Here is a 57,671-nt window from a genome sequence, read left to right on the forward strand (position 1 = left end):
CTGTAATGACCCAGCGAAATCTGCTCAACTTACGCGGCTAATGCAAAAGTAGCCGCCGGGGTTTGCATCCTCAGCGCCTGGTGTGGACGCTTGTGGTTGTAAAACTGAATCCAGTCGCCGATCACGCGGCTGGCGTGCTGCAAAGTCTCGAAACGATGCCGGTGCGTGCACTGTTCCTTCAAAGTGCGGATTACCCTTTCCACCATGCCATTTTGTTGTGGGCAGTGCGGCGTGATGAACTCCTGCTTGAGGCCATAGCCACGCACCAGTGCCGTGAAGCTGCGGCTGGTGAAGACTAGACCGTTGTCACTGCGCAGCAGGAACGGTGCCGGCACACGGCCCAACGTGCCAAAGCGGGCAATCAGAGCATGTTCCAGCGCGCTTGAGGCCGTGCAGGCCTTGCCGCTGCGCGACAGGTGCCAGCCCAGCAGTTCTCGGGTGTGGCAGTCGATCACCAAGGCCAAGGTCGCCCAGCCATCCTTGCCCGCCCAGATCCGGCACATGTCCGTTGACCAACGCTCGTTGGGCGCCCGCGCCACGGAAGGCAGTGCCTGAATGCGCGGACGAAAACCGATGGCCCGTTTGCGCACCTGCCATCCCTTGAGCTGGAAAATGCGTTGGACGGTGTTTTTGTTCATGCCTAACAGGTAGGCCACCGTGCGGTAGCCGAAGGACGGCGATTCCTCGATCATCGCCTTGATGGGCGCGGACAGCTCTGGCTTGACCTTCGGCGTTGCTTTGGTCGGCTTGTAGTAGGCCGTGCGACGCGGCACCTCCAGCCACTTGCATAGCTTGCTCACCGGGACGACCAATCCATCTTCTTTTAGTCCCTGGCGGATCGTTTCTATCACTTCTCGTCCTCGCCCAACAGGGACTGCAACTTTTTTCTTACGCGCAGCTCCAACATCGCTTCGCCGTAGGCCTCCTGCAACTCCTTGATCTGGCGTTCGTACTGCTCCCGCACATCGAGCGGGTTGGCGCGCAGTGCGTTCTCCATGCCACGCTTGCCATCGTCGACCCAGGCTTCAACTTCCGACGGCGCCAAGTCGTACGCGCGGCTCGCTTCTGCGACCGTCGTCTTGCCTTGAATGATCTCCAACACCAGCGCGCTCTTGCGCTTGGCCGTCCAGCGTTTTACCTCTTCGTCCATCTTTGTACTCACTGTCAATTTCCTCAATTATGACGTGTGCAGGAATTCAGTGGGTCGTTACANTGCGCTTGGCCGTCCAGCGTTTTACCTCTTCGTCCATCTTTGTACTCACTGTCAATTTCCTCAATTATGACGTGTGCAGGAATTCAGTGGGTCGTTACACACCTGCTGCTACGGCCTCAATGACCGTTCCAATCGTAGGTAGCAGTTTTGCGATCTTGCCGACCTCCACCGCCGTTTTGCCTGGCACCAGTTCCATAGCTACATTGCCGTAGCGTACCTCCAGCAGCATATCGTCGGCGCTGCCGCTGAACCACGCTTTGACGCGCTTCTGCACGACTTCAGTAGTCGTCTCACCCGTCTCTTTATTCACGACCTTCTTCTGCTTGTCTGGGCCCACAAAGGGTTTCCCATCGACGTAGCACAGAGCGAGCGCCTTTTGCTCTTGCAGGCGTTCCAGCAACCGATTGCGACGGTTGATGATTGGATCGCTGCTTTTTGCTTCTTGTTTAACGGTCATTTTCAAAGTGCTCAAGATGGATGCTTTCGACATTTCATACTCCTGTGTGTTGTTTAAGTGCTCACAGTTTATGGTCGAGCAATGCAAAGAGCTACCGAAACATTGCCGAAAATCATTGAATTTTTTCAACACATGCCTTGACCACGCTATCTGCTACTCGGTTGTGTAGCGTAGCTAATTTCTTTCCCGCTAATCGCATGGATTCGCTGTCGCTTTGACTTAGGAATAGGGATCGCTGCTGCAACACGACGCTCAACACAGCTAATGCCTCGATGCTTGGCTCTTTGCCTCTCGCCTTCAAAACGCTCATATAGGATGGGTCTTTGTTCAGGTAATTGCGACTGAAAGCATACGCTGACTTGCACATATTTTCTTTCTTCAGTTCATCGTAAATATCTTGTATTTGCATTCGTAATTTTTCCTATGTTGTATTCGTATTTATCGGATCGCTAACGGAAAAATTGTGATTTTGATGGAGATTGTATAAATACCTATGCGCCGCTACAGCAATAGTGCGTAGTGGTGAACGAGCAAAAAAATATCAATTTTTGCTCTTCTCGCTCGATAAAATATAAATGCAAAAATTTAAACAAGACACGCATATAAATCCATTAAACCGCCAAGCTGTACGCGAAGAAATTACTAAAAGCATTACTCAAGGCGCTGCTAATTTTGACTATGCAGTTACGCTTACATTTCCATACAAGGTACATAGCCGTGAAGAAGTACAAGAACGTCTAAAATTCTTTCGCGACAAGTACAATGCTTCTCTTAATTACAAGAAAAATCATTTACGTTCCGTAAAATACGACTGTAAATTAAGTGCGCCGTTTGCTGCCTTCATAGAGGGTGATGGAATTGATAAACACTTTCATATTCACCTCGCGTTGCATAAACCAGAAGATTATAGCGACGAACGTTTTGCTATGTTGATTGCCTTACTTTGGCAAGAAGTAACTCATAGACCAGATACACATACAAAATGCAAAGCCATCTACAGCGAAGGTTGGGCAGAGTACATTACAAAGCAGTTTGGCACTTGTAATACAAGCGCGTACGACGAGCTTAACAACAACATTTACTAATACGCAGGCCAGTTAGGCAGAGAATAAACGCTGCTGGCTTGAGTAAATGTGAACAGGGCAACTGGCAACAGTTAGCCTTGTTTACAGTCACGCCAGTAGTAATCGCATTATCACTATCTTCATATCACTTCAACTAAACATCACTAATAAATAGTGACAGCATAAGTCAATAATGATCACAGTATCAGCCAGTCAGTATAACTGCATAGGATCTATCACGAATAGAATTATTGCAGTACACGGTATCAACGACAACCAACGGCGATACGAATTGATAAGTCTTTTCAAGAATGTACCGATGTACGCATTCTGCTCAAGACTGATATAAATTCTTCAAAATGTTCAAGGCCGATTCGGCAACGGCATCAGTGCATAATCGAAATCCATAACAAGTAAAATACCAATTGCATAACGCGACAATGGGCATCGAATTGCTCTGTAAGCAATGGGGCGCAAAAAAGACGCTACAACGCATTTTTCCGCCCGTCAGCTACGCAGGCATATCCGACGCCTAACAAACGCAGCAGCGGGCGGTTTTGGGCGGGTGCTTGCGTCTGTGCACTTGCGCGCGCATTGCAGCGGCGCAGCTATTCCAATACGATGTACAACTGACCGATCAATCGACCAAGGCAAGATGACACGACAGGAACCTATTGCAGCAGTGGCGGAACGATATCCGCATCTGACCCAGCAAGACGCCGAAGTAGCTGTCAAGCTGATTTTGGACGCGGTGGCTGCTGCGATCAGTACCGGCGCTGGCGTCGAGATACGCGGCTTTGGCACATTCAAGTTGAAGGAGGTGGGCGCACGTACAGGACGAAATCCGAAGACAGGCGAAGCCGTAGCGGTGCCAGCGACCGTCAAAACATACTTCAAGGCAGGCAAGGAGCTGAGGGAAGGGGTAGGGCGATGACGGTGATGACTGAGGAGTGGGCCAGTTTTTGGTATCAGTGTCTTGGCCGAAACAGCGATTACGATGATTACTGCATTGCTCGACAGAATGATGCAGTTGTGCGCTGCCAGGACTACGAAAAGAAGTTTAAGCACATTGCGGATATCTACGAAGACTTCGGAGATGTCAGCGATGGATTTGACGGCCTCGAAAGCCATATATGGAAAGATTGGTTTGAGCCGAGGCAGCACCTATTTCTGCCTGGCATTCAACAGATCATAAACCCAAGTGCATACACGGCAGCTGAAGGTCATATTCTGCTCAATATTCCGCTTGCAAAAGACCCAGTTGAAACGCAAAAACTGCTGGAACGCTACTTGGCCGACTATTACATCAAGCACGAAGTGATGCCTGCAACAGAACCAAAATACCGCTTGCAGAAAAAGAGGAGCGGGCAGGTGTTGCACGGTTATGAGCAAGTGAGGCAGGCCTGTATAGCCGGTCAACATAGTTATCTGCATTGCGACGAAGATGGCGATGTGCGCGGCGAGTTGTCATACAAAGAAGTCGTAGCAAACTTCATCAGACGAGAGGCCGGAAATTTGGGATGGGAGCTCGAAGCAGATGAAAGAAAACGAATTGAAGAGACTGGCTTGTTATCAGACCAAAAATTTAATAGCGTCAAGGTGCAATTGAACCGATGCCGCCGAGACTTCAAAGCATTAGCAAAGAATGTCATTCGCAATCGCTTTCCTGATCTGAGTCCGTTTGAATCAAACGCCTACGATCACTTTGAACGATAGCGAGAAACAAGAAAAATATAACTCTGTTCCCTACTTCCCCGACATTTTTCAGAGTGCGAAACTGACCTCAGCTTAGGCCTAAGCGACAAAGCAGGTTCGCAAACTAATTTGAAACTTATCGAGGATTAGCTATGGAAGACAATCTAAAGTCCTTCTTGGACAGCATTCAACAGGAATTCCCGAACGCGGTGCCGACCGATGAATGCAATCCGGCGCGGCATACACCTGACACTCTGGAAGAGGCGCGGCAAAAGGTCGTCAAGAAATTGCAACTGAACAAGACCTACTTTGAGAACGGCGGCAAGCCTGCGGCCGGCGAAAAGAAGCTCGACACGGTGTTCAAGAAGATGCCGAACGGTACATACTCAATCGGCGTCAAGTATGGCAATCGGTGGCTGCAAGACATCTTTGGCGCTGGCAAAAAAATGTATCGCAATCTTCGTAAAGATCAGATGGTCAAGATGTTTGACAAGCTGATTGCCGCTGCGGAAGCAAAGGCGTTTGACGAGGCCATTTTGGTCGTTATGGCAAGCAACCTTGCTGCGAAGCAAGGAGATGGCGATGAGTGACCTTGACAAGCCACTTGGGGTTACTGGCGAGGACGTGAACGCTTCTGTACTTACGCTTTCACCCTTAGTAGCAATCGAGATGAAAAAACTGTTGACGTATCCGGATCATCAAGTTGTGCCTTGGTATGCGAAGGGATATCTTACCGGTCCCGCTTACAATCAATTGGCGCACCAGTTAAAGGAAACGGCAGAGGGCTTGTCTGCCGTTCTTGATGCAGTGAAAAAGGATCCAAACGGTGAAAGTAGCCGTTACTATCATCGGACTATTTTGCTCAGCATCGTCGAGAATATGGGAATCGAGCAGCAAGGTTCAACCGTGGAGGTTACGTGGCCGGATCGTAGAGAGGTTGCCATTTCTGAATATGAGTACTGCAATTTTAGTTTGATTCTTCCTGGTGCGTTCCTATTTACGACCTGTTCGATTGGTACCAAGTGGACAAGTCGGCGTAGGCTTGGTAATGGATTAGCAGTATCAAAATAATTTCGTAGCAAGGAGCTTGTGGCTTAGAGGTCGCAAGCTCCTTTTTCATTTGCGCCAACATATGGTGTCAGGCAAGCTCAACAGCCTGCAAAAGCATAGTGTCGTTGACGTCGATGTACCTCTGCGTCGTCGACAGGTTTTTGTGTCCGGCCAAGGTCATCAGCACTTTTGCACTGACACCTTTCTGCGACAAGTTGGTGATGAAGGTACGTCGGCCGCTATGACTACTGGCACCCTCAAGGCCAGCAGCAGCGTACAGATGCGCGAACAACTGGCAGAGTGAGTTCGCGGAAAACGCAGTGCCCTTCTGCGAACGCAGCAAGGGCTTGGCGACTTCTTGTTGTTGTTTCAAGTTGGCAAGTATATAGTAGGTACGCATCGCTTCGATCAGCTTGCTGCCGAGTACGATGGTGCGGCCTTCGCTGCCTTTTGTTTGTGCAGCGGTTAGGTGGATGAAACTTTTGACATCGCCGCTCTTGGTGAATACGTCGCCGATAGTCAGCGCGGCAATTTCCTTGACACGTAGGCCTGCGTAGAAGCTGAGCAGGATCGCCAGCTTGTTACGCTCTGCGTGTCTGTCTGCACTTGCAACTGCCAGGACGCGTTTGAGTTCAGCAGGGGAAAGGGTTTTTGCTTGCTTCATTAGCTGCTCCAAAATCGTGCGTTTTAAGTAGCAGCAGTATATTTTCTGACATTGTGGTTGGACAACCGAAGTGTGCACGGCAGTGGTCTTCAATTAAATCAAGCAGTTACGCAATAATGTTGAGTAATTCGTATTTCCTTATGTTTTATTGAATAGGAGTAGCGATGGTTGATTTCAACAAGCTTAGAACAAGAACAGCAAAGGCTAAGGCAATTGATCCTGTAGAGATCTTTCGTCGGCAACCGAAGCCTATTGGCATCAACGATCTTTATACAAGCCAAGCAGAGGTGCTTCAGGCTTGGTTCGACCGGCGAACTGATCGAGATGTGGTGTTGAAATTGCATACGGGAGGCGGTAAAACCCTTGTTGGGTTACTGATGGCCCAGTCGACATTGAATGAGACTGGTGAGCCAGTACTGTACTTAGCGCCTACAACTCAGCTGGTTCAGCAAACTATTGAGAAGGCAAATGCTCTCGGTATTGCAGTTGTGCCCTATGAAACTGGAAAACCTCTCAATGATGACTTTGTAAACAGTAAAGCCATCATGATTGCAACATACAGCGCGCTATTTAACGGCAGGAGTAAATTTGGTGTTAGGGGTACGGGGCGTCCCCAGACAGTTGCTGCCGTCATACTTGATGACGCTCATGCTGCTTTTTCTGTCGTTCGTGACTCATTCACGTTAGAGGTGAAGTCTGAAAAAAGTCGAGATCGGTATGAAAGTTTGGTCGGGCTATTTCGAAAAGCGTTTAAGGAGATTGATAGGCTTGGAACTTTTGATGACATAGTAGCTGGTTCTGACTATTCAGTATTGGAAGTTCCTTATTGGGCATTGCAAGAGCAGCTCGACGCTGTTCGTGAACAACTGAAAACTGATGCGGAGGATTATGCATTAGTGTGGCCTCTGTTACGGGATCAATTGCATCTTTGTCATGCATTAATAAGTCATAAAGCCTTTACTCTCACCCCGATGCTGCCTTTGGTGCAAGCGTTTCCAACTTTCGCAGAAGCTCCAAGACGAATTTACATGTCGGCTACCATTGCAGATGACAGCGATATAGTACGCATCTTTGATGCTGATTCAAATTCGGTAAAGAATGCGCTTAAATCGCGCTCGCTCGCTGGTATTAGCGAAAGAATGATACTAATACCAGACTTGATGCCATTTGAATTTGGTGGGAAGGATTCGATTGAGAGACTAATAAAGTGGACAACTAAACACGAGCGAGGGACAGTAATAATTGTGCCGTCGGATGAGGCAGCGAAATCGTGGACTGATATAGCAACCGTCGCGGTAGGTCCTAAAGAGGTTAGCAAGTTAATTTCCGAATTACAGGAGAAACAGACTTACGGCCCAGCAGTTTTCTCTAATCGTTATGATGGAATAGATTTACCGGGTGATTCATGCCGTCTTCTCATCATGAGTGGCTTGCCTATTGGAACCTCTAACTACGAACTATTTCGCGCAAGTGCGCTTTATGGTGGCACGACAATTACGAGAATGCTGGCGCAGCGCATAGAGCAAGGGATAGGCAGAGGTGCCCGCGGCGCTGGCGATCATTGCGTGGTGATGTTGGTAGGTTCAGCGCTGGCTGCTTGGGTAGCTAAAGACGCAAATTTCAGATTTCTGACCAGTGCAACGCGCGCCCAGCTTGAAATGGGTACTGAAGTCAGCAAGGAGGTTGTTGACCTGAAAGACCTGGCGAAAACAATGCAGCGGTGCTTTGACCGTGATCGCAGTTGGACTGAGTATCACGCGGAAACCCTGGCTGAACTTATTGATGAAGACTCGTCGGACGTACTTCGCTATGGCCAAGCTGGGGTTGAGAGAAAGGCGGTCAATCTTTGGCATGACGGCTATTTTGAAAAAGCAATCGCAGCAGTAGAGAAATTGTTATCTGCTAATTCGGCGTTAGATCTTCAGTCTCGGGGATGGTTGGAACAGCTGGCTGCGAGAATCGCGAATAACTGGGGGCATTCAGACAGAGCGGAGGATTTACAGCGGCAGGCATTTGCAAACAACAGGAATTTGCTTCGACCGAAAGTTCTTCCGCCATATCGAGCAATGCATGTCCCAGAGGCGCAATCGCAAAGTATTGTTCGTCAATTGGGCGGTTATCGACTGCGAAGAGGGTTTTTACAGTCCTTTGAGGAGGTCGTAGCCTTTTTGAATGCGAATGCGTCATCAAATCAATTTGAGCAAGCCCTTGCTGATCTTGCTGTTATGTTGGGATTCTTAGCGGAACGTCACGATAGCAATGGCGAGGGGCCGGATGTTTTATGGTTGTTGCCAGATAAAGTTGGTTTTGTGATTGAGGCAAAGAGTCGAAAGAAGGGTAAGAATGCATTGACCAAAGAAGAGCACGGCCAGCTCTTGGTTGCAGCGGAATGGTTTGCAGCGAACTACAAAGGGTATGAATGCGTTCGCGTAAGTGTACATCCCAAGAATCGAGCTACGAAAGCAGCGGTGGCGGGGGCATCTCACGCTTTGACGTATGAAAAGATTGCAGCGTTGATTTCTGATGCCAGATCGTTGCTTCTTAGTCTTTGTGAATCACAACTGGAAGGTAAGAGCCTTGAAGCTGAGTGCAGTCGCTTGTTAGCGAAATCTAATCTGCGTGCAAGTAAGTTTGTCGATAATTACTTGGTTCCATTTGATGATCAAGATTAGGTTAGGAAGATATTACGGTGCTAAATACGAATTGTACGCTATGTTCCACGCAGCTTACGGATGAGAACAAGACTAAAGAGCATATTATCCCAAATTCGATTGGCGGCTGGGATGAGGTTGAAGACTTTATTTGCGTTTCCTGCAATAGCGCAACTGGAGACAAATGGGATGCGGAACTTGCTGCACAGTTTAACTGGATAGCTTTAATGATTGGAATAATTAGGGACCGAAACGAATCACCACCGAAACTCGTTTCGACAGTTTCGGGCGAGAAATTCCTGCTTCAAAATGATGGTTCAATGCTCCCCGCTAAATTTAAGTACCAAGAATTGAAGGATGGAGAGCAAACGAAGATCTCATTCATTGCCAGAACGCCTAAGGAGGCCAAGAAAAAGATCGAAGAAATCGCTAAACGATTTCCGCAAATTGACAAAGATAAGCTTCTTGAAAATGCAAAAATCAAAACCAGTTACTTGAATGAGCCTTTGCATATTGATATGAATTTTGGTGGGCCATTAGCTGGTAGATCAGTAGTAAAAACTGCACTGGCGTTTGCCTTTTCAAGAGGTATAAATCCTCATTCGTGCGAGAATGCAAAAAATTTTGTTTGTGATGAAACTGCTGACTCGTCTTGCTATGGCCTAATGTATTTGGCAGACGTTGTTAAAATTCGGCCCGCCAATACTTTGTTCCACTGCATTGCACTTTTTGGCGATAGAGGGCGGAATAGACTTTTCGCGTATGTTGAATACTTTGGATTGGCACGATGGTTAATTGAGTTGAGCAAAAATTACGATGGCCCTGAGCTACGTGAGGTTTATGCTATTGATCCATCAACTGCGCTATCTGTTAATATTGAAGTAGTGTGGTCATTGACAGATGAGATGATAGAGAAGACTTTAAATGGCTACGGTTATACGGACGAAAGTTATATGGCAGCAATTACATCATCTATGGATGAAGTTATGCGACGAAACAAAGAGCGTGGCCTTAGCAATGCGGTAAAGAGCTCTTTTTTTGCCGCTGGTGAAAAATTAGGTCTCGTAGAAGGAGATACAATTACACCGGACATTAGTAGAAAATTTTCTTCGACTATGGTCGAGGAGTTGATGCCTTATATATTGCATCAAATGGGAGTGAGAAAATAGTGTTTTTAACACTGCAGGTGTGCGTTATGTTGACGATTGCGCCATTATACATGGAAGAATCCCACTCATCAGGTGTGCAGTCAGAATGGCGCGATATCCAAGTGGCTGTTGAAATACGCTGAGTAGAAATTTCAGGTAAATCTATGTTGTAGTGTTGTGTTCGTATTCAAGTTTTTTTCGAAAGTATATCTGATAATGGAAAATGATAATATTGTAAAACTTGCTGCTTTACATCGACATTGGATCGTTGCAGATGCTGTGCGTGTTGTGCTAAAACAAAAGACCGTTACACCGATTCAGGAAGAGGAATATATTAAAAAGTTTGGTATCGAATATGTGGCTTTTGGAGAGCACGCATCAATGATCTGCCGTATGCAGGTTTGGTATTCATTGTTGTATGTGGTAATCGAGGGCTATCAGGAGCTTTTGAATAAATTTCCAGATATCCGGTTTAAGCCTCTTGATGAGGTTTTAGCAGTTGGCGAATATGTGGATCTTTTGCGACGTTTCCGAAATGCTACGTTTCACTTTCAGGCTGATCCGTTAAATGCCAAGTTGATTGATTTTTTAGAGAAGAAAGATAGCGAAGTTTGGATCGGCGATTTGAATAGGAAATTAAGTGCATTTTTTATACAAGCTTTGCCGATTAAGGAAGCAATGGAAAAAATGGAAAAAGAAGGTGTTCCAGAAATTCCAGTTGGTACGAAACTTGAAACCTTAATTGGTATAGGTAAAAAATAGGTCGATAGATTGTTAAGAATTCTACGACCAATATGCTCTACCGTTTTCAAAGTAAAGACTTTTAAAAAAAACAATTAAGTAGAAGATTCACGGAAAGTAGTAGTAGAAGTCCATTTTGAAATACGACGGTTAGGTGAGAAGTCATAGTGCAGTGCATAAGCTGGACTGCCGCACAGTGTGTAACTTCATTTGCGTATGTCATTGATTATATTGATAAGCGTGGACTTTATTTCTTTTTTGGAAATTTTCGTTCTTGTCACGCGAAAGTTACACAGTGGTTTTTTGCCTCGTTTAGATTATTGATTTTAAAGGGTTTGTCAAGGATGTGGTTATTGAGTGGGAGTGAGTTGCAATTACATTAATATTGCATGTTGGCTCACTTGAAGGATTTAAGGCCCTGTTTTTACAGGGCCTTTTTCATATATTCCCCGTTCCGAGTCCCCGGTTTTTCCTCCCCTTAGCCCGACAGCATTAAGATCACTATCCGCCCCCGTGGCCATTGCTACCGTGCGCGGCGAGGAACAAGGCGATGGCCGACCTGCTATAGGAAACAAGCGGGCGGACCGGAGAGGATCGGGCACGTTCAGAACCGCCTTCGCGTGCAATTGACGCAACAGGGCCTCGATTTGGGCGATGGCATGGGCGGGCCCGGCTTCGTAATGGAGCTTGCTTAACGACTTTTGATTCGTCTTGTCGGCCATGGTCGTGGCTTCGACACGGCGGACTTCCGGGCTCAACAGCGTGCGAAGCGGCGATGATCCTACAACCATGAGCCGATCTTCGGCCGAACCGTCGACGCTTTCAACAAGGGCCTGTGGTGCAAACTGATGGCAGCGGGCCACAAGGGCCGCGCTGAACAGCGCCTCCTTGTTCTCGAAGTGCCGATAGATGCTTAGCTTGGAAATCTTCGCCCGCTGGGCGCCCTTATCCATTGTCGTCGCTTGAAAACCCAGTTCCACAAAGCGTTCGTACGGAGCGTCGACTATCGTTTGGCCTCGGGCCTCGTTGGCGGGCCGGCCGCGCCGCCCCTAACTGTTTTCGGTCACGATAATTTAGGTACTTGACAGTATTTAAATTCGTCAATTATGATACCGTTCAGTATTCAAAATGCGCAAGCCAATGGCTAGTACGCCCGGCGATATCCCCCTCCATCCACAACACGGAGCCCATCACTATGAATGACGTCATCATCATCGGCGGCAGTTTTGCCGGCCTCGCCGCCGCGCTGCAGCTCGGTCGTGCCCGCCGCAAGGTCACCGTTCTCGATACCGGCCTGCCACGCAATCGCTTTGCCAGTCACTCGCATGGCCTGCTCGGCCACGATCACAAGCCACCACTGGACATCTTGGCCTCGGCGCGGCAGCAACTGGCGCGTTATCCCACGATCAGGCTGGTCAGTGCCCGTGCCGACAGTGTCTCCGGCGCCATCGATGATTTCTCCGTCCTCACTGGTGATTGCGAAAGCCATGGGGCGCGCCGCCTGATCCTGAGCTATGGCGTCGCCGACCAGATGCCTGATGTTCCGGGCTTTGCCGAATGCTGGGGCACGTCCATCGTGCCCTGTCCCTATTGCGACGGCTTTGAAGTCGCCGGCCGGCATTGGGGCTTCGTCTGGTCCGGCCCGCAGTCGCACCAGTCTGTCAGGCTGTTCCAACATTGGACCGACAAGTTGACTGTCTTCGCCGATGGTCATGACATTCCGCCCGATATCCAGGCCGATCTGGCGCACCGCAAGATACCTGTCGTCGATGGCCGGATCGTAGAGATCGCCCATCACAAGGGGCATATCACCACAGTCAATCTCGATACCCGCCGCAATATCGCGGTTGACGTCCTGTTTGCCCAACCGCGCAACAGGCCGTCCGCAGGCCTGCATGAATCACTGGGCCTCGCCACGGTGGATACACCTGCCGGCATCGGCCTCAAGGTCGACGAACGCCGCCAAACCAGTATGCCCGGCATCTACGCCGCTGGCGACCTCGCCACGCCACTCCTGCCTTCGGTCACAGTTGCATCATCGCAGGGCGCGATGGCGGGTATCTTCGCCCAGCAATCGATGCTGGTTTGAGAGTTGAGAGTCCTTTCCCCGCGTGCCGCAGGCCGCCATATTGTGAAGATTGCGGGCCGGTGTCACGAAGAACCGTTTGGCCGGCTGACCCGCACCGGCGCCTGAGGAAACGCACTTGTCCGCAACCCGTGAAGCTGAAGTCAGCATCAGCATCTTTGTCCATCCGCTTTTAGAGAAACCTGACCCACATGGACTTTAAACACGTCACCTTTGACCTGCCACACGGCACCTTTCACGCGCTGCAGGGTGGTGATCCCACTGGTCAGCCGACACTTGTCTTGCACGGCTTCCCCGACCATCCGCCGACAGCGATGCCCTTCCTTGCCGAGCTCGGTCGCCGTGGACGTCACGTCGTCGCCCCCTGGCTTCGCGGATACGCCCCGTCCCCAACGGCGGGGCCGTTCGACATGGCCGCCCTTACCGGTGACGTGCTCGCGTTGATCGACCGCTGGTCTCCCAGGCGAGCCGTAGAATTGATCGGCCACGACTGGGGCGGCGCGATCACATATGATGTCTGCGTCGCCGCGCCGGAGCGGATTGAACGCGCCGTAACGCTGGCATTCCCCCACCCACTGACGTTTCTGAGCCAGCCGCGCCTCGCTCAGCTACGCCGGAGCTGGTACATGGGGCTCTTCCAACTGCCGGGAAGCGGCTGGATCGTCAGCGCCCGAGATCTCGCCCTCATCGACCACCTATGGCGTCAGTGGTCGCCCGGCCTCTCGCTCGAGCCAGCTCTCCAGGCGGAGCTACACGAGACCCTGCGGGCGAGTATGCCTGCGCCCTTGCGCTACTACCGGGGGCTGCTGCGACCCGGCATGCTTGGTGCGATGCGTCGCCTATCTCAGCCGATCACAACGCCCCTGCTGCAGCTCCACGGTTCCGACGATGGCTGCATCTTACCCCAACAGGTCAATGACAGACATCGGTTCGCCGGTCCGCACGCGCTGGAAGTCGTCCCCGGCGTCGGTCACTTCCTGCACATCGAGGCCCCCGTGGCGATCGCGGAGCTGATTGCGGCATGGGCTGAGCAGCGCCCTTTGCCCTACGCCTCGATCAAAAGGTAGCAAGTTAAGGCAACTAGTTAAGAACGAATCAGAACAAGGATTTGACATGGCAGAGAGTAATACCTATCAGGTCGCCGACTGGAATGGCGAAAGTGGGGAGCGCTGGGTCGCCAACCAGGCCCGGCTCGACGCTATGGCGGCGCTGTTCGGCCAGGCTGCGATCGAAGCCGTCGCACCCGGGACGGGCGAGCGCGTGCTGGACGTCGGCTGCGGCGCGGGCGCGTCGAGTTTGGCTCTGGCCGCCCGCGTCGGGGCGTCGGGGCAGGTGCTGGGCTTGGACATCTCCGAACCGCTGATCGGCCGGGCGCGCGCGCTTGCGTCACCGGATACGCCGGTCCATTTCCAAGTGGCCGACGCCAGCAGCGCCGAGCTGCCCGAGGGCGCGTTCGACATCCTGTTCTCCCGTTTCGGGGTGATGTTCTTCGACGATCCGACAAGGGCGTTCGCCCATATGCGACGCGCGCTCCGGCCGGGTGGGCGGGTCGCTTTCGTCTGCTGGCGCGGCGCGGCCGAGAACGATTGGGTGCGCCTGCCAATGGATGCGATCAAAGGCATCGTCCCGTCGATCGCGCCGCCCGATCCCGAAGCCCCCGGTCCATTTTCGTTCGGCGACCGGGGGCGGGTGGCGCGCATCCTGATGGCGGCTGGCTTCGCGGATATCGCTATCGCGCCTTTCGATGCTCCCATCCCGTTGGGCGAGGGCGGAACGCGGGACGCAGCGATCGACGACGCGGTGAAAATGGCGCTCGAAGTCGGGCCGCTGTCGCGCGCGCTCGCTGATCAGGCCGACGACATCCGCGCCCGCGCCTCGTCCGCAGTTCGTACCGCCTTCTCTGGCTACGCCGGAGAGCGGTCAGTGATGATCGACGGCGCGGCGTGGATCGTCATGGCGCGCAATCCGGAAAACTGACAGGGACTAACAGCGGAGACGCCAACGCTCGGTGGAGCGGGGCGTCTTGGCGGGTCAGTTGGGCCAGAGAGACCGTATTCACCGACGGTCTTGGTATCGGAGAGCGCGGCGTGGCGCTCTGCTAAACTCCTGCTGTTGTATGATGAATTGTTGCGCTCAACGTTGTTTTTCGAAGGCGTTCGATGAATTGATGCGATGGTATTTTTGATGGTATCGAACTCGGATTGACTGAAATTCACGCATGAAATCAATGGCTTCAGGCTGTGATTGATAATCGAGTGGGAGTAGGGTTGCTGCATGGAAATGCAAATTTCCGTGATTGATTAAAACTGGAGCCCTGCAACCTGTGCAGGGCTTTAATTTTGGTATTTAAAGAATTCAGGTTATAGCATGATCCCGGCCACAGGCGACCGCACCGACTAGCGCGCAGCGGTCGCAAGCTGGTCTGATGCCTATGCCCGCGTGACGGCCGGGCTTACTTGCCGCGGCTGGATGTCAGGTTTGCATTGATCCACGTGACCACGTCGGTAACCGGAAGGCCGCGTTGGCTGTTGAACGTGCCGCTCTTGTTCCAAGCGAAACCTCGTCCTTGGGCAAAGGCAGCACGATATTTGCTCATCATATTGTGCGGGTCGCGGGCCAGTTCGCCGAGCAAATACTCCTCACTCCATTCCGAACGGCTAAAGGGCCGGCCAAGGGACGCTTCCAACTTGTCGGCGACCTCGCCATAAGTCACTGTGTCGCCGGCCAGAAAGACAATCTCGTTCCGAATTCTAGGTTTCTCGAACACGATTTCGGCAGTCAGCATCCCGATATCATCGGGAGTCGTCAGCGTCACTGCGGTGCCGAGGCTGCCCAGTGCATGGATTGCGTCGTTGCGCAGGTCGACAACGCCGAATTCGGGCTCAAACAGGTAGCTCATGAACATACCTGTCGAGATAATGACCCACTCAGTCTGGTGCTGACTGCGCAAAAGCTCCCGCACGTCCAACTGTGCGTCGAAAATGTCTTGCGGACTGCCGCGTCCGATGACATCAAAGTCGACGCCGAACTGCCACGGAAAATATCTTGGGATTCGCGCCTGCAAGGCAGCGCGCGCTAATTTCATCGGCGTGTCGATCCCGGCAGCGTAACCGGCGCAACCGATAACTGTGTCATATCGTGCGAATACTTCGGCAAGTTCGTCAACGGAGCTCTTCACAAGATCGCCCACGACGATCTCGATACCAAGTTCCCGAATCTCTGTGATGTCACGTCGCTTGCCCGGTGCGGTGGACTCAACGGCGCTTGCGCGTAGCAGGACGCTGATCTTCACACCGTCGATGCTCTTCGCGCGGCGTGCAAGACTGCGCAGCACTGGTAGGCCAAGTTCTCCGGCGCCGAGCACGAGAATATTGTGAGACATGGCGTTAGGGTCCGCTGGGTTCACCGTGAGAGGTACATGCAGTTGGCGATCTTGATTGGACATTCTTGATTACTCCTGATGACTTATGTGACTGCACTGTAGCAACACGGATGACGCAGAAAAAGTGGCCCTAGAGGTTTTCATCATGCAGAAAAGGCGAACAATCTTGCGGTATAGTTCGGTTTTCTATATCGGTATCAGGGCAAGAAATGGATCGCGTTCAGGCAATGCAAGTTTTCCTTCGCGTGGTTGAAAGCAAGAGTTTTGTCCGAGCGGCAGAGACCTTGGGCCTACCGGCATCATCAGTTACCGGCATCATCAAGAGGCTGGAAAAACATCTGCAGACACGCCTGCTTAACCGTTCCACCAGAAACCTTAGCTTGACGCCAGAGGGGGAGCGGTACTTTTACCGCTGCCGCGAGATACTTGATCTCATTGACGATACGGAAGCCAGCCTGCATGGGGCGATGGAGCATCCGCAAGGGCGACTGAGGGTCGATATGCCGGGCGGCATTGCGCATGCCGTTATCCTGTCGCAGTTGGAGCAATTCCAGCAACGCTACCCCGATATCTATCTAATGATCGGCATAAATGATCGTCAGGTGGACCTGATTCAGGACGGAGTCGACTGCGTGATCCGTACCGGAAGACTGCATGACTCGACGCTGGTCGCGCGCCGCTTGGGTGAGCTGCGGTGGATTACTTGCGCGGCGCCGTGCTACCTGGATGAGAAGGGTATTCCCGAGGATCTGGAGGCTTTGCAACGGCACCGGGCGGTACACTACTTTTCCAGTACGACGCGTCGGGATGGCGAACTGCATTTCGTGGAGGGCGGGGACAGCGTCACTGTTCCAGTTCCCGGGACGGTTGCAGTTAATGAGACTGGGTTGTACATCAAGCTTGGCCTTGACGGAGTCGGCTTGATGCAGTTGGCTGAAATTTTAGTGGCGGACCATTTGCGAAGCGGAAAATTAGTCGAGGTGCTTCCTGATATGCGGCCCGCACCTGTGCCGATATCACTCGTTTATCCCCATCACCGCTTTCTCTCTCCCGCCATGCGAGCGTTCGCCGATTGGACGGCCGAGTTGTTCAGTAATGTTAGTTAAGGCGCGAAAAGCGGACATAGCTGTAGGGTCTAGATGATCAGTTGCCACAAGAAATGGCAGTAGCTTTCAGCGTAAAATGACAGCGCTAGTTCGCCCGACGCGGCGACACTTTTGCATGATTGTGTAACGACCCACTGAATTCCTGCTCGCGTCATAATTGAGGAAATTATCAGTGAGTACGAAGATGGACGAAGAAGTGAAACGCGGACACCATCCGCCCCTCCGACTCGCTCCGGAACTTCTGCCAAGCGCATAAACGGGAAAGAAGCTTATCAGCCACGGCTGGTCCTGCGGCCCGCAGCACTGCACTGGGCAAGCCGGTGCGTTGAAGCTGGACCTCGAGCGCGGCCTGGCAAGCCCTGAACGGTCGGGTGATGCGTTTGCGCAGCATTGCCGAGCCGGTGCGCCCCATGCTGGGCGGTCTGGTGGTAACCGGCCCGATGGCTCCGCCGTTTCCACCGGTGACTTGTGCCGGTGGTTCGATTCCGCCCCGGGCCACCAGAATTTCCAGTCAAAATGGCGACCTTCACAGGTCGGCGTTTTGCATTCTGACCCTGGCCCCCCTCTGGGATATAGAAAAGCCATTGCCGACACCATGGATACGACCTACAGTGAATTGCGGGAGGCTTGCCGCCTCCCACAGCATTGCCTTGCTGAGAGCTGGGCACACTGCGACTGGGAGGATGCGATCATGGTACGAGCAGACTGGCGGCTGGAAGGCGAATGGGTCAAGAACTGCAACTGTGCGTTTGGATGCCCGTGCGATTTCAATGCACGCCCCACCAATGGAGAATGCAAAGGCCTTCTCGGGATGCGGATTACGAAGGGAAATTTTGAGTCGACCGATCTTGGCGGCCTGAGTTTTTTCGTTACAGTCCACTTTCCCGGGCCATTACACGAAGGCAACGGCGAGGCGCAAGCGATCATCGATGAGCGCGCCACACCGGCGCAACGCGAAGCATTGTTTGCCATCCTGTCCGGGAAAAACTCTGCGGAAGGAACGTTGTTCCATATTTTCAGCCTGATCGTGGCGACAATGCATGAGCCGATCTTTGCGCCCATACACTTCGAGTTCGACAAGCTCGCCAGGGTCGCGGGCATCGACATTCCGGGCGTGCTCACAACCGAGGTAGAACCGATCAAGAACCCCGTGACGGGCGCCCCGCACCGCATTCAAGTCGTCATGCCAGAAGGGTTCGAGCACCGGGAGGGCGAAGTCGCCTCAGCGAATATCCACAGCACTGGCGCCATCAGGTTCGATACCAGGGGAACGCACAGTACGCTGGCCGATGTCGTGCAAACGCCGCATGGCGTGGAAGCGTAGATGAAGCGCGCTCGTGGGCGCGGCAATGGCTTGGTAGAACGAGCCTTGCGGTACGATCGCCTCCTCGTGATTGCAGGCGTGTTGGCCGTTATCGTGCTGTCGTGGACCTATCTGCTGGCCGGCGCAGGCACCATGCAGGAGATGGATGGCATGCTGATGCCCATGAGCTCGGGCCCGTGGACACCCGGCCATGCCATCGTTATGTTGCTTATGTGGACTGTGATGATGGCGGCCATGATGCTGCCGAGCGCCGCATCAATGATCCTGTTCTACGCCGCGATTGCACGCGGCCGTGACACAAGCGGCATGCCGACCGCGCGTTCGGGGATCTTCGCCGCCGGCTATGTCGCGATCTGGACCGCCTTCAGCCTCGCCGCGGTTGCGCTTCAGTATGGCATGGAGCGGCTTGCCCTGCTCTCGCCCATGATGGAGACGACAAGCAAGACCCTGGCCGGTGGAATACTGATCGCGGCAGGCCTCTATCAATGGTCGCCGCTTAAGAAGACTTGCCTGCAAAGCTGTCGTTCCCCCCTGGAATTCGTGCTGAGCCATTGGCGATCCGGCGCGCGTGGCGCGTTCGTGATGGGAGTGCTGCATGGCGTCTACTGCGTGGGCTGTTGCTGGATGCTGATGCTACTGCTCTTTGTCGGCGGCATCATGAACCTGGGCTGGATTGCCGGGCTGGCCATCCTGGTTCTGGCCGAGAAGCTTGTTCCCGCAGGCTACTGGATCGGCCGCGGTGCGGGAGTTTTACTGATCGGGTGGGGCATTGCCACACTGTTGTATGCCGGTGCGACCGGGCCCGGCATGCTGGCGTTGCCGTTTCATCTCTAGAATCCTACTGTCCGGTTCATCTCCGCGCAGGGCGTTCTCGCAAGCGTAGAATCAGAATGTCACAAGGAGTTGAATCGCGCGAAGCAGTCCTTTAAAGATGTGGGGCAACTCCATGCATTCACGCTAGGTGAGGAGCGTCATCATGTTCAGCAAAGATCGGTTCATACAGGATTGCAGGACTGCGGTGGTCGAGGGTCAGGGAGCCATTCGAGAAATCGTGGAAGAAGCGGTTTCCAATAGAGCAAAAGTAATGGCAGAGCTCGGCGAACCTCGGTGTGCAGGTATCACTACGCTATATCGGGCGCATGACTTGACCATTCTCCAGTTCACTTGGGCACCGTATATGGTGCTCATGCCGCATAACCATCAAATGTTTGCGGTAATTGGCATCTATTCAGGCAGAGAAGACAATATATTCTGGCGCAGGAAAGAAATGATCATCGAGGCGGCAAGCGCAAGATCGCTTGGGCCAGGTGACGTTGTGGCGCTTGGGCGGGATACCATCCATTCAGTTCTGAATCCAATCAGCAAGATGACATCGGCGATACATGTTTATGGCGGGGATTTCTTCGCTCCGGATGAGCCCAGAAGCGAATGGGAACACGAGACACTAGTCGAACGCCCTTGGGATGTCGAGAGAGTGAAAATGCTGTTCCGCGATGCAGAGCAAAGATTCAACGCTGTGAAAAGGTGGTCGCCTGGTCTTGCTTAAGGGCGGGCGCGCGACCTGTATCGCAGCGGGCCCACGTGTTGCAGTCCGTCTCGCAAATGCGCTGTCTGGCGGCCTCTTTTTACCTCTCGTCACACTTCCCGATGGTGCGGCAAGGAAACTTGATACAGTGAAGTAATGAATCGCATCACAGGTACGAAATCGTCACTCACAGTTAACATGAAGGAGGATTCATGCAGTTTATGAAGTATCTCGTCACACCTGCCGCCGTCGCTGTTGCACTTTGGTTTCCCTGCCTTAACGCCTCGGCGAGTACGGTCAATGAAGCCAATCAATTGGCCAGGGAAGCGATACAGCGGACGATGAAGGATCTGCGAATTCCTGGCTTGCAGATTGCGGTCGTCAAAGATGGTCAGGTTGTTTTGTCAGAAAGCTATGGCTTGGCCAACGTCGAGAACCGCGTACCTGTCACTCATGCGACGCTGTTTCCCATCAATTCCGCGACAAAAACGTTTACCGGCGTCGCCATGATGCAGTTGGTCGAAGCCGGACTGGTAGAGCTCAACGCCCCTGCCTCGCGCTATCTGGATGACCTGCCTGAGGCTTGGCGGAGCATTCGCATCCGTCAACTACTAGGGCATACGTCAGGCCTGCCCGACATCGTCGATCAGAAGGGCCTGATTGGAGGCGGGAGTAAGCGCGATGCCTGGAAGGCGGTCAAGATGCGCCCGATGGATGGGCCCGTTGGCGATAGGTTTGCCTACAATCAGACCAATTATGGGCTGCTGGCGCAGATCATTGCCAAGCAAGGGAAAATCCCGTATGAGCAATATCTCGCAGAGCATCAGTTCGCGCCGGCAGGCATGCCTTTATCGACTTTTGGCGATAGCTATGATCTGGTTCCCAACGCCGCGACAATTTATAGCTACTCACCACGTGGAACCATGGCGAGAGACGATGACAATCGCTTGTCCCGTTGGATTTACGATATGCCTTATAGCCTTTGGGCTGGTGGCGGAATCCAAACCACCGCGGATGAAGTAGCGCGCTGGATCATCGCGCTGTCCAACGGCAAGCTAATTAGTGCAGCCAATGTCGAGAGCATGTGGACGCCAGAAAAGCTGAACAGCGGAGCTGACGGAGCCTGGGCAGCCGGATGGCCGGTACTGCAAACCTCGCCCAACTTGCAAGTGGCAGGGATCGGTGGCGCTCGTGCCGCCTTTTTCGTTTATCCGGATGATCGACTGGCGGTCGTTGTGCTTACCAATCTCGCGGGCGCGAATCCCCAGCGCTTTATCCCCCAGATCGCCAGGCTCTACAAATCTCCGTAGCCGAGTGTCTCAAAAAAAAGTCAACCCCTCATCCGCTGGTGCGCTACGGGGTGCCACGGTGATGGACCGGACGCGGGGCATGTGGGGGGGCGCAAACGAGGATTGCATTATTTGCAATACAACAAGTAAAATAGGTCCCTTCATAAGTCATTGAAGGATCTCCCGATGCAGCGATTCCTTGGCCTGTGCGCCGCTTTCCTGATGTTGTGTATTGGTCCACTCGTGCATGCGGAGCAGCAGCCTGAAATTGCCGTAGCAGTGGACGTGCGCCATGTGGCAAAAGACCTGTGGCGCGTGGATTACCGTTTCGCGCAAGCCGTGACGGCGGTCAAACTGCATTCCATAGGCGCGTTCCGCAAGCAGGAGTGGAAAGTGCTCACGCCCGGCATGGCCATGACATCTGGAGCGGACTTCGATGTCATTGCGTCGAAAGGCAAGCCGTTCAAGGCTGCCAGCGTGCAGATCAGGACTTTCGACGGCTGGTCGCCCAAGGAATATGTCTCGTTCAACCGTTTCAGTGATGGCGGGACGTCGGTCTACCTCGGCCATCTGCAAGGCGACGTCGAACAAGGCGACAAGACGCTCTCCATGCACACCGATTTCACCTTCGCTGGCCTGGCGCAGGAGAACGTGATCGCGCCGCCGGCCAACCGGCTGAAGCCGGGTGGGCAGCGTGGCTATGTCTACTTTGGACCGGCGCAGGCCATCCTTGCCGGTGCGGTGAAGGTCGTGATCGATCCCAAGGCCCCGCAGTGGCTGCGCGAAACCATACTTGACGTCGGTGCAAAAACGTCCGGGTACTACGAGAAGGCCTATCAGCGCCAGTTGAAGGACGAGCTGCTGATCATGGTCGCTATTGGCAACGTCGAATCGCCGGGCTTTTCGATGAAAGGGGGCGCCATCATGGGCGCAGGCCAGGTTTCTTACCTGATGGAAGGCAAGCAAGTGCAGCTTGACCATCCGAAACTGCGCGAGTACGCGACCAAAACCGTAGCACACGAGATGGCGCACATCTGGCAAATGGCGGTTGCCCGCGGCGGCCTGGGCGACGACCAGGGGCCGTGGATCCACGAGGGCGGCGCCGAGGCCATGGCACTTGACGCCCTGGCCCAGACTGGCTTGTTCAGCGAGGAAGCAGTGAAAGCCTACCGCGCGAAGCAAGCTGCGGCCTGTGAGAAACTGGGCGGTGCCGTCGATACCTTTGACGGCATCTATGCCTGCGGGCTGATGCGCTTCGACAAGCTGGGCGTCGGCATCGTCCCGCTTTGGCGCGCCATGATGGAGACAACCGAAGCAACGGGCGCTGCCTATTCCCAGCAGATGATCGACACTATCGTGGCTGCGAAATAGCTGTATCGGTGCGTGAGGACGAATACGAACTCGGGCACGAGAGGTCTTAGTTTCTCGAGCGGCATCTGATTCCCCTTCCCCTCGGAGTTGCTGAGCAGGTCAGCTGTCCAGTCTGCAAACGGTCCGCCACCGGATCTCGGCTACCTGCGTCCAAGCCTAGGCCGTTAAGACACAACTTGATGTCAGGCTACAAGCTGCTGTCAGCCCTGCCTTTCGCCTACGGGAGTGGAGCGAGGCGAATTAGCTGGGCGGCCGCGATGGGTGCACCGCCGCAGCGATTGTCAGTGGGATGCCGCGCCGGGCCGCCGGCAGAGGGCGCTGACGGGATTCGGCCCCTTCGCCGTGAGCACGCCCAGGCGGTACGGAATCTTGATGTAATCATTTACGCGCACTGCAGGGTCATTTCCCTGGAAGAGGTACTCCAGCGGCTGGCAAGGGTCGATTGTCATCGTTTGATCGGTATTGGTCCGCACCAGTTCGCCGTGCGAAATCCCTTCCGACCAGATCCGTTCCACGTTATCGCGCGTCGCGAAAGCGTTCATCGGCGCGGACGAGAAGGGCTCCCATTTTCCGTCCAGGCTATCGCTCTTCCAGATCCGGAAGTAGCGTCCCGCAGGCGATATTGCCTCCACCAGCGTGATGTAAGTATTCGTGTTGGCGATCTTGTAGGTATTGCTTGCCTCGAATACGTCTTCCTTTTTTTCGGACATGACAGCGACAGTGTTGCGGAAGCCATTCGGGAACTGGCTCAACCCGGTTTCGGACCGCAGCAATCGTCCGTTATCGTCGGTACTGAACAGGTAGCATTTTTTATCATCGCAGATCACCCAGAAATCCAGCCAGCCGGCGCCCTGCGGAGCCTTGACGATGTCGGGTTCGACTGGAAAGAACTTTTTCGGTGCGCTCCACGACAGCGGATCGCCGATATCTTTCGAGGTTGAATACAGCGGATCGGCGCCTTGATAGACGAGATACCAGGTCTTCTGCGGAGCGAAATAGAATACTTGCGGCGCTGCGCGATAGCCTGGCCCCATGGGGGACTTGTCAAGCGGGACTATTTTCGCTGCCGGCGCGTTCGACCAGCTGTCGAAGCTGGTGTACCCAAGGCCCCAGCCAGCAGACCCGGCGGTTGTGATAAAAGCGTGATATTTTCCATCCACGTAAACAATCGAAGGATCTTTCACGCCGTAGATTGTCTGGTTGGGATCCGCCTGAGGCGAAATCAGCTGCGGGCTGGAAGTCCAGTTAAACGCCAGTTTGGCAGGCTCCGTCATGCTGTTGGCAATTGCGTTGTCGCCACCCCATCCTGCGAAGGCAGCCAACAGGCTCACACCCGCGCTGCATTTTTTTAGCTTCATTAATGTCTTCCTCGATTGGCACGTCCGAAAATACTTCGGAATAGAGCATAGACCGAGTTGCGTGCGGACGAATAAGACAGAATGCAGAGACTTGGCTACTCTGCTGATTCATGAACGAAGTGTGCCAAAAGTGTTATGCCGCCCGGGCCCGCATTGGCCAGGCGGGCAGCACAGGGATGCGGGAATAGAATTAAACGCCCGAGTGCTTCAACCATCTGCACGCCGCCAGCATTTTCAGGATAGTCGCTGGCGGCGCCTGCGCCGACTTAACCCATCTTTAAGCGGAATCACGGACTCAGGTCTGCCGTGGAGGCAAGCTACTTGCGTTTGGGCGGTGCCACCGCCAGCGGCCGCACCGTCTCGAGCAGGCTGACTAACGTCTTGCCTGGTTCTTCCCACGGGATCATGTGAGCGGAATGCTCGAACCATATGCCGCTCTTGTAGGGCGCCTTGACCCGCTTGAGCCACTGGTCGGTTGGCGCCGATGGCGTGGTGTAATCGTTGCGACCCATGAACATCACGACCGGGATGGGGAAGCTGCGCACGTTGCGGTAGTCGACCCTGAGAAACTCCGGAAGCAAACGGCCGAGCGAGAACATATTGCCGGCGTTAATGGCGTGGACGTCGCAGTCGTTGTACTCTGGCGACAATTTGCCGGCGGCGAAAAAATAGTTCGAACTGTCGCGATAGGCACTCAAGCCACCGTAATATTGCGCCCAGGTACGTGCCGTGACGATACGCTCGCGGGTGAGCGGCTGGTCGCCAGGATAGGGCGCGATGGACGCCAGTTCTGCGACGGCCTTCCCGTTGTTGTGCGCCTTCGATTGCTCGACCGCGTAGTCAAAGCTGATGCGTTCATTCTCTTGGGTGCTGATGACCTGGCCAATGCCGACGTAAGCATAGAAAAGGTCCGGCCTCTTCAACGCCGCGCCCATGCCGATCACTGTGCCCCAACTGTGGCCCATCAGGATGACCTTGTCCTTGTGGTAGCGGGTCTTGATGTGTTGCGCAACTTCGATCGCATCGTCGATATAGCGCGGGATGTGGATGCTGTCACCGAGCGCATCCGGCGCGGTTTCATTGAAGGTCTTGCCGGCCCCGCGCTGGTCATAATTGACGATGGTGAAGTATTCTTCCAAAGGACGCTGGAACTGCCAGATGGCTGGAATGAGCGGCGAGGCCGGACCGCCGTGGATGAACAGGATCACAGGGTTGCTCTGTTCCTGCCCGCGCACGTTGATCCATTGATCGATGCCGCCGATTTTGGTCTTGTAGGCGTCCTGCACGCCGGACGGCGCGACGATGCGGCCCAGGTCCTTGATCACTTCTCGCGCCTTGGCATATTCCGCCTGGCTCTTGCACTCCTGCGCCCACGCACCGGCGCACAGCGACGCCAGCAGGACGCCAGCCATCAGAATTTTTTTCATCGACGCACAACCTTGGACATGAAGAGGATGCAATTCTAGTCCGAATTGCCCGTGAGCGCCGTCGTGAGTGGTTAACGCGACAGCGCCCCACCTGCCGCCAGGCAGGACGGGGCGCCTGATGGGAGGATCAGAACTTGTACTGCAGGTTCGCAAACATCGAGCGGCCGCGCGGATCGCCGTAGGTCGGGTCCCAGGTCACTTCGAAGTAGCGCGACTGGTTGGTGAACGGCGGCGGCGTATCGAACATATTGATCACGCCGGCGCGCAGCTTGAGCTGCTTGGTGAACGCATAGCTGCCGGTCAGATCCCACAAGGAATAGGCCTTCACGTCGCGGTCGTTCCAGCCTGGGTCAGCGAGGCCAGGGATGTTCTGGTCGCGGTAGCTGGAGAAGAAGGTGTTGCCCAGGCTCAGATTGACGGCGCCCAAGGTCCAGTCGACATTGAGCTTGTGGCGCCAGCGCTGCACGGCCTTGTCGTCGCGGAACACGCCCAGGCCATCGGCCATCGGCGAATTGGGATCGGACTGGAACTTGTACTGGGTGATCAGCGTACCGTTCAGGCTGGCGCTGAAGCGGCCCAGCGAAGTAGCGTCGCCATACCAGTTCAGCGCAATATCGAGACCGGAGGTGTTGAGTTTGCCCCGGTTCTCCTTCTTGAACTGCAGGTAGGACACGAAGCCATCCTCGTCACGCACCACGATTTCCGGATCGTTGTAGTAGATCGGGTTGTCGAACACGGTCTGCTCGCCGATTTCCGAGATGATGTCGGTCTTGCGGATGATCCAGTAGTCCAGGCTGGCGTTCCAGTTCCTGTTCGGCTCCAGGACCAGGCCGGCCGAGAACTGCTTGGATTTTTCCGGCTTCAGCAACGGGTTGCCGTAACGGTCCAGATCGAACTGGGCAATTTCGCCCGACACCGGGTCGTTCACGAAGCTGGCCGTGGTGCCCGAACGCACCGGCAGGAACAGTTCGGCGATCGACGGTGCACGGAAGCCGGTGCCGAAGGAGGCGCGGCCCAGCACCGCCTTGTTCGGACGGTAGCTGATGGCGACTTTCGGATTGGTGGTGGTCAGTTTCGGCGTGGTGACATTGGTCAGCGGATCATGCACGCCCTTGTAGCGGTCGTGGCGGATGGCGAACTGGCCTTCCCATTCCTTGCTGAACGGCGCGTTGATCTCGGTGTAGATGCCGGCGATGTCGCGCGAGTTGGACGAGTCGGCCAGCAGTTCGTCGGAGCTGGCGCGGTCGCCCTGCACGTCGTTGGTGCGCAGCGCGTCGGTGGAGCTGAACGCGGTCTTCTCGCGCCGCAGTTCGGCGCCCACCGCCAGCATCACATCGCCGCCGGCCAGCGCCATCAGCGGGCGGGTCAGCTTGCCGTCGAAGCTGTCGCTGGTGCCTTTGGACATGCGCGCCGCGCCGTGGATCTTGATCGAGTCCATGAACTTGCGGCCCGCGTCGTCCGTGGCCGGGACGAAGGGGTTGTACTTGCCGCTGGCAATGCCGGCCAGCATTTTGCTGCGCGAAACCCAGCCGTCGATGTCCAGGTCGGTGGCCTTGTTGACGCTGTGGTTGTAGGCCGTATCGTATTCCCAGTCGCCCACCTTGCCGGTCCCGCCCAGTACGAAGCGCGAGGCCTTGCTGGTGACCTCCGAAGTGCGCCGGCCGGCGTCCGACAGGCGGAAGCGGAAGTTGACCGGGGTGGTGATGCCGGTCTTGGCTTGCAGGTCCGCCGGCAGGGAGATGCCCGTGCTGACGCCGTTGATGGCGCCGGAGGTGGCGGGCGAGGCCGCGTAGCTGGTCTCGGCTTTGCTCAGCAGTACTTCCGCAAACAGTTGATGGTCGTCCGACGCCTGGAAGGTGGCGCGGCCGATAAAGCTCTGTTTTTTGGAGTCCGGATAGACTTCCGAGTCGCCCATGTAGTTGAAGGAACAGCCTTCCGTGCCGCCGGGGCCGAGTGGGCGCACCACGTTCGGACTGCCGTTTACGCAGGCTTCCTTGCCGAGACTGACGCGCCGGCCCGGCGATGGCGCCCAGGTGCCGCCGGGGCCGGTGCCCTTCAGGTAGCCCGATTTATTCAGCGCCGCCAGCTGGGCGGCAGTCAGGTCGACGTTGGCGGGGAAAGAATAGCTCGACAGCTGTGGCGACAACCGGTCGGGCAGGCTGTATTCCTGCATGAACTGGCGTTGCGAGCTGGCCAGGCGGTCCGTTTGCTGCACGTCCAGCGCGCCGAACACATTGAAGCGGTCGGTGCTCAATGAACCGAAGCCGCCGGACAGCGAGGCTGACTTCTTGCCGCCGCCGCCTTCGTCCGTGCGCAGCACGTACACGCTGGCATCGCCGCCCTGGTAATCCTTGCGGGTGATGAAGTTGATCACGCCGCCCATGGCGTCGGTACCGTAGATGGCCGATGCGCCATCCTTGAGCACTTCCACGCGCTGGATGGCGCCCGCCGGGATGTTGTTCAGGTCGACGCCGGAATTGTCGCCGGGGCTGGCGAAGTTGGCCATGCGGCGGCCGTTCAGCAGCACCAGCGTGCTCGATACGCCCAGGCCGCGCAGGTTGGCGCCGTTAAAGCCGCGCTGGCCACCCATGACGTCGCTGACGCTGGAGGCATCGGTCAGGCCGCCCACGTTCGAGGAAATCTTTTGCAGCAGTTCGGCGGCGGTGGTCACGCCGGACTTGTCGATGTCTTCCCGCTTGATGATCTCCACCGGCAGTGCCGCCTCGCCCTCGATGCGCTTGATGCTGGACCCGGTGATTTCCACGCGCGGCATGGTTTGCGCGTAAGCGTTCAAGCCTATGCTGCCAAGTGCGAGTAATACTGCATGGGTGCAGCGGGAGCGGCGGAATGTAGACGCCTTGTGCGTGCCAGGTATTTTCATGCGATCAGTCCTCGTAAGTGGGTATTGGTACGGAAGCAACAATCTGATGCCACCCCTCGGTGGTGATGAAACAGTTTCATAGTATGCAACATTGGCGGCTTGCGCGCGCAGGAACTTGCCGGGGTCGCTCTGGGTGAAAGCCATGTCGCATTTGCTATGAAAGTAGCTATCATCTGTTGCGGACTATCCACAGTGCGACATGCAATTGCCAAAGTGCGCAAATAGGAGAGGGGGGCTGGCTACAGTTGCCAGATCGATGGCAACATAGCCGCAATGCCATGGCGAAGGAGCTTGCTTGTGAAATCCGTGTCGATATTGCTGCTGTGTGCGGCGCAACTGGGCGCTCTATTGCCGGGTTCTGTCGCCCAGGCCGCAGAGCCTGGGCAGGCGCTGGCGTTTCAGCCTGTGGTGGGCACGGTGATACCGATGGGCGGCGCCGTGCGCTCCGACAATGAGGCGGTACGGCAGCGGCTGGTGCAGCTGGCAGGGGGCGCCGCGGCGCGGTTCGTGGTGATTCCGAGCGCATCGTCGCGTCCCGAACTCTCTGGCGCGGATGCGGTTGCGCAACTGCAGCGCCGTGGCGCCAAGGCGGAATTGCTCAAGATCGCACCGCTGTGGGCGGGCGAGACGCTGGAGTCGGCACGCCGGGCGGCGGCTGACCCCGACATCGTGGCCCGGATCCGGGCCGCCACGGGCGTGTTCTTTACCGGTGGCGCGCAGGAGCGCACGGTGGATGTGCTGAATCCGCACGGGGTGGCCTCGCCGGTGCTGCAGGCCGTGCGCGAGTTGCAGCGGCGCGGTGGCGTGATTGCCGGCACCAGCGCCGGTGCGGCCATCATGAGCAGCACCATGTTCCGCGATGCGCTCAATCCGGTGCAGGTGATGAAGGGCGTGATGCGCGACGGTAAGGAAATCGACCGGGGGCTGGGCTTTGTTGGCGACCAGCTGTTCATCGACCAGCATTTCATCAAGCGCGGCAGGGTGGGGCGCATGCTGGCGCTGATGCTGGCGAAAGGGTACAAGGTCGGCCTCGGGGTGGACGAGAATACCGCGGCAATTATTCACGGCAGCGAAATCGAAATTGTCGGCAGCAGCGGCGCGCTGTTGCTGGACTTGCGCCAGGCCACGCAGGAGGCGGGGCCGGTGAACGTGCGCAATGTGCGCATTTCCTATCTCGACAATGGCGACCGCTATGACCTGGCCAAATTGCAGGGGCAGGTGCTGGCGGCGAAACTGGCCAGGGGCGAGATCAAGTTCCGCCAGCCTGGCTTTGCCTCGGACCTGGAGAATATCCGGCCCGCCTATACCGACATCCTCGGTGAAAACACCATGCTGCGCGCACTGACGCAACTGGTGGACGGCCCGCGCGATCATATCCGGGGCATCGCTTTCGACCTCGAGCAGTTCCCCGATGCGGTAGTGGCCGATCCCGCCCCTGAGCTCGGTTTTGAGTTCATCCTGCGGCGCGATGAACGCACGCGCGGCTGGGATAGTGCCGGACTGGACGACAATGATTACTCGATCTTCGATGCGCGGCTCGATGTGCGGCCGGTACGCCTGAAGACGCCTTTTTATCAGGCGTGGTAATGCGGCCGGGCCACTGGGTCGCCAGCCTGCTGCTGTGCAGCCACTGCCTCTGCGCGGTGGCGCAGTCGGCTGCGCCGGCCCCCTATCACACGCAGCTCGACGCTGCGGCGGCGAACGTGCTGCCGGAAGTGGTGCGTTGGCGGCGCGACCTGCACGCCCATCCCGAACTGGCGTTCCAGGAGCGCCGCACAGCGGATCTGGTGGCGAAGGAACTGAGCCGCATGGGCTACGAAGTGACGCGCGGCCTGGCCGGGACGGCCGTGATCGGCTTGCTGACGACGGGGCGTCCGGGCCCGGTGGTGGCCCTGCGCGCCGATATGGATGCCTTGCCCGTGACGGAGGAGACCGGCCTGCCGTTCGCTTCGCGCCAGCGGGTGCAGTCCGGCGGCCAGGAGGTCGGGGTGATGCATGCCTGTGGCCATGACATGCACGTGGCCATGCTGCTCGGTGCGGCGCGTGTGCTGGCCGGGATGCGCGGGCAGTTGTCGGGCGCCATCAAGCTGGTGTTCCAGCCGGCCGAGGAGGGCGTGGCCAATCAGCCGAATGGCGCCGAACGGCTGGTCCAGGCGGGTGTGCTGGACAACCCCAAGGTCTCGGCCATGTTTGCGCTGCACGTCGGCATCACGCCGCAGCCCACGGGAACCATCTCCACCCGCGCGCGCGGGCTGATGGCCGGCGGCGATACCTTCGAGATCGTGGTGCAAGGGCGCCAAACCCATGGCGCCCTGCCGTGGAACGGGGTGGATCCGGTCGTGGTGGCGGCGCAGATTGTGCTGGGGCTGCAAAGCATTGTCAGCCGCCAGACCGACCTGACGGTTGCACCGGCCGTGATCACGGTTGGCACCTTGCACGCTGGCCAGCGGCCCAACATCGTGCCCGGCGAAGTCAAAATGAGCGGCACGATACGCAGCTTCGATCCGGCCGTGCGCGAGCAATTGCTGGTGCAGGTCAAGCGGACGGCAGAGCATCTGGCGCTATCGGCCGGCGCCACGGCGGCAGTGCGTTTCGATCCCGGATATCCGGTCACATGGAACGATCCCGCGCTGACGGAAAAAATGCTGCCCAGCCTGCGCCGCGTGGCGGGCGCGCAGTTGCTGGGCGACGCCGCGCCGAGCACCACATCGGAAGACTTTTCCTATTACAGCCGGCACGTCCCGTCCCTGCTGTTTTTCCTCGGCGCGAATCCTCCCGGCGCCGATCCGGCACTATGGGCAGCGAATCACTCGCCGCGTTTTAATCCGGATGAGGCGGCCATGCTGACGGGGGTACGCGCGCTCGCCAGTCTGGCCGCCGACTATTTAACTGGTAAGCTGGGGACGGGCGCAGCTTTAGGAAAATAAAGCATGGGGAATCTCTATTCCGTTTCGTTGGTCTTGCTACCCGGCTTCTCGCTGTTCACGCTGGGGGCGGTGCGCGCGGCGTTCACCGCTGCCAATCAGGTGGAAGGGGAGCCCTTGTATCGCTTGCGTCAATTTAGTCCGGAAGGCGAAGCGGTCTCGTCCCAATGCGGCCTCACGCTGGCGGCGGAACCGCTGGCCAGGTTGCATGTGGAGCAGCCCGGCCTGCTGTTGCTGATCGCGGGCGAGCGCACCGACGAGCGTCTGGGCGACCAGGCCAGCCACCTCCTGGGACAGCAGTTGCGCCGCCTGGGACAGGACACCGTCTGGGTCTTGGGTGCCTGCGGCACAGGCGCGCAAGTGCTGGCGCAACACGGACTGCTCGATGGCTACCGGGCCGCGATCGACTGGCAATTGCACGCCGAGGCGGCGCGGCGCTATCCCGCCACGATGTTCACGCCGGGGCTGTACGAAATGGACCGCAACCGCATCAGTGCCGGTGCCGGTGCTGCGGCGATCGATTTGTTGCTGCACTGGCTAGGCAAGCGCCACGGCAGCATGTTTGCCGCCGAAGTGGCGGTCGCGCTGGGGCTGGACAGGTTGCGCGGCGGCGACGAGCGCCAGCCCGTGCCCGCATCGGCGCAGCCGGCGGTGGGGTCGACACGGCTCAAGGATGCGCTGGAACTGATGGCGGCTAATCTGGCCGAACCGTTGCAGACAGAAGATATTGCGCAACTGGTGGGGGTGTCGCGCCGCCAGCTCGAGCGCCTGTTCCGCCAGCACCTGGATACCTTCCCATCCCGCTACTATCTGGAATTGCGGCTCAAGCACGCCCGCCGCCAGTTAAAGCAGACCACGTTGTCGATCCAGCAGGTGGGGCTGGCCTGCGGATTCACCTCGGGCTCGCATTTTTCCACCACCTACCGTAATTATTTTGGTTGCACTCCGCGGGAGGAGCGTGCCCGGCACACCATGCCGCTAGTGGAGGTCAATAACGCCGGAGAGGAGATGGAATGAAGCATCTGGACTACCTGTTGCGTCCGGCAACCCTGGATGATCTCGACGTCATGGAAAAATTCTCCAAGGCGGCGGCATTCAGCATCCGTACCCTGAAACCCGACCGTGCCCGCCTGGCGGCGCGCATCGAACGGTCGCTGCTGGCCTTTGCCGGCAGCGAAGCGCCGAACGGCGATGAGATTTACCACTTTGTGCTGGAGGACATGCGGGCCGGGCGGGTCGTTGGCACCAGCGGCATCGTCGCCAGTGCGGCCGCGAATGGCCGCTTCTACTGCTACCGGAACGAGTTTCTCGCCCACGGCAGCGAGGAGCTGGGCATCACCAATCGCGAGCACACCTTGCGGCTGTGTGAAGAGCTGTCCGGCCACACCTTGCTCAGTTCGTTCTACATCGAGCCCGAATACAGTGCAACGCTGGCGCCGCAACTGCTATCGCGCGGCCGGCTGCTGTTCATCCGTAACTACCCGCAGCTGTTCGCAGAGCGGATAGGCGCGGAAAATCCCGGCCTGTGCGATGACGGGGGCAACAGCCCCGTGTGGGACGCGCTCGGGCACCGCTTCTTCAAGATGCCCTTGCTTGAGGCCGAGCAGCGCACGGGCGGGCGGTCCAAGAGTTTTATCGCCGAGCTGATGCCGCGCATGCCGGTGTATGTGTCGCTGCTGTCCAAGGAAGCCCAGTGGGCCATGGGGCAGCTGCATCCGGATGCCGAACTGCCGTTCGGCATCCTGGTAGCGGAAGGGTTCGACGTCGATTCCTACGTCGACATCTTCGACGGCGGACCGATCGCGGAAGCGCGTGTCGCCATGCTGCGCTCCGTGGTGTCGGCGCTCAATGTGGCGCTGCGTGGCGATGCGGGTGCAGAGGGCGAGGCCTGCCTGGTCGCCAATATGGAACGCACGGGCTTCCGCGCGACGCTGGCGCAGGGCAAATTCCTCGACGATGCCTTGCAGATGGCGCGCCCGGCGATCCAGCGGCTCGGGCTGGCCGAGGGGGCGCGCGCCTGTGCCGTGCGGGTGACTTGATGGCTTTCGGTTTGAGCCAGGCAGATCGCCGCACGGCCAACGCCGGGTGATGGCTGGGCGGGAGTGAGGCCTGGCCAGCCAGGCCCTGCCGGTCAGCCAAAGCGGCCTGGCGCATAGCCGGCCGCATCGGTGTAAGGCGTGCCGCCGTCGATCAGGTCTGCCAGCAGGCGGGCGCTGGCCGGTCCGAGGGTGAAGCCCTGGTGGCCGTGGCCGAAATTGAACCACAGGCCATCATGTCTTCCCGCCTTGCCGATGATGGGTTTCATGTCCGCCACGCAGGGGCGGCTGCCCAGCCAGGGAGTGGATTCAACGGGCTCGCCCAGCGCAAGCAAGCCCGCCGCAGCCGCTTCGGCCAAGGCCAGCTGCCGGGGTGTGGGCGTCGCGTCGATGTCGGCGATTTCCGCACCTGTCGTGATCCGCAGTCCCTTCTTCTGCGCCGACATTACATAGCCGCGCTCCGCGTCCAGCGTGGGCACGGCGACCGTGGCCCCGTTGACATAGTGGCGGTGGTAGCCTCTCTTGACGAAAAGGGGCAGCCGGTAGCCGAGCCGGCGCGTGAACGGCCCGGCCCATGGCCCAAGCGCCACCACGGCCTGGGATGCCTCCACCCTTCCTTCCACAGTGTCTGCTTGCCAGCCTGCGCCCGCCTGGCGCAGGCTGCCGGCATTGCCCAGCACGAAACGTCCCCCCAGCGCAGTGAAAAGCCGGGCGTAGCGTTCGACAACCAGGCTGGGGTCGCTCACGCTCCACGAATCCAGCCAGTGCACCGCGCCGGCCAGGGGGATGCGGAAGCCAGGTTCGGCGGCCTGTAACTGCGCGCCATCCATTGCGCGGAAGGCGATGCCGTACTCCCGTTCTATCCGCGCCGCATCCTTGAGCGCCTCGTCAAGCAAGCCGGCGCTTCGGTAAACCAGCCGCAAGCCCTGGCGCTGCACCAGTGCATTTGCTCCGGCGAGATCGAGCATGCGCTGGTGCTCGCTGGTGGCATGCGCGATCAGGGCGGCATAGTCGCCGCTGGCCTGCCGGTGCCTGTGCGGCGCCGAAGCGCGCCAGTATTGCCACAACTGGGGCCAGGCCGCCAGCAATCCGGCGACGTGGTAGTGCACGTCCGGCGTGCGCCCCAGTGCCGCCGCAAGAAGAAAGCGCAAGCTGCGCGGCATGGCGTAGGGCTCGACCGCCTCGCGCTGGATGACCCCGGCATTGCCGTACGAGGTTTCCAGCCCGGGAAGGCGCCGGTCCATCAGGGTCACCCTGTGTCCGCGCAACGCAAGCTCCAGCGCGGCGCAAGTGCCGACTATGCCGGCGCCGATGACCAGTATGTCCTTGCTCGTCCCGTCCGCAGCCACTGTCAGCTCTCCCTGTCGGCGGCGACGACCGCGATTTCAATGCGCGCGCCGGGCACCACCAGCGGCGCGACCACCGTGGCGCGCGCGGGCAAGACGCCGTCGAAGTGCTGGAGGTAGGCCGCGTTGAAGTCGGCAAAGTCCTCCGGATGGGTGAGGTAGACCGTGGCCTGTACCACATCGGCCAGGCTCAGGCCCGCAGTGCCCAGCGTCGCCGCCAGGCGGCGCAGCGTCAGGCCGGTCTGCGCGGTGATGCCGTCCGGGATCTTGCCCTGGTCGTCGAAGGGCAGCTCGCCCGACAGGAACGCCAGGCCTGCGGCGCGGCGCATTTTTGAAAACGGCAGAGTTTGAGTTGTATGCATGATAGTCTTGTTCTAGCAGTGAAAGTGACAGTCAGAGCGCGGTGCGCACGCTCCATAGTTCGGGAAACAGCACCACGTCCAGCATGCGGCGCAGGTAGGCGGCGCCGGACGTGCCGCCGGTGCCGGTCTTCAAGCCGATGACCCGTTCGACTGTGCCCAGGTGCCGGAAACGCCATAGCCTGAAGGCTTCCTCCAGGTCCACCAGCTTCTCGGCCAGCTGGTAGAGATCCCAATACCGGTCCGGCGCCCGGTACACTGCCCGCCAGGCCAGTTCAACCCGGTGGTCAGCCGTGTAGGGCAGCGTGTAGTCGCGCTGCGTGTGCGTATCGGGCACCGCCAGCCCGCGCCGCGCCAGCAGGCGCAGCGACTGGTCGTAGATCGATGGCCGGCGGTACAGTTCCTCAACCTCGGCAAGCCGGCCTGGCTGGTGGGCGTGCGGCCGCAGCATGGCGGCGTTCTTGTTACCCAGCAAAAACTCGATGCTGCGGTATTGCCAGCTCTGGAAACCGGAACTGTTGCGCAGGTAGGGACGGATCACGCCGTACTCGGAAGGCGTCATGGTCGCCAGCACGTCCCAGGCTTGCACCAGTTGGGTCATGATGCGGGTGACCCGGGCCAGCTGCTTGAAGGCAGGCCCGCAGGCATCGCCGGCAATGCCGGCCACCGCCCCGCGCAGTTCATGCAGCATCAGCTTCATCCACAGTTCGCTGGCCTGGTGCTGGATGATGAACAGCAATTCGTTGGGGTCCGGCGACAGCGGGTGCTGGGCTTGCAGCACCTGGTCCAGGTGCAGGTAGTCGCCGTAGCTCATGTCGCTGGAGAAGTCGAGCCGCACGTTAGCCTCTTCCGGAATGCTGATAGTCATGTGACGGCCCTCCGTTCGGCGTAGCTTGGCTTGCGCCATTCTCCGGAGGCAAGGATGCCGCTGAGCATGTCCACCGCATCCCATACGTCCGCAAAGCCGGTGTACAGCGGCGTGAAACCGAAGCGCAGGATGTCCGGTGCGCGGAAATCGCCCACTACGCCGTGCGCAATGAGCGCTTGCATGATGGGGTAGGCGGCGTCCGGATGGACCAGGCTGACCTGGCTGCCGCGCAGGGCATCTGCGCGTGGCGTAACCAGCGCCAGGCCGTGCCCGCCGCAGCGGGCGTCCACCAGGTCGATGAACAGGCTGCTCAACGCCAGCGACTTGCGCCGCAGCGCCGCCATCCCGCCGGCCGACAGCACACTGTCGACGCCGCACTCGAGCGCCGCCATGGCCAGCACCGGCGGTGTGCCGCACAGGAAACGCCGGCTGCCGGGGGCGGGCGCATAGTCGCTGTGGAAGGCGAACGGCGCGGCGTGGCCGAACCAGCCGGACAGCGGTTGCACGCAGTGCGCAGCGTGGCGCTGGTGCGCCCAGACGAACGCCGGCGCGCCGGGGCCGCCGTTCAGGTATTTATAGCCGCAGCCGATGGCGAAGTCGGCGTCATCGCCGTTCAGGTCGACTGGCACCGCGCCGGCGGAATGGGCCAGGTCCCACAGCGTCAGGGTCGATTGCGCCCGCGCGCGCCGGTTCAGGGCGGCCATGTCATGCATGCGTCCGCTACGATAGTTGACGTGCGTAAGCATCAGCACGGCGACATTGCCTTCGTCCAGCAGCGGGCCGATCTGGCCGGGTTCGTCCACCAGCACCAGGTCGCAACCGTGCTGCCGGGCCAGGCTTTGCGCGATATACAGATCGGTGGGGAAATTGTGCCGTTCGGACAGCACCACGCGCCGTTCAGGCCGCGCCGCCAGTGCCAATGGCAGGGCCGCTCCCAGCGCCTTGTAGGCGTTGACCGAAGTCGAGTCGGCCACCACCAGCTCGCCAGGGGCGGCGCCGACCAGGCGCGCGATCTTGTCGCCGATGCGTTCGGGCAGGCTGACCCAGTGGGCGCTGTTCCAGCTGCCGATCAGGCCGCGTCCCCATTCCTCGTACACCACTTGCTGCAGGCGCTGCGCCGTGGCGTGCGGCAAGGGGCCCAGCGAATTGCCGTCCAGGTAAATCATGCCAGCCGGCAGGTCAAACAGCTGCTTGTGCTGTGCCAGCGCGTCGTCGCGGTCGAGCGCCAGGGCTTCGTTGCGTGAGATGGTCATGCCTGCCTCCCTGCCAGCGATCCGAGGCGGGCCGGCGCGCCGAGCAGCAGGCGGCCCAGCGCCGACAGCAGGCGCTGGATGTCATCCTCGCTGTGGTCGGCAAAGGCTGCGATGCGCAGGGCGCCTTCCGGCCCGGCGCCGACATAGTTGGAGTAGGTAATGAAGATGCCCTGTTCCATTAACCGTGCCTGGATGCCGCGCATGTGGGCGGCGTTGCCGGGCACGAAAGCGGCGACCGGGCTGTCATTGTCGTCGATGGCCTGGCCCAGTTCGCGCAGGCCGCGCTTGAGCTGGCGGCTGTTGGCCAGCAAGCGCGCCCGCAGCTCGGGCTGGCGGCGCACCAGCCGCAGGCTGGCGGCCGACATGGCGGCGCCTGCCGAGGAGCCCAGCGCTGCCCCGCGCGCGGCAGGCATGCGCCACAGCCGTTCCATCATCCCGGCGGGACCGACCGCGATGCCGCCGTGGGCCGCAAACGCCTTGGCCATCGAACCGCCGGCAACGACCCGCTCGCGCGGCACGCCGCACGCTTCCACGGCCCCCCGGCCGTTGGCGCCCAGGGTGCCGAAGGCGTGCGACTCGTCCACCGCGAGCCAGCCGTCGTGGCGCCTGGCCAGGCGCGCCAGCTGCGCCAGCGGCGCGACGGTGCCGAAGGTTGGAAACATGCCATCGGTGGCAATCAGCGGCCGCTGCCCCGTGGCGAGCTTGCGGGCAAGCAGGCGCGCCAGGCTGTCGGCGTCGCGGTGCGCGAAGTGGTGGACGGGCTTGCCGCTGGCCTGCGCGCCGTCGCGCAGGCTGTAATGCGCAGCCTCGTCGATGAAGATGGTGTCGCACACTTCCGCCAGGGCGGGAATGGCGATCAGTCCGAACAGATAGCCGGTGCCGAAATACATGGCGCCGTCCACGGCGAAATAGTCGCGCGCGGCCGTTTCGGCGTCCAGGTTCGGCACCGAGGCGAAGCCATAGTGGCGCCCCAGTTGCGAGTGCACGCCGTACTTGCGCAAAGCCGCCGCGCCTTCCTCGGCCAGGAAGGGATTGCCGTCCAGACCCAGGTAGCCCGAGCCGCCGAAATTGAGCAGCTCGCGGCCGTCGACTGTCACGCGCGCGCAGCTGGGCGATTGCACCTGGCGCAGCATGGCGCCTTGATGTCCGTGGTTCATGCCAGCTCCGGGATGGGGTTGGCCACGGCGGGGAAGAATGCCATGCTGCGGCGCCGGTAGGGCAGGCGGGCGAAATCCATCGACAGCGCGGCGCCGGTTTCGATGACGTGGCAATTGCTGGACAGGCGCGAGAACTCGGCATAGTAGTGATGGCTCGATTTCACGGCGATGACCTGGGCCTCGTGCAGCGGCACGCCCAGCCCCGTAAACGCGGTGGGCGAAAGCGTTTGCTGGCGCCGGCTGACCAGTACGATGTCGACGCCCGCACAGCGCACCCAGGCCGCGCTGCCAAGCGGGTCGTGCAGCTGGCCGGCGCGCTGGAAGTGCTGCTCGGCCACGCCGTGCACGGTGACGTCCAGATCGAGTCCATGACCGGATGCCGGCCCGGCCTTGCCGCCGATGCGCAGCCGCAGTTGCGCACCCTGGCCGGCGGCGCGGCAGGCGGCCACGGCTTCGGGATCCCACAGCATGCCGAACGCGCAGCGCAACGCCGGCCGCTGCAGCAGCGCGGCCAGCAAGGCGGTATGGTCGCACGGGGCGCCGCCGCCCGGGTTGTCGCCGGCGTCCGCCAGGATCACGGGGAACGGGCCGGCCGGCGCCGGGTCCAGTACCTGGGCCACGGATTCCAGCCTGGGCTGCAGTGCGCTGCGGGCGCGGTACAGGGCGCGGGCCAGTTCCTGCGCTGTCTGCTCGGCCAGGGCGCGGTCACCGTCCGCCACCACCAGCACCTTGCTGCCGGCATCGGGCACATCGCCCCAGGGGAAGCCGTGCACGTAGCTGGCCGACAGGATGCCGGGCAGGCGCTCCACCTCGGCCAGGCGGTCGACCAGGCCGCGCATCGGTTGTGCGGTAGTCGGGTAGAAGCCCACCATGGCGCAATCGGCCACTGCCATTACCGGCCGCGTGGCGCCGGCGGCGGCGGCGCGGCATAGTTCAAACAGCTCCACCGCGCGCGCCTCGTAGTCCACGTGCGGGTACTCCCGCATCAGGATGATGGCGTCGGCCTGGGTCGCCATGGTGTTACTCATGTGGCAGTGTGGATCGAGCTCGACGCCGATCACGCAAGCGCTGCCGGCTTCTGCGCGGATGGCCGCGATCAGGTCGCCTTCGCAATCGTCCACGCCGTCGGCCACCATGGCGCCGTGCAGGAACAGCAGTACCATGTCGACCGGCAGCGCCTGTTTCAGGGCCGCCAGGATCTCCCCGCGCAATTGCCTGTAGGCGGCCGCCTCGACAATGCCGGCCGGCTGGGCGATGGCGTACACGCCTTCCTGCACGGTGTCGCCGTGCGCGGCCGCCAGGCGCCGCCATTGCTTGACGATGGGGCCGACATCGCTCAGCACGTCGTCGGCCACCGGGCCGCGCACAATGCCGAGTTCCTCGAACGAACGCAGGGTGGTGGGGAAGGTGGAGAATGTATTGGTTTCCGTCACCAGGGCGGAGGTGAAGATTTTCATGCTTTGGATTCCTTTATGGAGAGCGTACGGAGCCGCGCAGTAAGCGGCGCCAAGGCGAGCAGTGCGGCCAGCAAGGCTGCCGCCGGTATGCCAACGAACAGCGTGGCAAGGCGATCGAGCGCTTGCGGGACGGGCGCGCCTTGCAGCGGGCCAACCCAGTCCAGGCCGAAGCCGACCACGATCCCTCCCAGCGATTGGCCCAGCTTTTCCGCGGAGAACAGGATGCCCAGGTATAGCCCCAGGCTTTCGCCCTCGCTGGAGGACTTGGTGGCGGCCTCCATCGCCAGCGTGGAGATCAGCACGGTCAGGGCGCCGCATGCCAGCCCGAACAGCGCACCGCCGGCCAGCATCGACGCGTTGCTGCGCGGCCCGGCCGTGAACCAGGCCACGCCGGCCAGCGCCACGGCCAGTGCGCCCGCCAGCAAGGTCTGCGGCGCCGCGCGGCGCGCCAGCCATGGCGCGCTGGCCACGCCCACCAGCAGCGACAGGAAAATCGGTGTCAGCAGCCCGGACAGGTTCTCGGGTCCGGCGCGCAGCAGGTGCTGGTTGGCATACGGCAGCGCGGCGAACAGCGCCGTGGAACTGGCGCCCAGCATCACAAGGATCACCACGATGCAGTAGAAAGTGCGGTTGCGCAGCGTCACGCGCAGGGCGGCCAGCAGGCGCGGCGCCGACTTCGGCTCGACCCCGGCCCGCAGCGGTACGCCGCGCACCGCCAGCCAGCACAGCGCCAGCGCCAGCAGGGCGCCGCTGGCCAGTACCGCCGCCATGCCGGCATAGCCGGCGGCGCCGGCGCCGAAGTAGGCGATGATCTGCGGCGCCAGCATCGACACGATCACCCCGGCCACGGTCTGGCCCAGGGCGCGTGCCGACATCAGCGTGCTGCGCCCGGCCATCGACGAGGCGATGTCGCCTGCGATGGCCGTGTGCGCGACCGAGAACATCGTCAACAGCAGCGACTGCGCGATCAGGCACAGGCCGAGGAAGAACACCCGCAGCGGCAGGGCCCAGGCGGCCACCGGCACGAACAGCAGTACCAGCATGAGCGGCAGCAGCAGGGCACTGGCGGCGATCAGCGCGGCCCGGCTGCCTGCCGAGCGGGCCCAGGCATCGGTGCAGCGGCCGATCCACGGGTCCAGCAGCAGGTCCGCGATTTTCGGCACTGCCAGCAGCACGCCCGCCATGGCCGGAGGGACGTGGGCGAACTCGGTCAGGTAGAACAGGAACAACAGCGGCACCACACCGGCGCTGAGGGTAGCTCCGAGCGGGCCGGCGCCGAATCCGGCCGCCAGCAGGCGCGGTGGAGCGGAGGAATCAGCCATGGCCGTGGTCCTCCTGCAGGCGCAGCCGGCGGGTGCGGGCCGTATCGAGTATCAGTTCGCGGCGGCCGCCCTCGTGCTGCTGCAGGCGCAGCGTGCCGTGCAGGGGCAGGTGCGGGTCGGCGCTGACCATCAGGCACACATCCGGGCGCAGCGGCTGCAGCTTGTAGACGCTGCGGCCGTACAGGCCGGCAATGCGCATACTGGCGGCGCCCGGCCCTGCGGCCTGGATCACGATGTCGGCGCCCAGTTCCGCGCTGCGCCACTTGCCGCCGAACGCGGCTGCCATGCCATCCTGGCAGGCGGCTACCCGGTCGCACCGGTAGCGCTCGCCCTGTTCCACGATTTCAATGGCTTGCACGGCGCCGCTGCCATCGCGCACTGGCGCCACTTCCAGCGCGATGACCGATAGCACGTTGACGCGCAGCAGGCCGTCGTCGTCCTTGTCCTGCAGCAGGGGCATCGGCATGCCGAAATTCACCAGGTAGAGGGCGCCGTCGCGCGCTTCGATGCTGAAATGGCGGCCGTTGCCGGGGCAGTAGTAGGCGCCGCCCAGCGGCTCCGCCAGGGCCGGGTCGGCGGGCTGCTCCGCCTCGGTTTGCCCAGGCCCGATCAGGGAGCTCAGCAGTTTCTGGGCAATGTCGGCCGCGGCCACGTCGCTGCGGTTGCTCATGACAACGATCTGAATATCGTGCTCGGGCGCGGCCAGCATCTGGCAGGTGCCGCCTACCACACCGCCGGCGTGGTGGAAGATGGTCAGGCCGCGCCAGCGTTCGCGGATCAGCCCGAAGCCGTAGGGATGGAGGTAGCCGTTGCGCAGCTCGGTCGGCGTCATCATCTCCTCCGACAGCGCGCGCGGCCACAGGACCGGCGAGATCAGGTGGCTCAGCCAGCGCTGCATGTCGTCCAGCGTGGAGGCGACGCCGCCCTCGCCGAGGATAACCGCGGGGAACAGGCTCTTGGAGAAGCGCCCGTCCGGATGGGCCAGGTGGGTCGCCGCGCAGCCGGGCAGGGGATCGAGGTCGCTCGACCAGAGCGAGGTGTCGTGCATCGAGAGCGGTTCGAACAGGCGATGCCGCAGTGCCTGGCCCAGCGGCATCTGCAGCACGCGCTCGATCACCATGGACAGCAAGCGGTAGCCGCCGTTGTTGTAGATTAATTGTTCGCCCGGCGCGAAGTTCTGCTCTTGCTGGCGGCACTGATAGTCATAGGCCGCGTCCGCCGGCACGATCGCCAGTCCGTTCGACAGCAGCGACAGGTCGAGGTAGTCGCGCATGCCGCCGGTATGGTTCATGAAATGGCGCAGCGTGCGGCTGCCCTGGGACGCCGGCAACTCGGGCAGCCAGCGCGACACCGGCTCGTCGATCGACAGTTTGCCCTCGTCGCGCAGCATCAGGATCAGCGCGCAGCAAAAATGCTTGGTCGTGGAACCGATGCGCATCTTGGTCGACGGCGTATTGACCAGGCCGGAGTCCAGGCTGGCCAGCCCGCAGCCGCGGCGCAGCAGCGTGGCGCCGCCGCGCTGGACGCTGGCAATGATGCCGGGCGCGGTGCCGGAGGCCAGGTGGGAGACCACCGCTTCAAGTTTTTCGATGTCAGTGTTGTTCATTGCAGAGTCTTTCACGTAAAATGAATGAATGATTAGTCATTATTTTTGGTCCTATCCATGCCCAAGCGAGATCCCAGCCACATGGCGGCAGTGCGCCAGCAAATCCTCGGCGCCGCGCGCGCCGTGTTCGAACGCAAGGGGCTGTACGAAGCGTCGATGAGCGACGTCAGCACCGAGGCCGGGCTGTCGGTCGGCTCGCTGTATGTCCATTTCCGCTCCAAGGAAGCGATATTGCTGGCCCTGATCGAGACGGCGGACCTGCGCGGCACGCCGTTTGCCGCCTGCGCCACTGCCGGCGAACTGCTCGGACTGGTGGAAGCGGTGCTGCTGCGGCAGGATGGCACGGACGCCGCCAGCCAGGCCGCCAGCACGGCGCTCGAAGTGGCGGCGATTGCGCGCCGCAGCGCCGAAGTCAAGGCCGTGGTGGTCAAGAACTACGAGCTGCTGCGCAGCAATGTCATGGATGCCGTGGTGCGGGTCGGCAGCGCAGCCGGCAAGGTCGACAAGGCCGAGATGCTGGCCATAGGCGAAAGCCTGCTGTGCCTGCTTATTGCGGCGCAGTCGCAGACCCTGATCGGCGTGCCAACCGCGTGCCAGGCCAAGCTCAAGGCGGCGCGCATGCTGGTCACGATGCTGCATGGTGCACCTGTGCGGGTGAAGCGCTAGCGGCGGCCTGCTGCGTGGCCGGCAGATAGGCCGCGCTGCAGAAAGCGATCCGGCCGCCGGCGTACGAGGCGGCGGGCACGCTGTCGCTGGCCATCAGCAGCGGCGCGTCGAGGTCGACCAGGTCGGCGCCCTGCGCGGCAATGAAGGCGGGCAGCAGGGCCATCGAGCGCCCGCCCATGCAGCCCACCATGATGCGCATGCCTTGCCGGCGCGCCTGCGCCGCCAGCAGCAGGGCTTGCGACAGCCCGCCGCATTTGTCCAGTTTGATGTTGGCGACCTGGTAGCGCCTGGCGACCTGGTCGAGGTCGGCCATGGTCTGCAGCGACTCGTCGGCCGCCAGCGGGATCGGCGAGCGGTAGCCGTGCAAGGCCGCATCGCCGCCGGCCGGCAGCGGCTGCTCGACCAGTTCGACCCGCTGCGCCAGCAGCACGCTCATGATCTGCTCCAGGTGGTCCATGGTCCAGCCCTCGTTGGCATCGACGGAGAGGCGCACGTCGGGCCGGGCGCGGCGCACCGCCTGCACCCGTTCGGCATCCGCGCCGCTGCCGTCCAGTTTCAGCTTGAGTGCACGCGCCTGCGGGTAGTGGCGCGCCATCTCCGCCATCCGGGACGCGTCGGCCACCCCCAGCGTCACCATGGTCTCCATGGCGTCGAGCGAGGGCAGGAAGGCCAGCCGGTAAGCCGGCATGCCGCGCTGGGCCGCCTCGAGCTGCCAGCAGATCCAGTCCAGCGCATTGCGCGCGCCGCCGGGCGCCATCTGCTGCACGCGGCACCACAGGCCGGGAAGGTCGGCGGGCATGTCCGCCAGCGCCGCCTGGACCTGCTGCTGCATGGACGCGCCGTCCTCGCCCCGGTAAAACACGCCGGCCGCCTCCGCCTGCGCGGTCCAGCCACGATAGTGCGCGGTCACGCGCAGCACCTGCTGCCCGGCCAGGGTCCTGCCGGCGATGGCCAGCGGCTGCTTGAATGCGATCTGGTCGACAAATGTGGAAATCAGCATCATGTCGCCGCCCTTCATTGGAACGCCATGTTCAGTTGCACGCCCAGCGAGCGCGGCGTGCCCAGGTTCACGCGCGCCGGCGCGCCTAGCAGGCTGAGGGTTGTGTCGGCCGAGGTCTGGCTGCGCTCGTTCAACAAGTTGCGCAAGAAGAAGCCGACACTGATGCTGCCCAGTTCCACGCCGGCGCGCAGGTCGATCGTGGTATAGGCTGGCATCCGGTACAGCGGGCTGGCCGGTGGCCGCGCGAAGGCGTTGACCCGCTCGCCCGTGTAGCGGATAGACGCGCCGACGTAGGCCGGCTTGCCGTACAGCTCGAAGTCGCGGTCCGCCTGCAGCGCCGCCGACAGGCGGGCGGTGTCCGGCAGGCGCTCGCCGGCCTTGCCGCCAAGGTCGGGGCTGTCGTCCCGCAGTTCGGCATCGATGGCGCTGAGCGCAGCCGCTACGCGGACTCCGTCGGCGGGCCGCCCGCGCAGCGTGGCCTCGATACCGCGCGACCGGGCCCGGCCGGCATTGCCGATGCCCGAAAAACCGGCGTTGCTGGTAAACACCTGCATGTCCTTCCAGTCGATCTGGTACAGCGCTATTTCGGTCGACCAGCGGCCCGGCACGATGTCGCCTTTCCATCCTGCTTCGTAGCTCCACAGTGTATCGGATTGGAATGCGGGCTTGTTCAATGGCAAGCCGGTGAGCGGGTTGCGGATGATCGGCAGCGGTCCGCCCGGGCGGTAGCCGCTGGCGGCGCGCAGGTAGAGCGCCTGGCGCGGGGCAGGGCGCCAGCGCGCCGTCGCCATCCATGTCGTCACATCTTCTGACGAGCTCGCCGCTGGCTGCGGGCCGGGAGCGAACAGGCCGGCGAAACGCTGGTCCAGGTGCTGCGCGTTGCGGCTCTTGCGCACGCCCAGCGTGGCGTCCATCCGCTCATTGATGAAATAGGTGCCGGTCCCGAAGACGGCCGTTTCGCGGAACGTGGACGGGAAGCGGGCGTCTGCCAACAGCGGCTGGAGCGGTTCGAAGTTGTCGTTGAGCGGCTGCAAGCGCTGCGACCGCGAACCGCGCTCGCTGGTGTAGAAGGCGCCCGCCAGCCACTCGAATACCCGGCTGCGCGGCGAAGTCAGCCTGATCTCCTGGGTCAGCTTCCTGTTGTAAAAGGAGTAATCCAGCGCGTATCCCGGCGCCACGATGCCGGCCGGGGCCAAGTAGGGCACGTAGAGCGCGGACGGATCCGAACGGCCGGTGCTGGCCGAGCGCTGCCAACCGCTGATGGCGTCGATGGTCGCCCATTTCAAGTCGGCTTTCAGCGCCAGCGAGACCAGGTCGTTGCGCACGTCCACGGCCTCGGTCACGAACAGGCGCTTGCTCTGGCGGCCATCGACCGGCTCGCCGGTGGCCAACGACACGTCTTCCGTGGCGGCGCCGTCCCGATGCTGCTTCTGGCTCAAGGCGGTCAGGCGCAGCGACAAGTCGCGGCTTGGCGCCAGCGTGAACGCCAGCCGGCCGCCGTCGGTGCGCAGGCCGTCGACGATGGCGTTGCCGTGATTGCGGTCGCGCACGAAGCCGCCGTCGGCTCGCTGGTACAAGGTGGCGCGCATGGCGGACACGCCGGGCTGGATCGGCACGTTCATCACGCCGCGCACCACGTGGTTCAGTTTGCCCCCCTTGGCGCCGGACAGCTCGGTGGTCAGGGCAGCTGCCAGCTCGCCCGGTTCCGGTTCCACCGCCACGTATTTGATCAGGCCGCCCATCGCACCGGCGCCATACAGCGTGCCTTGCGGACCGCGCAGCACTTCGGCGCTGGCCAGGTCGAACAGGCCCAGGTCGAGCGCATTGGAGCCGCCGCCGGCGTAGCCGGAACTCGAGCCGAATGGCACATCGTCCACGTACATGCTGACCGTGGCGCCGACCTGCGAGCCGGTCGTAATGCCGCGCATGGTGACCTGGCTTTGTCCGGTGCCGCTGCCGGCCTGGTTGTAGTTCACCCCGGGCAGCAGGGACGTCAGGTCGGCCAGGGATTGATAGCCGGCGCGTTCCAGCGCCGCTCCCTTGACGACGTCGGCCGTGAGCGGCACTTCGCGCGCCGGTTCGCGCCGGCGCTGTGCAGTCACCACGACTGTGTCGATGGGCTCTGCCAACTCGCCGGGGCTGGCTGCCGGTTGTTGGGCCAGCGTTGCAAGCGGCATGGCAGCGAGTGCGGCTGCCATGGCGAGCTGAAGCCGGGTGGGCTTGCATGGTGGCCGATTGCCACCGAAGTAAGTTTGCATCTCTGTCTCCATAATGAATGAGTGTTCATTTTGTTTTTTTTTGGATTATGCGGATGCTTTTGTCATAACGCAAGAAGAATTCGTCATGACGCGCCGAAATCATGCAGGTGTCGCTTGAGCGGCTCGCCGGCAGCAATCATCAACATGAGCGCACCTGAGCGGCAAGGGAACCTATACTCGATGGATACTAATATTTCAGCCCCGGCTGCCACCCGCCTCCAGCCTCCACATTCATGAATACACTTGCCAATGCGCTGTTTATACTATTTGCGTGGATCCTGGCCGGCGCCCCGGTTGCTGCGCAAGGTTTCCGCCCCGCGTTCCTGCTCACGGGGGCGCACAACCGGAACAGCCAGGATCTCTCGGGCCAATGGCGCTACTCGAAGGACCTGTACCGTACCGGTCTCACGGACATCAATGGCTGGGTCGCCAAGTCCCGCATGCAGCGCTACCGCGATATCGATATCGCGGCCCAGGAGGCGCGCGGCGGCGCCGACTTCTTCGAGTTCGACATGGACCGGGGGCCGCTTATCAATGTGCCCGGTGCATGGAACGCCGCCGAGCCGGCCTTGCGCTATTACGATGGCCTGATGTGGTTCCAGCGCAAGTTCAAGGCCGATCCCTTGCAAGGCAAGCGCGCCTTCCTGCGTTTCGAGGCGGTCAATTACCGTGCTTATGTTTACCTGAACGGCAAGGAGATCGGCCGGCACGAAGGCGGCTTCACCCCCTTCGTGCTGGAGGTCACCGACGCGTTGCGGGCCGGTGACAACCGCCTGACTGTCGGCGTCGATTCGCAGCATGACGCCCAGTCGATTCCAACCGCGATCACCGACTGGGACCTGTACGGCGGCATCACGCGCCCGGTGCGCCTGGTCATCACGCCGGCCACCTTCATCGACGACGCCACGCTGGCCCTGCAGCAGAGCGGCCGCATTACCGGCGAAGTGCGCCTGCAGGGGCCGCAGGCTGCGGGCCAGCAAGTCAGCGTCAGGATCGGCGCGCTGGCCACCGCCGCTGCGGTCACCGACGGCCAGGGCAGGGCCGTGTTCGACATCCAGGCACCCGCCGGACTGGCGCGCTGGACGCCGGAGCAGCCCAGCTTGTACGACGTGCAATTCAGCACCGCAGCCGACGCAGTGCGCGACCGCATCGGCTTCCGCACGATTGCCGTCGAGGGCAACCGGATCCTGCTGAACGGCAAGCCGATTTTCCTGCGCGGCATATCGCTGCATGAGGAAGAGTTCGGTCCCAACCCGTCGCGCAATATGACCGAGAGCGCATCGCGGGCGCTGCTGCACCAGATCAAGCACGGCCTGCATGGCAACTATGTACGCCTGTCGCACTATCCGCATTCGGAGGTGACGGTACGCCTGGCGGACGAAATGGGGTTGCTGGTGTGGAGCGAGATACCGGTGTACTGGACGGTGGACTGGGACAACCCCGCCGTGCTGCGCAAGGCGCTGGCGATGCAGGCCGAGACGGTCTACCGCGACCGGAACCGCGCGTCGGTGATCCTGTGGAGCGTGGGTAACGAGACGCCTGTGTCGGTGGCCCGCACGCGTTTCCATGGGGCCATGGCCGACAATGTCCGCGCGCTCGACCCTACGCGCCTGGTCAGCGCCGCGCTGCTGGTCGAGCGCAGGACAATCGACGGCAAGGACGTGATCGAGATCCAGGATCCGCTGGCGGGCAAGCTCGATGTGCTGGCGGTAAATACCTACGCCGGCTGGTACGGCAGCGATACCCTGGATGCCTTGCCGGGCCTGCACTGGAAGGTGCCCGGCGACCGGCCCTTGATACTGTCGGAATTCGGGGCGGACGCGCTGGCCGGCTACCGCAATGACGGCAACAAGAAGTTCACCGAGGAATACCAGGCCGAGTACTACCGCAAGACGCTGGCCATGGCGGACCAGATTCCGAATCTGCGCGGCATGTCCCCGTGGATACTGAAAGACTTCCGGTCGCCACGGCGCGAACATCCGGTGTTCCAGAATGGCTGGAACCGCAAGGGGCTGCTGTCGGAAAGCGGCGTTCCCAAGGAGGCATTCGGCGTGCTGGCCGATTACTACGGTAAGCGGTAGCGCAAGAAATAGCGCAAGGTGCGCTGTGCGCTTGCTGCCAGCGGGCGGGCGCAACATAATGGAGCGCCTCTCCCAAAAGTGGCGCTTGGTGCGTTTCAGGCACCACTGTGCGTCCGTTGGCAGGCCTACCGCCGCGTTCCCATCACCTCTACGATAAAGGCATGCAATTTGCTGCCAGTCGCCCGACTGGTCAGGCCCGGACGACCGGGCCGTCTTAGAGGAGATGAATCATGTTTGCTGTAGATAAGGCCGAGCGCGCCGTCAGCCGGCACACCGAAGAACTGGTGCCTTCCCGTTACGCGCTGCAGGTTGGCGAGATAGACGTGCTGATCGTCAGCGACGGCGTGCTGCCGCTGCCCACCGCGACCATGGCGACCAACGCCACGCCCGACGATCTGGCCAACTGGCTGGATTACATGTTCATGCCGCGCGACGCCTTCGACTGGCCGCTGAACGTGATGGTGGCGCGCAGCGGCGCGCAGACCATCCTGGTCGACACGGGGTTGGGATCGCAGTTCTCGGGCTTCCCGCGCGCGGGGCAGTTTCCGCAGCGGCTGAAGGCCGCCGGCATCGCGCTGGACACGGTGACCGACGTGATCATCACCCACATGCACATGGACCATGTGGGCGGCCTGCTGGCCGACGGCGTGAAGGAGCAGCTGCGCCCGGACGTGCGCATCCACGTTGCCGCCGCCGAAGTGGAATTCTGGGACGCGCCTGATTTCACCCAGACGGTCATGCCGACGCCGGTGCCGCCCGTGCTGCGCTCGACCGCGGCGAGCTTCCTGAAGGAATACCGCAGCAAGCTGCGGATTTTCAAGGACCAGTACCAGGTCGCGCCGGGGGTGGTGGTGCGCCTCACCGGCGGCCACACGCCGGGGCACAGCGTGGTCGACCTGACGTCCGAAGGCGAACGGCTGACCTTCGCCGGCGACGCCATGTTCCCGGTCGCGTTCGACCATCCGGAATGGCAGAACGGCTTCGAACATGATCCGGAAGAATCGACCCGTGTCCGGCTTGGCCTGTTCCGGGAACTGGCGGAAAACGGCGGGCTGCTGGTGGCGTCCCACCTGCCGTTCCCCTCCGTCGGCCGGGTGGCCGTGGACGGCGACGCCTTCCGTTATGTGCCGGTGATCTGGGATTTCTGAGCGAGTGTCACCGTAGCGCCGCAGCCGCGGCCGAATAGTCGTCGTTGGTCTTGCACATTATCAAGAAAGGTTGGAAGATGGCATGGCGTGCCGGGAAGCGGGCCGCCTGCCATTCACCATCATTGCGGAGAGCGCTTCCTGGTACGAAGAATCTTGTGAGAACAATACCGGAGCCAAGCGCGTGAATAAGACCAATGAACAATTACTGGCAATTATGGCCGATGAGAAAGTCGCGTACGTAATCGAAGGAAAAGAAGCCTATATCAAGCTCGCCAACAACCAATACAACACATTTCAGACCTCGGTTGTGGAAGGCCTGGAGCAGCTCGATATCGCAGGCGACAAGAAAAGAACGCTGTGGTGGGTGGACCTGGCCATGTGGCCGCACCTTGCCGACGGCATCCTGCAGCAACTGCAAGCCGAGCCTGGCGCCAAGCCCGACGTCAGCATGCTGTGGAATCCCCGCCGCTCGGTGAGCCACAAGGTCATTGACAACGGCGCCCAGTCGGCCAAGCTGCAATCGATGACCGTGATGGGCGGCCGCGTGCTGTCGCTGGAGACCAACATGACGGTGGGCGGCGCCAGTGGCGGGATCCAGAAGCTGGCCACGGCCATCTACACGGAATTCGCGGGTTCCTATGAGCTGACGCAAGCGGACCCGCGCCACATCGGCACCCACCGCGACCAGACCCTTCCTCCGCAGCACAAGCACATCGTGAAACGGGGCGGCGGCGAGTGGAGCGCCGACGATGTCGATACCGTATATGCCCTGGCGATGAGCCTCGGACTGACCGAATGGGATCCTGTGTTCGGCGCCAAGAACAAAAAAGTACGCGATCTTTCCAAGAAAGCGTAAGCCTGCCGCGTCAGACTTTGCGGTCGACTATCACGTAGTGCTTCTTGACCGGCTCCAGCACTTCGAACACGCCCCGGAAACCGGCCGGTATCACCAGCGCCGCGCCCGGGCCCGCCTCCACGGCGTGGCCCTGCTCGTCGATCAGGCGGCAGCGGCCCTCGGTGACGAAGAAAAACTCATCCTTTCCCGCGGCGAACTCGATGTGCCAGCTGCCCACCTCGCACGCCCAGATTCCCGCCGCCATATCGCCGTTCGCGCTGTTGAAATGGTTCCAGGTTGTGCGCGCAGGATTGCCCTGCAAGCGGCGCTCTTCGCGCGGATGGTCGTATTCGGGCAGCGGCGCCTGGGCGCTGAAATCGGTAATGGCTGGCATGTCGGACAGGCGGGAAAGTAAGGACCCCGCGATTGTACATGCGCCGCCAATCGATCGACATAAAAAAGGACGCGGCAACAGGCCCGCGTCCAAGAACGCCGGGGCACGCCCGGCGCGGAGGGAAGGGTGCAGCCGGCGGGCGGCGCGCGTCAGAACTTGTAGTTCGCCCCCAGCACGTAGGAGCGGCCGGATTTGCCGTAAAGCAGGGTGTCGTCGCGCTCGGTATCCTTGCCGTAGCGCAGCGGCTCGTCGGTCAGGTTCTGCGCTTCGAACGACACGCGCAGCTGCGGCGTGACGTTGTACGACATCGACAGCCCGACCTTGGTGGACGGGTCGGCGAACGAATGGTCGCTGCCGTTGGCGTTGCGCAGCACGTCGCGGATGAAGCTGGAGCGGTGCGTGGCCGACACGCGGGCGCTGAACTTCTTGTCCTCGTAGTACACCGTCAGGTTGTAGGCGTTGGGCGACAGGCCGATGAAGTTCGCTTCCTCGGTCAGCTGCTCGTTGGCCGGCGTGCGCGGATTGTCCACCCGGGTGATGTAGGTGATCTTCGACTTGACCTTGGTGTAGTTGGCCAGCGCGCCGAAATTGCTCCAGGCGCCGGGCAGGAAAGTGAACGGCAGCTGCCAGTTCACTTCCAGGCCGTCCAGCGGACCGCCCTTGGTGTTGACCATCTGGCTCACGCTGACCTGGGTATTGGGCTGGATCTGGCAGGCGGGCGTGCCGCCTGTGATGGAGCAACCGGTGGCGGTCAGGTAGGAGTTCGACAGGCCCGTCTCGGCATACGTCATCAGCTCATTGGTACGCTGGATGAAGGTCTTGATGTTCTTGTGGAACACGCCCACCGAGAACATCGCGTTCTTCGCGTAGTACCACTCGGCCTGCAGGTCGAAGGTGTTGGCGCGGATCGGGTCGAGCGTTGGATTGCCGATCGAGACCGACTGGCCGGTCAGGTTGATGGAAGCCGACGGCGCCAGGTCCACGTATTCAGCGCGCGACAGGGTCTTGCCGGCCGAGAAGCGCACCAGCAGGTCTTTCGGCAGCGTGGCCGTCACGTTAAAGGCCGGCAGCCAGTCGCGGTAGGTGTGTTCCACTACGCGCGGCACCAGCTGGCCGGCAGGATCCTTGATCAGCTGCATGGCGGTGGTGGTGGTCTCGGCGCCGCGCACGCCCAGGTTGCCGCGCAGCGGCAGGCCCCATGCGTTGACCTTGAAGTCGCCGGACAGGAACAGTGCGTCGATTTTCTCGTCCACCTGGCGCTTGACCTGGTTGGCCAGCACGTATTCCGACAGCGGCACCGCGCTGCAATGGCATTCGGTGTTGTATACGGACTGGAACTTGTCCATGTCCACCGCCGCCCAGGAGGACGGCACGCCGGCATCCAGGCCGCTGCCAAAGCCGGACAGCTGGCGCGTGAGGCTGGCCAGCGAAACCCCGGCCGGCAGGCCCTGGATCGGAATGCCGCCGGACGCGACCTCGTAGTTGAACCAGCTGTTCCTGCGCGCGGACAGGCCGCTGCGCAGGGTGAGATTGTCGGTCAGCTCGTAGCTGGCGTTCACGGAGTTGGTTTTCAGGCGGTTCGAGGTGCGCAGGTAGCGTCCGACGAAGTTGCCGTGCACGGTGCCGTTGGCTTCCTGCGGACCGAACGAGAAGTTGTTCGGGTTGGCCACATCCATGCCGAAGTCCAGCGCCGGCACGCCGCCTTTCGAGAAGTCCCAGGTGAAGCCGTTGACGTTGGGTGCGTCGATCTGCACGGTGGCGCGGTGCGGATTGTTCAGGCGCGAGTCGGACACGCCCAGCATCAGGTCGACCACCAGGCGGTCGGTGATGTCGCGCTTGGCCGACAGCACGCCCTGCTTGAACAGGGTGGTGTATTCGTCCACCAGGCCTTCGCTGCGGATGTCGACCCCGTTGAATTTGCCATAGGTCCAGCTGCCCTTGTCGTCGAACTTGGCGTCCACGATCGAGGTTTGTCCCTTGCCGTTTTCAACCATGTCGCGGCCGAAGGAGATGGCCTGGATGTAGTTGTCGTAGCGCTTGTTGCTGTAGCGCCCGCCCATCAGGTCCAGATTCAGCTCGGTGGCGCGGTCGGGGCGCCATTGCAGGGTGCCGGTCAGGCCGGTGCGGTCGTATTCGGTCTGCGAGCGGCGGTAGCGCGGAATGCGCGGGTGGAAGGCGCCCGAGCTGCCCGGCGGCGCTGCCACGGTGCCGCCGAAGTCGTCCTTGCGGCCCATGATCTCGTTGTACAGCGCCAGATTGCCGGAGCGCGGCACGCCGAAGCCGCAGTTCTGCGCGTCGATGCCCTTGGCTGCATTGTTGAGCGGGTACTGCGTGGCGGCGCCGATCGGCGAGCAGAAGCCGCCGTTGACGGAGCCGGCTACGATGTCAACCGCCTCGTATCCTTCCTCGATGGCGCTGCGCTTGGAATAGGCCAGCGCCACCAGGGCGCCGACCTTGCCGACCGGCGTGTCCCAGCGGTTCGAATACAGGGCGGTGAGGCGGGGCTGGGTTTTCTTCGAGACCGTGTTATACAGGCCTTGCGCGCCGATGCTGGCGGTTTCGCCCTTGAAATCGAAGGGGCGCGCGGTGCGCAGGTCGACCGTGGCGCCCAGCGAGCCTTCTTCAACCCCTGCCTCGGAAGTCTTGCGCACGGCCAGGCTGTTAAACAGCTCCGCCGCGAACACGCTGAAGTCGAACGCGCGGCCGCGGTTGGTGCTGCCATTGATGTCGGATGCGCCGGTGGCCGTGGTGCCCTCGATGCCGTTGATGCGCACGCGCGTAAAGCCCGCGTTCAGGCCGCGCACGGTGATCTGCTTGCCTTCGCCGCCGTCGCCCTGCGCCACCGATACGCCCGGCACGCGCTGCATGGATTCGGCCAGGTTCGCGTCCGGAAACTTTGAAATGTCCTCGGCCTTGATGATGTCGATGATGCCGTCCGAATTCTTCTTGATGTTCAGCGCGTTGTTCAGGCTTTCGCGGAAGCCGGTCACCACCACGGTGTTTTCCGCAGCCGCTTGCGTGGCGGCTCGGGGGCCCTGAGCCTGCGCTTGTGCCTGCGCCTGCGTTGCTCCCACCAGGGCGATGACGCCCATCGCTATTTGCCGCAGCCGCGCGTGTGGAATGCCCGCCCGGTACTGAATTGCTCTTGTCATGCTGTCTCCTCTTTGTTTTAGTAAATCAGATGCCGGTTTCCACCGCGTAGACGTGGTTGGCGCCATGCATATTCGAGACGAACACCAGCCATTTGCCGTCCGGCGTGAAGCGCAGGTTGGGTTCCAGGCGGTAGTCGTGGGCCGACATGTCCACCAGCCGCGCCGACTTGAACTTCTCGATGGTGGTGAGCTTGTCGTCGTAGGACTCCAGGTCGGCGTCCACGATGGGTTCCGCTTGCAGCAGCGAGATCCACTTGCCGTCCGGAGCGTGGGCCACCATGTCGAAGTCGCCGCCGTCGCTGGCGAAGGTCTTGTTGTCCGGCGCGATATTGAAGTGCACGCCCCAGTCGTTCTGCTCCACGCGCTTCCACACCCGCTTGCCGGTAGCCAGTTCCAGTCCTGCCACCCAGAACACCTGGCCGCGCGGAGTCTGCAGGTCGTACCACAGCCATTTGCCGTCATGGCTGAAGAACTCGTGGCCCCATATCTCCATGTTCATGGTGCGGGTGTGCGCGCTGCGCAAGCCGCTGCCATCCGCGTTGATCAGCTTGATGCGGTCCACCCGGTGCCAAGGGCCTTCCATGCAGAAGCGGATCAGCTTTGGATCGGTGGGCGAGAACTGGGCGTGGCCGATCCAGTCCTCTGTCTTGTACAGCACCTTGCGCGCACCGGTTCTCAGGTCGATGGTGAACAGTTCGGCCGGCACCCGCGCGGTGAAGCGTTCCATCATGCGCACGCCCTTGGCCTTGGCGAAGTTGAGCGGCTTGCCGTCCGGCCCCAGGGCCGCGTATTCGGCCTGGCCGAACTGCTGTACGCTGGCCGCGTCCTTCGGCTGCAGCGGCTTGGCGCCGTAGGACACGGCGCCAAGCAGCAGGGTGTCGTCGGCGTTTGCGCCGTTGATACTGCCCGCCTCGATGCGCGCCAGCTTGCGCACCTTCCGGCTATCGACGTGGATGGCGTAGATGGTCTTGGGTCGCTGTGCGGCTTCGCCTTCGCCCGCATCGGTAACGGCGTACACCGCCTCGCGGGTGGTGCGCAGCATGAACAGCAGCTCGTTCTCCTTGCCCTTGATCAGCAGGGAGGTCTTCCAGTCCTTGAGCCTCACCGCCACGATGCCGGACGGCGACTTGATCACCATGACGTCGCCTTCGGGCGTGTAGGCGTGGCGGTAGAAATAGAGCACGCCGGACGCGTCCTGGTCGGAAATACGGATGATGCGGCGGCCGGACTTCGCGTCCTTCCAGTCCCTGGGAATGGGCGCCCCGTGCGGCGCGGCAGGGGCCGGGGGCGGAACGGGCTGCGCTTGCGTCTGCGCCCGGCTATGCGCGGATGGCGCCAATAGCGGCAGCAGGGTGGAGGCGGCCACGAGGTTCTTCAATACGGTACGGCGGCTTGCTTGCGTCATTGCTGCGTCCTTGCTGGGTCGTAGGAGAGGGCGCGGGTGGCCCGCATTTCCTGATCGCGGCGGGCTTTTTCCGCTTCGCCGATCACGGTTTTGGGGGCGATGGGCTGCGGTGTGGTGGCCAGGATGGTGGCCTCGTCGTCGCGCGCCAGGGCCGGTTCCGGCAGTGCTTGCGCCGGGCCGTGCAGGCCGATGACTTCCAGGCCCGCCAGCAGGTAGGCGCCGGTGGCATAGGGACCGACATCGTCCGCGCTGGTTGGCACGGGCCGGTCGCCGGTCTTCTGCGCCGCGCCAACCAGGCCATTCGGCAGCACGTGCCGGTTGAGCGCCGCCCAGCCCCTCGTGACGGCCGGCTGGTAGGTCCTGCGGTCCAGCAGGCCGTGGTTGATGCCCCAGGCCAGCGCGTACACGAAGAAGGCCGAACCGGAGGTTTCCGCTTCGGGGAAGTTCTTCGGGTCGTTCAGGTCGCTGCGCCACAAGCCGTCGGCCTGCTGCAGCTCGGCGACGCGGCTGGCCATCTTCTTGAAGATGCCGGTATAGAAATCGCGTCCCTCGAAATCGGCCGGCATGGCTTCCAGCGTGCGCGCCAGGCCGCCCATCACCCAGCCATTGCCGCGCGCCCAGTAGATGGACTTGCCGCCGGTGCCCAGGTGGTCCTTGTCCTTGAAGCGTTCGTCGCGCAGGAACAGGCGGTCCTGCTCCACCCACAGCCGGGCGGCGGTGCGCCGCCACTCCCTGTCCATGGCGCGGAGGTATTGCGGGTCGCCGGTCAAGGCCGAGTGGCGCGCCAGCACCGGCGGGGCCATGAACAGCGCGTCGCACCACCACCAGATCAGGGCTCCGGTCTCCTGCGCGCGGTTCAGATGCGGCAGCATGAAGTCGAGCCGCTGGCGCAGCGGCATGATGACGCCCTGCTGGCCACGGCGGGCATACAGTTCCTGGTACAGGTCGCCGATCGCCAGTTCGTCGGCGTTGAGCAGCAGGCGGTCGGCACGGGCGCCGCGCAAGGCGTAGTTGTAGTGCTCGGCGGTGGCGGTGAGGAAGCGCAGCGTGTCCTTGTTGCCGGACACGCGCGCCAGCCGCGCCGCGCCGACGTAGAAGGTGGCGGCCACCCAATTGGAGGATATCTCGGCCAGGTTGGAGCCGGTCGAGAGCTGGATCGGGTGCCGGCTCATGTCGGCGATTTGCGCGGCCGACACGTAGTCCAGCGCCGCCAGCACGGCCGCGCGCGTTGGCAGCTTGTCAGGCGCAAAGGCCATGTCGGGCCGGGCCGGCGGGGTGAGCCAGCTGGCTTCGATACCGGCCACCGGGGCCGGGCTGTTCCTGGCTGTGTCGGCAGCGAACGACGGCAGTGACGGCAGCGCGGACGCGAGCAGGCCGAGCATGGCGAAGGACAGGGTGTTTTTTCGTACGGCATCGGCTCGTTTCATGGTGCCGCCGCAATCTGGATGTTCTCCGCGTTTTCCAGCGCGATGGGCTGGCCATTGCTGCCGGCGATGCGGCTGCGCCTGATCTGCACGTTGCGGGCGTGGCGGATGGAGCCGGCTGCTTCCGCTTCCAGGTCGACATCCTCCATGTGGATATTCTGCAGCGGCGCATCGGCGTAGGCTTCCAGCTCCACCGCCGTCTTCAGGCCTTTGGCAGTAACGCGGCTGATGCGGATGTCGCGCACCTGCGGCAGGCCCTTGTCGCGCGGGACTTGCTCAGTCAGAGTCTTCCAGTAGGCCGGGGCGTGCTTCACCTGGTCCGGAATCTTGGCGTAGCTGTAGGCCGGGAACCAGTTGAGGTTGATGCGGATGCCGGTTTCGGCCTGCTCCACGTCGATGTCGTGGATATCGATGTCCGACGCGCCGCCGCCGCGCGTGGCGGCCGACTTGAACAGGATGCCGTAGCGCACCGGCCCCACGACTTTCAGGTTGTGGACCCGCACCTTGCGGATGCCGCCGGAGGTTTCGGAACCGAAGGTGACGCCGGC

Annotated in this window: 49 protein-coding genes, 1 tRNA gene and 1 pseudogene (1 of these 51 running past the window's edge); 26 read left to right on the forward strand and 25 right to left on the reverse strand. The window is 60.8% G+C overall.

Annotated elements, in window-relative coordinates:
- Positions 1-29: 29 nt before the first annotated feature.
- From ASD15_RS17280 to ASD15_RS32385, 4 genes are all read right to left on the reverse strand, one after another.
- Complete coding sequence (locus tag ASD15_RS17280) at positions 30-851, reverse strand: IS3 family transposase (protein ID WP_057156240.1); 822 nt, start codon at positions 849-851, stop codon at positions 30-32.
- Complete coding sequence (locus ASD15_RS17285; protein ID WP_057156241.1) at positions 848-1,162, reverse strand: DUF1153 domain-containing protein; 315 nt, start codon at positions 1,160-1,162, stop codon at positions 848-850. The genes ASD15_RS17280 and ASD15_RS17285 overlap by 4 nt, the downstream gene beginning before the upstream one ends.
- 145 nt (positions 1,163-1,307) lie before the next feature.
- A complete protein-coding gene (locus tag ASD15_RS17290) occupies positions 1,308-1,703 on the reverse strand; it encodes a hypothetical protein (RefSeq protein WP_057156242.1) in 396 nt (131 codons plus the stop codon).
- A gap of 79 nt (positions 1,704-1,782) precedes the next feature.
- Positions 1,783-2,079 (reverse strand): DUF6626 family protein, encoded by a 297-nt coding sequence (locus tag ASD15_RS32385; protein WP_157200989.1) that lies wholly within the window; start codon positions 2,077-2,079, stop codon positions 1,783-1,785.
- Positions 2,080-2,245: 166 nt separating this feature from the next.
- On the opposite strand from ASD15_RS32385, the gene ASD15_RS32390 reads away from it, so the two are divergent.
- The 5 genes from ASD15_RS32390 (at position 2,246) to ASD15_RS32400 (ending at position 5,500) form a co-directional block, all read left to right on the forward strand.
- Positions 2,246-2,755 carry a hypothetical protein gene (locus ASD15_RS32390; RefSeq protein ID WP_157200990.1) on the forward strand — a complete coding sequence of 170 codons (510 nt, stop codon included), beginning with the start codon at positions 2,246-2,248 and terminating at the stop codon, positions 2,753-2,755.
- A 634-nt stretch (positions 2,756-3,389) separates the two neighbouring features.
- Complete coding sequence (locus tag ASD15_RS31790; RefSeq protein WP_082551902.1) at positions 3,390-3,668, forward strand: HU family DNA-binding protein; 279 nt, start codon at positions 3,390-3,392, stop codon at positions 3,666-3,668.
- Positions 3,665-4,450: a hypothetical protein gene (locus tag ASD15_RS32395; RefSeq protein WP_157200991.1), complete on the forward strand. Its 786-nt coding sequence runs from the start codon at positions 3,665-3,667 to the stop codon at positions 4,448-4,450. The genes ASD15_RS31790 and ASD15_RS32395 overlap by 4 nt, the downstream gene beginning before the upstream one ends.
- 131 nt (positions 4,451-4,581) lie before the next feature.
- A complete protein-coding gene (locus tag ASD15_RS17300) occupies positions 4,582-5,019 on the forward strand; it encodes a hypothetical protein (protein WP_057156244.1) in 438 nt (145 codons plus the stop codon).
- The gene (locus tag ASD15_RS32400; protein ID WP_157200992.1) at positions 5,012-5,500 is read left to right on the forward strand and encodes a hypothetical protein; all 489 of its coding nucleotides are present in this window, start codon (positions 5,012-5,014) and stop codon (positions 5,498-5,500) included. Before ASD15_RS17300 ends, ASD15_RS32400 begins: the two co-directional genes overlap by 8 nt.
- A 67-nt stretch (positions 5,501-5,567) precedes the next feature.
- Here ASD15_RS32400 and ASD15_RS17305 read toward each other — a convergent pair whose 3' ends face one another.
- On the reverse strand, positions 5,568-6,143 hold the full coding sequence (locus ASD15_RS17305; RefSeq protein WP_057156245.1) for a tyrosine-type recombinase/integrase: 576 nt from the start codon (positions 6,141-6,143) through the stop codon (positions 5,568-5,570).
- Between the two features lie 164 nt (positions 6,144-6,307).
- Here ASD15_RS17305 and ASD15_RS31795 point away from each other — a divergent pair, with 164 nt between their 5' ends.
- From ASD15_RS31795 to ASD15_RS31805, 3 genes are all read left to right on the forward strand, one after another.
- Complete coding sequence (locus ASD15_RS31795) at positions 6,308-8,815, forward strand: DEAD/DEAH box helicase family protein (RefSeq protein WP_082551903.1); 2,508 nt, start codon at positions 6,308-6,310, stop codon at positions 8,813-8,815.
- Between the two features lie 17 nt (positions 8,816-8,832).
- Positions 8,833-9,963, forward strand: coding sequence for an HNH endonuclease (locus ASD15_RS31800; protein ID WP_162249911.1), 1,131 nt, complete (start codon positions 8,833-8,835; stop codon positions 9,961-9,963).
- Positions 9,964-10,158: 195 nt separating this feature from the next.
- Positions 10,159-10,704, forward strand: coding sequence for a hypothetical protein (locus ASD15_RS31805; RefSeq protein WP_082551972.1), 546 nt, complete (start codon positions 10,159-10,161; stop codon positions 10,702-10,704).
- A gap of 480 nt (positions 10,705-11,184) precedes the next feature.
- Here ASD15_RS31805 and ASD15_RS17310 read toward each other — a convergent pair.
- A pseudogene (locus ASD15_RS17310) lies at positions 11,185-11,690 on the reverse strand (TetR/AcrR family transcriptional regulator).
- A gap of 188 nt (positions 11,691-11,878) precedes the next feature.
- Here ASD15_RS17310 and ASD15_RS17315 point away from each other — a divergent pair.
- The 3 genes from ASD15_RS17315 (at position 11,879) to ASD15_RS17325 (ending at position 14,746) form a co-directional block, all read left to right on the forward strand.
- A complete protein-coding gene (locus tag ASD15_RS17315) occupies positions 11,879-12,772 on the forward strand; it encodes an NAD(P)/FAD-dependent oxidoreductase (protein ID WP_057156246.1) in 894 nt (297 codons plus the stop codon).
- Between the two features lie 188 nt (positions 12,773-12,960).
- On the forward strand, positions 12,961-13,836 hold the full coding sequence (locus tag ASD15_RS17320) for an alpha/beta fold hydrolase (protein ID WP_057156247.1): 876 nt from the start codon (positions 12,961-12,963) through the stop codon (positions 13,834-13,836).
- A gap of 46 nt (positions 13,837-13,882) precedes the next feature.
- Complete coding sequence (locus ASD15_RS17325; protein WP_057156248.1) at positions 13,883-14,746, forward strand: class I SAM-dependent methyltransferase; 864 nt, start codon at positions 13,883-13,885, stop codon at positions 14,744-14,746.
- 475 nt (positions 14,747-15,221) lie between these two features.
- On the opposite strand, the gene ASD15_RS17330 is transcribed toward ASD15_RS17325, so the two are convergent.
- Positions 15,222-16,175, reverse strand: coding sequence for an aromatic alcohol reductase (locus ASD15_RS17330; RefSeq protein WP_057156726.1), 954 nt, complete (start codon positions 16,173-16,175; stop codon positions 15,222-15,224).
- Positions 16,176-16,360: 185 nt separating this feature from the next.
- Here ASD15_RS17330 and ASD15_RS17335 point away from each other — a divergent pair, with 185 nt between their 5' ends.
- The 7 genes from ASD15_RS17335 to ASD15_RS17360 all read left to right on the forward strand — a co-directional run bounded on the left by ASD15_RS17335 (position 16,361) and on the right by ASD15_RS17360 (position 22,766).
- On the forward strand, positions 16,361-17,257 hold the full coding sequence (locus ASD15_RS17335; protein WP_057156249.1) for a LysR family transcriptional regulator: 897 nt from the start codon (positions 16,361-16,363) through the stop codon (positions 17,255-17,257).
- Positions 17,258-17,676: 419 nt separating this feature from the next.
- A tRNA-Gly gene (locus ASD15_RS32405) sits at positions 17,677-17,758 on the forward strand.
- A 94-nt stretch (positions 17,759-17,852) separates the two neighbouring features.
- The gene (locus ASD15_RS17340; protein ID WP_229418242.1) at positions 17,853-18,581 is read left to right on the forward strand and encodes a DUF1326 domain-containing protein; all 729 of its coding nucleotides are present in this window, start codon (positions 17,853-17,855) and stop codon (positions 18,579-18,581) included.
- Positions 18,582-19,415 carry a DUF2182 domain-containing protein gene (locus ASD15_RS17345; protein ID WP_057156250.1) on the forward strand — a complete coding sequence of 278 codons (834 nt, stop codon included), beginning with the start codon at positions 18,582-18,584 and terminating at the stop codon, positions 19,413-19,415.
- A gap of 142 nt (positions 19,416-19,557) precedes the next feature.
- Positions 19,558-20,127: a hypothetical protein gene (locus ASD15_RS17350; protein WP_057156251.1), complete on the forward strand. Its 570-nt coding sequence runs from the start codon at positions 19,558-19,560 to the stop codon at positions 20,125-20,127.
- A gap of 191 nt (positions 20,128-20,318) precedes the next feature.
- Entirely contained in the window at positions 20,319-21,416 is a 1,098-nt protein-coding gene (locus tag ASD15_RS17355; RefSeq protein WP_229418243.1) for a serine hydrolase, read from the forward strand.
- A gap of 165 nt (positions 21,417-21,581) precedes the next feature.
- Positions 21,582-22,766, forward strand: coding sequence for a hypothetical protein (locus tag ASD15_RS17360; protein WP_157200993.1), 1,185 nt, complete (start codon positions 21,582-21,584; stop codon positions 22,764-22,766).
- 281 nt (positions 22,767-23,047) lie between these two features.
- Here ASD15_RS17360 and ASD15_RS17365 read toward each other — a convergent pair whose 3' ends face one another.
- From ASD15_RS17365 to ASD15_RS17375, 3 genes are all read right to left on the reverse strand, one after another.
- Positions 23,048-24,124, reverse strand: a complete 1,077-nt coding sequence (locus ASD15_RS17365; RefSeq protein ID WP_200953984.1) for a non-reducing end alpha-L-arabinofuranosidase family hydrolase — start codon at positions 24,122-24,124, stop codon at positions 23,048-23,050.
- A 317-nt stretch (positions 24,125-24,441) separates the two neighbouring features.
- Positions 24,442-25,551: an alpha/beta hydrolase gene (locus tag ASD15_RS17370; RefSeq protein WP_057156253.1), complete on the reverse strand. Its 1,110-nt coding sequence runs from the start codon at positions 25,549-25,551 to the stop codon at positions 24,442-24,444.
- A gap of 127 nt (positions 25,552-25,678) precedes the next feature.
- Complete coding sequence (locus tag ASD15_RS17375) at positions 25,679-28,345, reverse strand: TonB-dependent receptor (RefSeq protein WP_057156254.1); 2,667 nt, start codon at positions 28,343-28,345, stop codon at positions 25,679-25,681.
- Between the two features lie 384 nt (positions 28,346-28,729).
- On the opposite strand from ASD15_RS17375, the gene ASD15_RS17380 reads away from it, so the two are divergent.
- From ASD15_RS17380 to ASD15_RS17395, 4 genes are read left to right on the forward strand one after another with little or no spacing between them, the layout of a single operon-like run.
- Positions 28,730-30,019, forward strand: a complete 1,290-nt coding sequence (locus tag ASD15_RS17380; protein WP_162249912.1) for a cyanophycinase — start codon at positions 28,730-28,732, stop codon at positions 30,017-30,019.
- Entirely contained in the window at positions 30,019-31,359 is a 1,341-nt protein-coding gene (locus ASD15_RS17385; protein ID WP_057156256.1) for a M20 family metallopeptidase, read from the forward strand. The genes ASD15_RS17380 and ASD15_RS17385 overlap by 1 nt, the downstream gene beginning before the upstream one ends.
- Positions 31,360-31,362: 3 nt before the next feature.
- Positions 31,363-32,373, forward strand: a complete 1,011-nt coding sequence (locus tag ASD15_RS17390; RefSeq protein WP_057156257.1) for a GlxA family transcriptional regulator — start codon at positions 31,363-31,365, stop codon at positions 32,371-32,373.
- Complete coding sequence (locus tag ASD15_RS17395; RefSeq protein ID WP_057156258.1) at positions 32,370-33,395, forward strand: arginine N-succinyltransferase; 1,026 nt, start codon at positions 32,370-32,372, stop codon at positions 33,393-33,395. Before ASD15_RS17390 ends, ASD15_RS17395 begins: the two co-directional genes overlap by 4 nt.
- Positions 33,396-33,487: 92 nt before the next feature.
- Here ASD15_RS17395 and ASD15_RS17400 read toward each other — a convergent pair whose 3' ends face one another.
- Genes ASD15_RS17400 through ASD15_RS17435 form a run of 8 tightly spaced genes read right to left on the reverse strand, consistent with a single transcriptional unit; the run spans position 33,488 to position 42,760 of the window.
- Positions 33,488-34,741 carry an FAD-binding oxidoreductase gene (locus ASD15_RS17400; protein ID WP_057156259.1) on the reverse strand — a complete coding sequence of 418 codons (1,254 nt, stop codon included), beginning with the start codon at positions 34,739-34,741 and terminating at the stop codon, positions 33,488-33,490.
- 2 nt (positions 34,742-34,743) lie between these two features.
- Positions 34,744-35,100 carry a RidA family protein gene (locus tag ASD15_RS17405; protein WP_057156260.1) on the reverse strand — a complete coding sequence of 119 codons (357 nt, stop codon included), beginning with the start codon at positions 35,098-35,100 and terminating at the stop codon, positions 34,744-34,746.
- A gap of 31 nt (positions 35,101-35,131) precedes the next feature.
- Positions 35,132-35,965: a tryptophan 2,3-dioxygenase gene (kynA, locus tag ASD15_RS17410; protein WP_057156261.1), complete on the reverse strand. Its 834-nt coding sequence runs from the start codon at positions 35,963-35,965 to the stop codon at positions 35,132-35,134.
- Entirely contained in the window at positions 35,962-37,218 is a 1,257-nt protein-coding gene (gene kynU / locus ASD15_RS17415) for a kynureninase (RefSeq protein WP_200953985.1), read from the reverse strand. The genes kynA and kynU overlap by 4 nt, the downstream gene beginning before the upstream one ends.
- Positions 37,215-38,375 (reverse strand): pyridoxal phosphate-dependent aminotransferase family protein, encoded by a 1,161-nt coding sequence (locus ASD15_RS17420; protein WP_082551907.1) that lies wholly within the window; start codon positions 38,373-38,375, stop codon positions 37,215-37,217. The genes kynU and ASD15_RS17420 overlap by 4 nt, the downstream gene beginning before the upstream one ends.
- A complete protein-coding gene (locus tag ASD15_RS17425; protein ID WP_057156263.1) occupies positions 38,372-39,832 on the reverse strand; it encodes a M81 family metallopeptidase in 1,461 nt (486 codons plus the stop codon). Before ASD15_RS17425 ends, ASD15_RS17420 begins: the two co-directional genes overlap by 4 nt.
- On the reverse strand, positions 39,829-41,154 hold the full coding sequence (locus ASD15_RS17430) for an MFS transporter (protein ID WP_057156264.1): 1,326 nt from the start codon (positions 41,152-41,154) through the stop codon (positions 39,829-39,831). Before ASD15_RS17430 ends, ASD15_RS17425 begins: the two co-directional genes overlap by 4 nt.
- Entirely contained in the window at positions 41,147-42,760 is a 1,614-nt protein-coding gene (locus tag ASD15_RS17435) for a serine hydrolase (RefSeq protein ID WP_057156265.1), read from the reverse strand. Before ASD15_RS17435 ends, ASD15_RS17430 begins: the two co-directional genes overlap by 8 nt.
- A gap of 57 nt (positions 42,761-42,817) precedes the next feature.
- On the opposite strand from ASD15_RS17435, the gene ASD15_RS17440 reads away from it, so the two are divergent.
- Positions 42,818-43,426 carry a TetR/AcrR family transcriptional regulator gene (locus ASD15_RS17440; RefSeq protein ID WP_082551908.1) on the forward strand — a complete coding sequence of 203 codons (609 nt, stop codon included), beginning with the start codon at positions 42,818-42,820 and terminating at the stop codon, positions 43,424-43,426.
- Here the strand turns inward: ASD15_RS17440 and ASD15_RS17445 are convergent.
- Together ASD15_RS17445 and ASD15_RS17450 are read right to left on the reverse strand one after the other, a co-directional pair.
- A complete protein-coding gene (locus tag ASD15_RS17445; protein ID WP_162249913.1) occupies positions 43,386-44,429 on the reverse strand; it encodes a dipeptide epimerase in 1,044 nt (347 codons plus the stop codon). The genes ASD15_RS17440 and ASD15_RS17445 overlap by 41 nt on opposite strands.
- 11 nt (positions 44,430-44,440) lie before the next feature.
- Positions 44,441-46,624: a TonB-dependent receptor gene (locus tag ASD15_RS17450; protein ID WP_057156268.1), complete on the reverse strand. Its 2,184-nt coding sequence runs from the start codon at positions 46,622-46,624 to the stop codon at positions 44,441-44,443.
- A 293-nt stretch (positions 46,625-46,917) separates the two neighbouring features.
- Here ASD15_RS17450 and ASD15_RS17455 point away from each other — a divergent pair, with 293 nt between their 5' ends.
- From ASD15_RS17455 to ASD15_RS17465, 3 genes are all read left to right on the forward strand, one after another.
- Positions 46,918-48,765, forward strand: coding sequence for a glycoside hydrolase family 2 protein (locus ASD15_RS17455; RefSeq protein WP_057156269.1), 1,848 nt, complete (start codon positions 46,918-46,920; stop codon positions 48,763-48,765).
- Between the two features lie 230 nt (positions 48,766-48,995).
- Positions 48,996-49,913, forward strand: a complete 918-nt coding sequence (locus ASD15_RS17460) for an MBL fold metallo-hydrolase (protein ID WP_057156270.1) — start codon at positions 48,996-48,998, stop codon at positions 49,911-49,913.
- 82 nt (positions 49,914-49,995) lie between these two features.
- Entirely contained in the window at positions 49,996-50,769 is a 774-nt protein-coding gene (locus ASD15_RS17465) for a hypothetical protein (protein ID WP_057156271.1), read from the forward strand.
- Between the two features lie 10 nt (positions 50,770-50,779).
- On the opposite strand, the gene ASD15_RS17470 is transcribed toward ASD15_RS17465, so the two are convergent.
- The 5 genes from ASD15_RS17470 to pelA form a co-directional block, all read right to left on the reverse strand.
- Complete coding sequence (locus tag ASD15_RS17470; RefSeq protein WP_057156272.1) at positions 50,780-51,142, reverse strand: cupin domain-containing protein; 363 nt, start codon at positions 51,140-51,142, stop codon at positions 50,780-50,782.
- Positions 51,143-51,291: 149 nt separating this feature from the next.
- A complete protein-coding gene (locus ASD15_RS17475) occupies positions 51,292-54,294 on the reverse strand; it encodes a TonB-dependent receptor (protein ID WP_162249914.1) in 3,003 nt (1,000 codons plus the stop codon).
- A gap of 25 nt (positions 54,295-54,319) precedes the next feature.
- Positions 54,320-55,699: an oligogalacturonate lyase family protein gene (locus ASD15_RS17480; protein WP_057156274.1), complete on the reverse strand. Its 1,380-nt coding sequence runs from the start codon at positions 55,697-55,699 to the stop codon at positions 54,320-54,322.
- On the reverse strand, positions 55,696-57,126 hold the full coding sequence (locus ASD15_RS17485; RefSeq protein WP_082551911.1) for a glycoside hydrolase family 105 protein: 1,431 nt from the start codon (positions 57,124-57,126) through the stop codon (positions 55,696-55,698). The genes ASD15_RS17480 and ASD15_RS17485 overlap by 4 nt, the downstream gene beginning before the upstream one ends.
- Positions 57,123-57,671, reverse strand: the final stretch of a protein-coding gene (pelA, locus tag ASD15_RS31810; protein WP_157200994.1) for a pectate lyase. Its footprint extends 2,091 nt past the window's final position; only the last 549 of its 2,640 coding nucleotides appear in the window; its start codon lies off the right edge, out of view; the stop codon is at positions 57,123-57,125. The genes ASD15_RS17485 and pelA overlap by 4 nt, the downstream gene beginning before the upstream one ends.

The organism is Massilia sp. Root351, from assembly GCF_001425045.1.
In the GTDB taxonomy this organism is placed as follows: domain Bacteria; phylum Pseudomonadota; class Gammaproteobacteria; order Burkholderiales; family Burkholderiaceae_D; genus Rugamonas.

Bases quoted from the DNA above. Each gene is read 5' to 3' on its own strand.
- ASD15_RS17475 (WP_162249914.1), bottom strand. From the start codon at position 54,294: ATGACAAGAGCAATTCAGTACCGGGCGGGCATTCCACACGCGCGGCTG.
- ASD15_RS17320 (WP_057156247.1), top strand. From the start codon at position 12,961: ATGGACTTTAAACACGTCACCTTTGACCTGCCACACGGCACCTTTCAC.
- ASD15_RS17290 (WP_057156242.1), bottom strand. From the start codon at position 1,703: ATGTCGAAAGCATCCATCTTGAGCACTTTGAAAATGACCGTTAAACAA.
- ASD15_RS17360 (WP_157200993.1), top strand. From the start codon at position 21,582: ATGCAGCGATTCCTTGGCCTGTGCGCCGCTTTCCTGATGTTGTGTATT.
- ASD15_RS17365 (WP_200953984.1), bottom strand. From the start codon at position 24,124: ATGAAGCTAAAAAAATGCAGCGCGGGTGTGAGCCTGTTGGCTGCCTTC.
- ASD15_RS17425 (WP_057156263.1), bottom strand. From the start codon at position 39,832: ATGAAAATCTTCACCTCCGCCCTGGTGACGGAAACCAATACATTCTCC.
- ASD15_RS31795 (WP_082551903.1), top strand. From the start codon at position 6,308: ATGGTTGATTTCAACAAGCTTAGAACAAGAACAGCAAAGGCTAAGGCA.
- kynA (WP_057156261.1), bottom strand. From the start codon at position 35,965: ATGACTATCAGCATTCCGGAAGAGGCTAACGTGCGGCTCGACTTCTCC.
- ASD15_RS17470 (WP_057156272.1), bottom strand. From the start codon at position 51,142: ATGCCAGCCATTACCGATTTCAGCGCCCAGGCGCCGCTGCCCGAATAC.
- ASD15_RS32385 (WP_157200989.1), bottom strand. From the start codon at position 2,079: ATGCAAATACAAGATATTTACGATGAACTGAAGAAAGAAAATATGTGC.
- ASD15_RS17385 (WP_057156256.1), top strand. From the start codon at position 30,019: ATGCGGCCGGGCCACTGGGTCGCCAGCCTGCTGCTGTGCAGCCACTGC.
- ASD15_RS17325 (WP_057156248.1), top strand. From the start codon at position 13,883: ATGGCAGAGAGTAATACCTATCAGGTCGCCGACTGGAATGGCGAAAGT.
- ASD15_RS17390 (WP_057156257.1), top strand. From the start codon at position 31,363: ATGGGGAATCTCTATTCCGTTTCGTTGGTCTTGCTACCCGGCTTCTCG.
- ASD15_RS31805 (WP_082551972.1), top strand. From the start codon at position 10,159: ATGGAAAATGATAATATTGTAAAACTTGCTGCTTTACATCGACATTGG.
- ASD15_RS17370 (WP_057156253.1), bottom strand. From the start codon at position 25,551: ATGAAAAAAATTCTGATGGCTGGCGTCCTGCTGGCGTCGCTGTGCGCC.
- ASD15_RS31790 (WP_082551902.1), top strand. From the start codon at position 3,390: ATGACACGACAGGAACCTATTGCAGCAGTGGCGGAACGATATCCGCAT.
- ASD15_RS17350 (WP_057156251.1), top strand. From the start codon at position 19,558: ATGTTCAGCAAAGATCGGTTCATACAGGATTGCAGGACTGCGGTGGTC.
- ASD15_RS17405 (WP_057156260.1), bottom strand. From the start codon at position 35,100: ATGCATACAACTCAAACTCTGCCGTTTTCAAAAATGCGCCGCGCCGCA.
- ASD15_RS17435 (WP_057156265.1), bottom strand. From the start codon at position 42,760: ATGAACAACACTGACATCGAAAAACTTGAAGCGGTGGTCTCCCACCTG.
- ASD15_RS17460 (WP_057156270.1), top strand. From the start codon at position 48,996: ATGTTTGCTGTAGATAAGGCCGAGCGCGCCGTCAGCCGGCACACCGAA.
- ASD15_RS17305 (WP_057156245.1), bottom strand. From the start codon at position 6,143: ATGAAGCAAGCAAAAACCCTTTCCCCTGCTGAACTCAAACGCGTCCTG.
- ASD15_RS17430 (WP_057156264.1), bottom strand. From the start codon at position 41,154: ATGGCTGATTCCTCCGCTCCACCGCGCCTGCTGGCGGCCGGATTCGGC.
- kynU (WP_200953985.1), bottom strand. From the start codon at position 37,218: ATGACCATCTCACGCAACGAAGCCCTGGCGCTCGACCGCGACGACGCG.
- ASD15_RS17440 (WP_082551908.1), top strand. From the start codon at position 42,818: ATGCCCAAGCGAGATCCCAGCCACATGGCGGCAGTGCGCCAGCAAATC.
- ASD15_RS32395 (WP_157200991.1), top strand. From the start codon at position 3,665: ATGACGGTGATGACTGAGGAGTGGGCCAGTTTTTGGTATCAGTGTCTT.
- ASD15_RS17480 (WP_057156274.1), bottom strand. From the start codon at position 55,699: ATGACGCAAGCAAGCCGCCGTACCGTATTGAAGAACCTCGTGGCCGCC.
- ASD15_RS17355 (WP_229418243.1), top strand. From the start codon at position 20,319: ATGCAGTTTATGAAGTATCTCGTCACACCTGCCGCCGTCGCTGTTGCA.
- ASD15_RS17450 (WP_057156268.1), bottom strand. From the start codon at position 46,624: ATGGCAGCCGCACTCGCTGCCATGCCGCTTGCAACGCTGGCCCAACAA.
- ASD15_RS17465 (WP_057156271.1), top strand. From the start codon at position 49,996: ATGGCGTGCCGGGAAGCGGGCCGCCTGCCATTCACCATCATTGCGGAG.
- ASD15_RS17445 (WP_162249913.1), bottom strand. From the start codon at position 44,429: ATGATGCTGATTTCCACATTTGTCGACCAGATCGCATTCAAGCAGCCG.
- ASD15_RS17335 (WP_057156249.1), top strand. From the start codon at position 16,361: ATGGATCGCGTTCAGGCAATGCAAGTTTTCCTTCGCGTGGTTGAAAGC.
- ASD15_RS17345 (WP_057156250.1), top strand. From the start codon at position 18,582: ATGAAGCGCGCTCGTGGGCGCGGCAATGGCTTGGTAGAACGAGCCTTG.
- ASD15_RS32390 (WP_157200990.1), top strand. From the start codon at position 2,246: ATGCAAAAATTTAAACAAGACACGCATATAAATCCATTAAACCGCCAA.
- ASD15_RS32400 (WP_157200992.1), top strand. From the start codon at position 5,012: ATGAGTGACCTTGACAAGCCACTTGGGGTTACTGGCGAGGACGTGAAC.
- ASD15_RS17455 (WP_057156269.1), top strand. From the start codon at position 46,918: ATGAATACACTTGCCAATGCGCTGTTTATACTATTTGCGTGGATCCTG.
- ASD15_RS17340 (WP_229418242.1), top strand. From the start codon at position 17,853: ATGGATACGACCTACAGTGAATTGCGGGAGGCTTGCCGCCTCCCACAG.
- ASD15_RS17300 (WP_057156244.1), top strand. From the start codon at position 4,582: ATGGAAGACAATCTAAAGTCCTTCTTGGACAGCATTCAACAGGAATTC.
- ASD15_RS17315 (WP_057156246.1), top strand. From the start codon at position 11,879: ATGAATGACGTCATCATCATCGGCGGCAGTTTTGCCGGCCTCGCCGCC.
- ASD15_RS17395 (WP_057156258.1), top strand. From the start codon at position 32,370: ATGAAGCATCTGGACTACCTGTTGCGTCCGGCAACCCTGGATGATCTC.
- ASD15_RS17420 (WP_082551907.1), bottom strand. From the start codon at position 38,375: ATGAACCACGGACATCAAGGCGCCATGCTGCGCCAGGTGCAATCGCCC.
- ASD15_RS17485 (WP_082551911.1), bottom strand. From the start codon at position 57,126: ATGAAACGAGCCGATGCCGTACGAAAAAACACCCTGTCCTTCGCCATG.